66 protein-coding genes (1 of these 66 running past the window's edge) are annotated in these 53804 nt (G+C 70.1%); 6 read left to right on the top strand and 60 right to left on the bottom strand.

The window, feature by feature from the left end; genetic code table 11:
* Positions 1-179: 179 nt before the first annotated feature.
* From ACWGJO_RS09025 to tsaB, 4 genes are read right to left on the bottom strand one after another with little or no spacing between them, the layout of a single operon-like run.
* A complete protein-coding gene (locus ACWGJO_RS09025; RefSeq protein WP_452182855.1) occupies positions 180-440 on the bottom strand; it encodes a hypothetical protein in 261 nt (86 codons plus the stop codon).
* Positions 437-1528 carry a tRNA (adenosine(37)-N6)-threonylcarbamoyltransferase complex transferase subunit TsaD gene (gene tsaD / locus ACWGJO_RS09030; RefSeq protein ID WP_452182856.1) on the bottom strand — a complete coding sequence of 364 codons (1092 nt, stop codon included), beginning with the start codon at positions 1526-1528 and terminating at the stop codon, positions 437-439. The genes ACWGJO_RS09025 and tsaD overlap by 4 nt, the downstream gene beginning before the upstream one ends.
* Positions 1521-2009, bottom strand: a complete 489-nt coding sequence (gene rimI / locus ACWGJO_RS09035) for a ribosomal protein S18-alanine N-acetyltransferase (protein WP_387686383.1) — start codon at positions 2007-2009, stop codon at positions 1521-1523. Before rimI ends, tsaD begins: the two co-directional genes overlap by 8 nt.
* A 23-nt stretch (positions 2010-2032) precedes the next feature.
* On the bottom strand, positions 2033-2689 hold the full coding sequence (gene tsaB / locus ACWGJO_RS09040; RefSeq protein WP_452182857.1) for a tRNA (adenosine(37)-N6)-threonylcarbamoyltransferase complex dimerization subunit type 1 TsaB: 657 nt from the start codon (positions 2687-2689) through the stop codon (positions 2033-2035).
* A gap of 154 nt (positions 2690-2843) precedes the next feature.
* Here tsaB and ACWGJO_RS09045 point away from each other — a divergent pair, with 154 nt between their 5' ends.
* Positions 2844-3410 carry a hypothetical protein gene (locus ACWGJO_RS09045; RefSeq protein WP_452182894.1) on the top strand — a complete coding sequence of 189 codons (567 nt, stop codon included), beginning with the start codon at positions 2844-2846 and terminating at the stop codon, positions 3408-3410.
* A gap of 42 nt (positions 3411-3452) precedes the next feature.
* Here ACWGJO_RS09045 and ACWGJO_RS09050 read toward each other — a convergent pair whose 3' ends face one another.
* The 5 genes from ACWGJO_RS09050 to ACWGJO_RS09070 form a co-directional block, all read right to left on the bottom strand.
* Positions 3453-3647: a hypothetical protein gene (locus ACWGJO_RS09050; protein WP_359897494.1), complete on the bottom strand. Its 195-nt coding sequence runs from the start codon at positions 3645-3647 to the stop codon at positions 3453-3455.
* 132 nt (positions 3648-3779) lie between these two features.
* Positions 3780-4277 (bottom strand): tRNA (adenosine(37)-N6)-threonylcarbamoyltransferase complex ATPase subunit type 1 TsaE, encoded by a 498-nt coding sequence (tsaE, locus tag ACWGJO_RS09055; protein WP_359897495.1) that lies wholly within the window; start codon positions 4275-4277, stop codon positions 3780-3782.
* Positions 4278-4362: 85 nt separating this feature from the next.
* Positions 4363-5598, bottom strand: a complete 1236-nt coding sequence (locus tag ACWGJO_RS09060; RefSeq protein ID WP_452182858.1) for an alpha/beta fold hydrolase — start codon at positions 5596-5598, stop codon at positions 4363-4365.
* Positions 5595-6794 carry an alanine racemase gene (gene alr, locus ACWGJO_RS09065; RefSeq protein WP_380538516.1) on the bottom strand — a complete coding sequence of 400 codons (1200 nt, stop codon included), beginning with the start codon at positions 6792-6794 and terminating at the stop codon, positions 5595-5597. Before alr ends, ACWGJO_RS09060 begins: the two co-directional genes overlap by 4 nt.
* Before the next feature lie 140 nt (positions 6795-6934).
* Positions 6935-8410 (bottom strand): NAD(P)H-hydrate dehydratase, encoded by a 1476-nt coding sequence (locus tag ACWGJO_RS09070; RefSeq protein WP_452182859.1) that lies wholly within the window; start codon positions 8408-8410, stop codon positions 6935-6937.
* 171 nt (positions 8411-8581) lie between these two features.
* Here ACWGJO_RS09070 and ACWGJO_RS09075 point away from each other — a divergent pair, with 171 nt between their 5' ends.
* Positions 8582-9139, top strand: coding sequence for a Uma2 family endonuclease (locus ACWGJO_RS09075; protein ID WP_452182860.1), 558 nt, complete (start codon positions 8582-8584; stop codon positions 9137-9139).
* 37 nt (positions 9140-9176) lie between these two features.
* Here ACWGJO_RS09075 and glmS read toward each other — a convergent pair whose 3' ends face one another.
* Positions 9177-11033, bottom strand: a complete 1857-nt coding sequence (glmS, locus tag ACWGJO_RS09080; protein WP_452182895.1) for a glutamine--fructose-6-phosphate transaminase (isomerizing) — start codon at positions 11031-11033, stop codon at positions 9177-9179.
* Between the two features lie 98 nt (positions 11034-11131).
* Between glmS and coaA the strand changes: the two genes are divergently transcribed.
* Positions 11132-12127: a type I pantothenate kinase gene (coaA, locus tag ACWGJO_RS09085; protein WP_359897501.1), complete on the top strand. Its 996-nt coding sequence runs from the start codon at positions 11132-11134 to the stop codon at positions 12125-12127.
* Positions 12128-12211: 84 nt separating this feature from the next.
* On the opposite strand, the gene glmM is transcribed toward coaA, so the two are convergent.
* From glmM to ACWGJO_RS09270, 37 genes are all read right to left on the bottom strand, one after another.
* A complete protein-coding gene (glmM, locus tag ACWGJO_RS09090) occupies positions 12212-13576 on the bottom strand; it encodes a phosphoglucosamine mutase (protein ID WP_452182861.1) in 1365 nt (454 codons plus the stop codon).
* A gap of 165 nt (positions 13577-13741) precedes the next feature.
* On the bottom strand, positions 13742-14251 hold the full coding sequence (gene rpsI / locus ACWGJO_RS09095) for a 30S ribosomal protein S9 (protein ID WP_387735829.1): 510 nt from the start codon (positions 14249-14251) through the stop codon (positions 13742-13744).
* A 45-nt stretch (positions 14252-14296) separates the two neighbouring features.
* Positions 14297-14740, bottom strand: coding sequence for a 50S ribosomal protein L13 (gene rplM / locus ACWGJO_RS09100; protein WP_030055846.1), 444 nt, complete (start codon positions 14738-14740; stop codon positions 14297-14299).
* A 242-nt stretch (positions 14741-14982) separates the two neighbouring features.
* Entirely contained in the window at positions 14983-16641 is a 1659-nt protein-coding gene (locus ACWGJO_RS09105; protein WP_387686310.1) for an ABC-F family ATP-binding cassette domain-containing protein, read from the bottom strand.
* A 41-nt stretch (positions 16642-16682) separates the two neighbouring features.
* Positions 16683-17594 carry a tRNA pseudouridine(38-40) synthase TruA gene (gene truA, locus ACWGJO_RS09110; RefSeq protein ID WP_401046058.1) on the bottom strand — a complete coding sequence of 304 codons (912 nt, stop codon included), beginning with the start codon at positions 17592-17594 and terminating at the stop codon, positions 16683-16685.
* An 82-nt stretch (positions 17595-17676) separates the two neighbouring features.
* Positions 17677-18156 (bottom strand): 50S ribosomal protein L17, encoded by a 480-nt coding sequence (rplQ, locus tag ACWGJO_RS09115; protein ID WP_359897505.1) that lies wholly within the window; start codon positions 18154-18156, stop codon positions 17677-17679.
* 127 nt (positions 18157-18283) lie between these two features.
* Entirely contained in the window at positions 18284-19306 is a 1023-nt protein-coding gene (locus ACWGJO_RS09120) for a DNA-directed RNA polymerase subunit alpha (protein WP_360349481.1), read from the bottom strand.
* Positions 19307-19435: 129 nt separating this feature from the next.
* Complete coding sequence (gene rpsK / locus ACWGJO_RS09125) at positions 19436-19843, bottom strand: 30S ribosomal protein S11 (protein WP_030232513.1); 408 nt, start codon at positions 19841-19843, stop codon at positions 19436-19438.
* 72 nt (positions 19844-19915) lie between these two features.
* Positions 19916-20296, bottom strand: a complete 381-nt coding sequence (gene rpsM, locus ACWGJO_RS09130) for a 30S ribosomal protein S13 (RefSeq protein ID WP_350511311.1) — start codon at positions 20294-20296, stop codon at positions 19916-19918.
* Between the two features lie 176 nt (positions 20297-20472).
* The gene (gene rpmJ / locus ACWGJO_RS09135) at positions 20473-20586 is read right to left on the bottom strand and encodes a 50S ribosomal protein L36 (RefSeq protein WP_003956441.1); all 114 of its coding nucleotides are present in this window, start codon (positions 20584-20586) and stop codon (positions 20473-20475) included.
* Positions 20587-20618: 32 nt separating this feature from the next.
* On the bottom strand, positions 20619-20840 hold the full coding sequence (gene infA / locus ACWGJO_RS09140) for a translation initiation factor IF-1 (RefSeq protein WP_003956442.1): 222 nt from the start codon (positions 20838-20840) through the stop codon (positions 20619-20621).
* Between the two features lie 194 nt (positions 20841-21034).
* Positions 21035-21460: a large conductance mechanosensitive channel protein MscL gene (gene mscL / locus ACWGJO_RS09145; protein WP_452182862.1), complete on the bottom strand. Its 426-nt coding sequence runs from the start codon at positions 21458-21460 to the stop codon at positions 21035-21037.
* 131 nt (positions 21461-21591) lie between these two features.
* Positions 21592-22431 (bottom strand): type I methionyl aminopeptidase, encoded by an 840-nt coding sequence (map, locus tag ACWGJO_RS09150; RefSeq protein WP_401046064.1) that lies wholly within the window; start codon positions 22429-22431, stop codon positions 21592-21594.
* 117 nt (positions 22432-22548) lie between these two features.
* Positions 22549-23202 carry an adenylate kinase gene (locus ACWGJO_RS09155; RefSeq protein ID WP_452182864.1) on the bottom strand — a complete coding sequence of 218 codons (654 nt, stop codon included), beginning with the start codon at positions 23200-23202 and terminating at the stop codon, positions 22549-22551.
* Entirely contained in the window at positions 23202-24512 is a 1311-nt protein-coding gene (gene secY / locus ACWGJO_RS09160; protein WP_452182865.1) for a preprotein translocase subunit SecY, read from the bottom strand. The genes ACWGJO_RS09155 and secY overlap by 1 nt, the downstream gene beginning before the upstream one ends.
* Positions 24513-24821: 309 nt before the next feature.
* Entirely contained in the window at positions 24822-25274 is a 453-nt protein-coding gene (gene rplO, locus ACWGJO_RS09165) for a 50S ribosomal protein L15 (RefSeq protein ID WP_255752515.1), read from the bottom strand.
* Positions 25275-25276: 2 nt separating this feature from the next.
* Entirely contained in the window at positions 25277-25459 is a 183-nt protein-coding gene (gene rpmD / locus ACWGJO_RS09170) for a 50S ribosomal protein L30 (protein ID WP_030055835.1), read from the bottom strand.
* Positions 25459-26082, bottom strand: coding sequence for a 30S ribosomal protein S5 (rpsE, locus tag ACWGJO_RS09175; protein WP_030055834.1), 624 nt, complete (start codon positions 26080-26082; stop codon positions 25459-25461). Before rpsE ends, rpmD begins: the two co-directional genes overlap by 1 nt.
* Before the next feature lie 48 nt (positions 26083-26130).
* Positions 26131-26514 carry a 50S ribosomal protein L18 gene (gene rplR / locus ACWGJO_RS09180; protein WP_030280785.1) on the bottom strand — a complete coding sequence of 128 codons (384 nt, stop codon included), beginning with the start codon at positions 26512-26514 and terminating at the stop codon, positions 26131-26133.
* Between the two features lie 3 nt (positions 26515-26517).
* On the bottom strand, positions 26518-27057 hold the full coding sequence (gene rplF / locus ACWGJO_RS09185) for a 50S ribosomal protein L6 (RefSeq protein WP_030393304.1): 540 nt from the start codon (positions 27055-27057) through the stop codon (positions 26518-26520).
* A gap of 22 nt (positions 27058-27079) precedes the next feature.
* A complete protein-coding gene (gene rpsH / locus ACWGJO_RS09190) occupies positions 27080-27487 on the bottom strand; it encodes a 30S ribosomal protein S8 (protein ID WP_033824224.1) in 408 nt (135 codons plus the stop codon).
* A 268-nt stretch (positions 27488-27755) separates the two neighbouring features.
* The gene (locus ACWGJO_RS09195) at positions 27756-27941 is read right to left on the bottom strand and encodes a type Z 30S ribosomal protein S14 (protein WP_030393303.1); all 186 of its coding nucleotides are present in this window, start codon (positions 27939-27941) and stop codon (positions 27756-27758) included.
* A 4-nt stretch (positions 27942-27945) separates the two neighbouring features.
* Positions 27946-28515 (bottom strand): 50S ribosomal protein L5, encoded by a 570-nt coding sequence (rplE, locus tag ACWGJO_RS09200; protein ID WP_030393302.1) that lies wholly within the window; start codon positions 28513-28515, stop codon positions 27946-27948.
* Positions 28515-28826: a 50S ribosomal protein L24 gene (gene rplX / locus ACWGJO_RS09205; RefSeq protein WP_030055828.1), complete on the bottom strand. Its 312-nt coding sequence runs from the start codon at positions 28824-28826 to the stop codon at positions 28515-28517. The genes rplE and rplX overlap by 1 nt, the downstream gene beginning before the upstream one ends.
* Positions 28827-28841: 15 nt before the next feature.
* Positions 28842-29213: a 50S ribosomal protein L14 gene (rplN, locus tag ACWGJO_RS09210; protein WP_030393301.1), complete on the bottom strand. Its 372-nt coding sequence runs from the start codon at positions 29211-29213 to the stop codon at positions 28842-28844.
* A gap of 102 nt (positions 29214-29315) precedes the next feature.
* Positions 29316-29588, bottom strand: a complete 273-nt coding sequence (gene rpsQ / locus ACWGJO_RS09215) for a 30S ribosomal protein S17 (protein WP_030055826.1) — start codon at positions 29586-29588, stop codon at positions 29316-29318.
* A complete protein-coding gene (gene rpmC, locus ACWGJO_RS09220; RefSeq protein WP_063348970.1) occupies positions 29588-29812 on the bottom strand; it encodes a 50S ribosomal protein L29 in 225 nt (74 codons plus the stop codon). Before rpmC ends, rpsQ begins: the two co-directional genes overlap by 1 nt.
* A complete protein-coding gene (gene rplP, locus ACWGJO_RS09225) occupies positions 29812-30231 on the bottom strand; it encodes a 50S ribosomal protein L16 (RefSeq protein ID WP_030055824.1) in 420 nt (139 codons plus the stop codon). Before rplP ends, rpmC begins: the two co-directional genes overlap by 1 nt.
* A gap of 5 nt (positions 30232-30236) precedes the next feature.
* Positions 30237-31061 (bottom strand): 30S ribosomal protein S3, encoded by an 825-nt coding sequence (gene rpsC / locus ACWGJO_RS09230; RefSeq protein ID WP_359820416.1) that lies wholly within the window; start codon positions 31059-31061, stop codon positions 30237-30239.
* Positions 31061-31408, bottom strand: coding sequence for a 50S ribosomal protein L22 (gene rplV / locus ACWGJO_RS09235; RefSeq protein ID WP_030055822.1), 348 nt, complete (start codon positions 31406-31408; stop codon positions 31061-31063). The genes rpsC and rplV overlap by 1 nt, the downstream gene beginning before the upstream one ends.
* A 57-nt stretch (positions 31409-31465) precedes the next feature.
* Positions 31466-31747, bottom strand: coding sequence for a 30S ribosomal protein S19 (gene rpsS / locus ACWGJO_RS09240; RefSeq protein WP_030055821.1), 282 nt, complete (start codon positions 31745-31747; stop codon positions 31466-31468).
* An 11-nt stretch (positions 31748-31758) separates the two neighbouring features.
* Positions 31759-32595, bottom strand: a complete 837-nt coding sequence (gene rplB, locus ACWGJO_RS09245) for a 50S ribosomal protein L2 (RefSeq protein WP_320440637.1) — start codon at positions 32593-32595, stop codon at positions 31759-31761.
* 43 nt (positions 32596-32638) lie between these two features.
* Positions 32639-32956 (bottom strand): 50S ribosomal protein L23, encoded by a 318-nt coding sequence (rplW, locus tag ACWGJO_RS09250; RefSeq protein ID WP_030280768.1) that lies wholly within the window; start codon positions 32954-32956, stop codon positions 32639-32641.
* A complete protein-coding gene (gene rplD, locus ACWGJO_RS09255) occupies positions 32956-33633 on the bottom strand; it encodes a 50S ribosomal protein L4 (protein ID WP_359897509.1) in 678 nt (225 codons plus the stop codon). Before rplD ends, rplW begins: the two co-directional genes overlap by 1 nt.
* Positions 33634-33638: 5 nt before the next feature.
* On the bottom strand, positions 33639-34286 hold the full coding sequence (gene rplC / locus ACWGJO_RS09260; protein WP_189916064.1) for a 50S ribosomal protein L3: 648 nt from the start codon (positions 34284-34286) through the stop codon (positions 33639-33641).
* Positions 34287-34300: 14 nt separating this feature from the next.
* A complete protein-coding gene (gene rpsJ / locus ACWGJO_RS09265; RefSeq protein ID WP_012785157.1) occupies positions 34301-34609 on the bottom strand; it encodes a 30S ribosomal protein S10 in 309 nt (102 codons plus the stop codon).
* 392 nt (positions 34610-35001) lie between these two features.
* Positions 35002-36813, bottom strand: a complete 1812-nt coding sequence (locus tag ACWGJO_RS09270) for a hypothetical protein (RefSeq protein ID WP_452182866.1) — start codon at positions 36811-36813, stop codon at positions 35002-35004.
* Positions 36814-37101: 288 nt separating this feature from the next.
* Between ACWGJO_RS09270 and ACWGJO_RS09275 the strand changes: the two genes are divergently transcribed.
* Positions 37102-38862 (top strand): hypothetical protein, encoded by a 1761-nt coding sequence (locus tag ACWGJO_RS09275; protein ID WP_452182867.1) that lies wholly within the window; start codon positions 37102-37104, stop codon positions 38860-38862.
* 87 nt (positions 38863-38949) lie between these two features.
* Here ACWGJO_RS09275 and ACWGJO_RS09280 read toward each other — a convergent pair whose 3' ends face one another.
* From ACWGJO_RS09280 to rfbB, 6 genes are all read right to left on the bottom strand, one after another.
* On the bottom strand, positions 38950-39855 hold the full coding sequence (locus ACWGJO_RS09280; protein WP_452182868.1) for a glycosyltransferase family 2 protein: 906 nt from the start codon (positions 39853-39855) through the stop codon (positions 38950-38952).
* A 4-nt stretch (positions 39856-39859) separates the two neighbouring features.
* On the bottom strand, positions 39860-40258 hold the full coding sequence (locus ACWGJO_RS09285; protein WP_359897514.1) for a DUF2304 domain-containing protein: 399 nt from the start codon (positions 40256-40258) through the stop codon (positions 39860-39862).
* Positions 40255-40944: a glycosyltransferase family 2 protein gene (locus tag ACWGJO_RS09290; RefSeq protein ID WP_387686287.1), complete on the bottom strand. Its 690-nt coding sequence runs from the start codon at positions 40942-40944 to the stop codon at positions 40255-40257. The genes ACWGJO_RS09285 and ACWGJO_RS09290 overlap by 4 nt, the downstream gene beginning before the upstream one ends.
* 68 nt (positions 40945-41012) lie before the next feature.
* Positions 41013-42335, bottom strand: a complete 1323-nt coding sequence (locus ACWGJO_RS09295) for a lipopolysaccharide biosynthesis protein (RefSeq protein WP_452182869.1) — start codon at positions 42333-42335, stop codon at positions 41013-41015.
* Between the two features lie 11 nt (positions 42336-42346).
* Complete coding sequence (gene rfbD / locus ACWGJO_RS09300) at positions 42347-43282, bottom strand: dTDP-4-dehydrorhamnose reductase (protein ID WP_380351760.1); 936 nt, start codon at positions 43280-43282, stop codon at positions 42347-42349.
* Positions 43279-44256 (bottom strand): dTDP-glucose 4,6-dehydratase, encoded by a 978-nt coding sequence (rfbB, locus tag ACWGJO_RS09305; protein WP_359897517.1) that lies wholly within the window; start codon positions 44254-44256, stop codon positions 43279-43281. The genes rfbD and rfbB overlap by 4 nt, the downstream gene beginning before the upstream one ends.
* 81 nt (positions 44257-44337) lie before the next feature.
* On the opposite strand from rfbB, the gene rfbA reads away from it, so the two are divergent.
* Together rfbA and rfbC are read left to right on the top strand one after the other, a co-directional pair.
* Positions 44338-45213 carry a glucose-1-phosphate thymidylyltransferase RfbA gene (gene rfbA, locus ACWGJO_RS09310; protein WP_359897518.1) on the top strand — a complete coding sequence of 292 codons (876 nt, stop codon included), beginning with the start codon at positions 44338-44340 and terminating at the stop codon, positions 45211-45213.
* Entirely contained in the window at positions 45210-45809 is a 600-nt protein-coding gene (rfbC, locus tag ACWGJO_RS09315) for a dTDP-4-dehydrorhamnose 3,5-epimerase (protein ID WP_359897519.1), read from the top strand. Before rfbA ends, rfbC begins: the two co-directional genes overlap by 4 nt.
* Positions 45810-45883: 74 nt before the next feature.
* On the opposite strand, the gene ACWGJO_RS09320 is transcribed toward rfbC, so the two are convergent.
* From ACWGJO_RS09320 to ACWGJO_RS09350, 7 genes are all read right to left on the bottom strand, one after another.
* The gene (locus ACWGJO_RS09320) at positions 45884-46333 is read right to left on the bottom strand and encodes a GtrA family protein (protein ID WP_452182870.1); all 450 of its coding nucleotides are present in this window, start codon (positions 46331-46333) and stop codon (positions 45884-45886) included.
* Positions 46330-47262 carry a glycosyltransferase family 2 protein gene (locus ACWGJO_RS09325; protein ID WP_452182871.1) on the bottom strand — a complete coding sequence of 311 codons (933 nt, stop codon included), beginning with the start codon at positions 47260-47262 and terminating at the stop codon, positions 46330-46332. The genes ACWGJO_RS09320 and ACWGJO_RS09325 overlap by 4 nt, the downstream gene beginning before the upstream one ends.
* 220 nt (positions 47263-47482) lie before the next feature.
* Positions 47483-48676 carry an elongation factor Tu gene (gene tuf, locus ACWGJO_RS09330; RefSeq protein ID WP_359897522.1) on the bottom strand — a complete coding sequence of 398 codons (1194 nt, stop codon included), beginning with the start codon at positions 48674-48676 and terminating at the stop codon, positions 47483-47485.
* A gap of 199 nt (positions 48677-48875) precedes the next feature.
* Positions 48876-50981 carry an elongation factor G gene (fusA, locus tag ACWGJO_RS09335; RefSeq protein WP_359897523.1) on the bottom strand — a complete coding sequence of 702 codons (2106 nt, stop codon included), beginning with the start codon at positions 50979-50981 and terminating at the stop codon, positions 48876-48878.
* Positions 50982-51020: 39 nt separating this feature from the next.
* Positions 51021-51491 (bottom strand): 30S ribosomal protein S7, encoded by a 471-nt coding sequence (gene rpsG, locus ACWGJO_RS09340; protein WP_030055803.1) that lies wholly within the window; start codon positions 51489-51491, stop codon positions 51021-51023.
* A gap of 2 nt (positions 51492-51493) precedes the next feature.
* Positions 51494-51865 (bottom strand): 30S ribosomal protein S12, encoded by a 372-nt coding sequence (gene rpsL, locus ACWGJO_RS09345; protein WP_014144289.1) that lies wholly within the window; start codon positions 51863-51865, stop codon positions 51494-51496.
* 376 nt (positions 51866-52241) lie between these two features.
* Positions 52242-53804: the 3' portion of a DUF2142 domain-containing protein gene (locus ACWGJO_RS09350; RefSeq protein ID WP_452182872.1), read on the bottom strand. Its footprint extends 39 nt past the window's final position; the window shows 1563 of its 1602 coding nt (coding positions 40-1602); its start codon lies off the right edge, out of view; the stop codon is at positions 52242-52244.

Raw genomic sequence — 53804 nt, forward strand, 5'->3', positions numbered from 1 at the left:
GCCGCCGCCCCCGTTGTCGCCGCACCCGGTGGCGAGGGCCAGCAGGGCCACCGCCCCCGCCGCGTACGTCCTGGTCCTGCTCCGCCCGTTCCTGATCACCGCTGCGCGCTCCCGGTTCCCGTCCAGCATTCTCTCAGCTATGCACGGTAACGGCCGGTCGCGCGGTTCCCGGTACGGGGCTACTCCATGTGCTCGCTGGTGAAGGACCAGCGGTGCACCGGGCGGCCGAGCAGCTCGGCCGGCGGGTCGGCGACGGGCACCGGCTCGCCGTTCCACCAGGTGATCAGCAGCACCCGCCCGCCCGGGGCGGTGAGCAGTTCGAGGCGCTCCAGCCCGGCCGAGCCGCGGAGCCGGGGCAGCGCCGACTCCCGTGCCCAGACGGCGAGTTCGGGCCCGCGCCCGTCGGCCGCCCGGGCCTCCCACATCGCGGCGACGGTCATGCCGCGCCACCGCCGAGGGCGTCGTAGGCCTGGCCGTGGACGTCGGTGTGGGGCACGTGGACCTCGGTCACCGGCAGCGAGGAGTCGGCGGACAGGTCGAAGGCGGACGGCGTGCGGTCGCGCCACACCATCTCGGCGCCGAGCGCCGCGACCATCGCGCCGTTGTCGGTGCACAGGCCCGGCCGGGGCACCCGCAGCCGGATGCCGGCCCGGTCGCAGCGCTGCTGGGCCATCTCGCGCAGCCGCGAGTTGGCCGCCACGCCGCCGCCGATCATCAGGTGGTCGACGCCGCTGTCCTTGCACGCCTTGACGGCCTTGCGGGTGAGCACGTCGGTGACCGCCTCCTGGAAGGACGCCGCCACGTCGGCGATCGGCACCTCCTCGCCGGCCCGGCGCCTGGCCTCCACCCAGCGGGCGACGGCGGTCTTCAGGCCGGAGAAGGAGAAGTCGTACTCCGGGTCGTTCTTGCCGGTCAGGCCGCGCGGGAAGGCGATCGCCTTCGGGTCGCCCTCGCGGGCCGTGCGGTCGACGATCGGGCCGCCGGGGAAGCCGAGGCCGAGCACCCGGGCGACCTTGTCGAAGGCCTCGCCGGCCGCGTCGTCGATGGTCGCGCCGAGGGGGCGGACGTCGCTGGTGATGTCCTCGCTGAGCAGCAGCGAGGAGTGCCCGCCGGAGACCAGCAGGGCCATCGTCGGCGAGGGCAGCCGGCCGTGCTCCAGCTGGTCGACACAGATGTGCGAGGCGAGGTGGTTGACCCCGTACAGCGGCTTGTCCAGCGCCCAGGCGTACGCCTTCGCGGCGCTGACGCCGACCAGCAGCGCGCCGGCCAGGCCGGGGCCCGCGGTGACGGCGATGCCGTCCAGGTCGCTCGCCTTGATCCCGGCGGTGTCCAGGGCGCGCTGGATGGTCGGGATCATCGCCTCCAGGTGCGCGCGGCTGGCGATCTCCGGGACGACGCCGCCGAAGCGGGCGTGGTCGTTGACGCTGGAGGCGACCGCGTCGGCCAGCAGCGTGGTGCCGCGCACGATGCCGACGCCGGTCTCGTCGCAGGAGGTCTCGATGCCGAGGACGAGCGGTTCGTCAGCCATGGCGGGTGTCCTCAATGTCCTTCGGGTCAGTGCTGTCAGTGCTCGGGGAGTCGAGGCGCATCACCAGCGCGTCGACGTTGGCGGGCTGGTAGTAGCCGCGCCGAATGCCCACCGGTTCGAAGCCGTGGCGCTCGTACAGCCGCTGGGCGCGCGGGTTGTCCACCCGCACCTCCAGCAGCAGCTCGGCGCACTCGCGCCGGGCGGCCTCCCGGATCAGGTCGGTGAGCAGCGCCGCGCCGAGGCCGGCGCCCTGGTGGCGCGCGTCGACGGCGATGGTCTGGACGTCGCCCTCACCGGCGATCGCCATCAGGCCGGCGTAGCCGACGATCGTGCCGTCCGGGGCGGCCGCGACGGTGTAGTGGCGGGTTCCGCCGGGGTGGGACTCGGCCAGTTCGGACCAGAACATCCCGGCGGACCAGGCGTCCTCGGGGAAGAGCCGCAGCTCCAGCTCCAGCACCGGCGCGATGTCCCACCAGCGCATCGGGCGCAGGGTGGTGCCGTGGTTCACGCCGGGAGCACCGCCTTGTAGCCGGCCGGGACCTGGGCGTCCGGGCGGCGCAGGTACAGCGGGTGGTTCGGCAGCAGCTCGCGCCCGGCGGCCAGTTCGGCGGCGGCGAAACCGGCCAGGGCGCCGGCCGAGACGTGCTCGGGGCCGTGCCCGCCCGGGAAGGCGTCGGGGTAGAGCAGCGCGCCGGCGCCGACGGAGCGTTCCTGCGGGGTCAGCTCGGCCGGGCGGTCCACGCCGGGGCCCTCGGTGCGGCGGCCCCCGGCATCGTACGAGGCCCAGTAGACCTCCTTGCGGCGCGCGTCGGTGGCGACGGTGAACGGCTGCCCGGCCAGGCCCTCGGCGCGGGCCTGGAAGGCGATCGCGTCCAGGGTGCAGACGCCGTGCACCGGCAGCCCGAGCGCGTGGCCGAGCGCGGCGGCGGTCACCAGGCCGACCCGCAGGCCGGTGTACGGGCCGGGGCCGACGCCGACCGCGATGCCGGTCAGCCGGTGCTTGTCCACCCCGGCGGCCCGCAGCACCCCGTCGATCGCGGGCAGCAACAGTTCGCCGTGGCGCCTGGCGTCGACCTGGTGGGTCTCGGCGAGGACGGCCGTGCCGTCGTGGACGGCGGCGGTGACGGCGGGGGTAGCGGTGTCGAACGCGAGCAGCAGCACGGGGTCAAGGTTAGACCGCGTTGGGCCGACCGGCCGATCGGCAGGGTGTACCACCCGGGAACACACATCCGAGGCGCTGCGACCCGCGCGGATGAACCTGGCACGATGGGGCCGTACGTAAAGGGACGGCGGCGGGAGCGGCAACGTGGCGAAGATGGGTCCTGGAGTGGTGGTCACGGGGTTGACCCTGGGGGCCCTGGCGGTGGTGAGCCTGCTGGCCTTCCAGGCCAACGGCGCCCAGGACCGGGCCGGCGGCCCCAAGCCCACCGCCACCACCACGGCGACCGGCACCGCCACCGCCGCGGCGCCGACCGCCTCGGCCACCCCGACCGTCCCGGCGCTGCCGACCACCTCGGGCACCGGCATCCGGGTGGTCTACTCGGTCGGCAGCCACTACGTCTGGCTGGTCGACCCGAAGAAGACCCCGCAGGTCGCGGCCGCCTTCCCGGTCACCCCGGGCTCGGTCGAGCCGGCCCCGGGCAGCTACGCCGTGTACAGCCGCACCCAGACCACCACCGGGACGGACGGCAAGCAGATCGAGCACGTGGTGCGCTTCGCGCAGCTGAACGGCGTGGTGTTCGGCTTCAGCGCGGCGGTGGACGGCGCGACGCCGACCACCGACCCGAGCGCCAAGACCGGCGGCATCCGCAGCGGGCGCGCCGAGGGGCAGCTGCTCTGGGACTTCGCGCCCAAGGACACCAAGGTGGTCGTGATCGCCTGACCCGGACGGCCCGGAGCGGCCCGGGCCCGGGAAGGACCGGCCTCACGCGGCCCGGGGCGCCTGCGCCTCGGGCCGTTCGTCCTGTCGGGGCCGCGGTTCGGGCGGGGTGGACACCGCCTCGGCGGCCGCGCAGGCGGCCAGCAGCGCCCGCATCGGCTCTCCCGGAGCGCGACGGGCCGGTTCTCCGGCCCCGGCGGCGGGGACCGCGCGCTTCGGGGCGGGGGTGGTGCTCGACATGGCGCCTCCCTAGTTAGGCAGACCTAACCGCAGCACCCATCCCACCACGCCCGGCACCCCGCCCGCAACATCTTGCCGACAGCCTGTCGGCAAGATGTCGGTGGGACGTCGGCGCCCCTCGGCGCCCGTCGGCTATCCGAGGTCCGCCAGCGCCGCGTCCGCCCAGCGCGGGCCGATCCCGGTCAGCACCACCCGGCGCGGGTCCTGGTCGTCCCCGTCCGCCGTGCCGCCGATGGCGCGCTCGATCCGGACCTCCAGCCGGTCCTCGGACAGCCGCTCGACCTTGCCCTCGCCCCACTCCACCACGACCACCGACTCGGGCAGCGAGACGTCCAGGTCGAGGTCCTCCATCTCGTCCAGGTCCCCGCCCAGCCGGTACGCGTCCACGTGCACCAGCGCCGGGCCGCCGACCAGCGAGGGGTGCACCCGGGCGATCACGAAGGTCGGCGAGGTCACCGCCCCGCGGACCTGCAGGCCCTCCCCCAGGCCCCGGGTCAGCGTGGTCTTCCCCGCGCCCAGCTCCCCGGAGAGCAGCACCAGGTCACCCGGCCGCAGCAGCGCGGCCAGCTCCCGGCCGAGCCGGCCCATCCGCTCCGGGGTGGGGACGGTGAGAGTGGCGTGCGAGCCCATGCGCGTGTCTTGCCCTTCGGTCCGTACCGGCGCACCGACCACCGGCCGCCACCGCTACCGTGCCACATCCGCGCGCCGCCGGGGCTCACACGGGGTCGACGACGGCTTCCGCGACCCGCTCCCGGGCCAGGTCGAGGACGGCCGCGGGCAGTGGCGCCGCACCGGCGAAGCCGGCGGCCCGGCGCAGCAGCCGCGCCAGCTCGTGGTCCACCAGCTCCGGGCGTTCCAGCATCACCAGGTGCCCGGCGCCCTCGGCCAGGACCAGTTCGGCGCCGGGCAGCCGCGCGGCCATCGCCTCGCTGTGCGTCGAGGGCGTCAGCAGGTCCTTCGTCCCGGCCAGCACCAGCGCGGGCAGACCCCGCAGGGCGGCCAGCGCCTCGTACTTCTCGTGCGCGCCGAACACCGGGTAGAACTCGGCGACCACGTCGATCGGGGTGGCGTCCAGCAGCTGCTCGGCGAAGCGCACCACGCCGGGGTCGACGTCCCGGCCGCCGAAGGAGAACCTCCGGTAGAACACGGCGGCCACGTCCGAGCCCAGCCGCCTGGTCGCCTCGACCAGGTCGACCTGGCGGCCCAGCAGCGTCACCATGCCGGGCGCGACCTTCCTGAACAGCTTCGCGCCGGCCCTCGGCAGGCCGAGGCTGACCTCGTTCCAGTCCCCGGCGAGGGTGCCGATCAGCGCCACCCCGGCGACCCTCTCGCGGAACAGCTCCGGGTGCTGGTCGGCCAGCGCCATCACCGTCATGCCGCCCATCGAGTGGCCCACCAGCACCAGCGGCCCGGTCGGGGCGACGGCGTCGATCACGGCCTTGAGGTCGCCGCCCAGCTGGTCGATGCCGGCCGGCTCGCCCGCCAGGTACGAACGGGAGCGCTCGGAGCGGCCGTGGCTGCGCTGGTCCCAGAGGACCAGCCGCATGCCCTCGCGCAGCGCGGCCCGCTGGAAGTGCCAGCTGTCCTGGTTGAGGCAGTAGCCGTGGCAGAACACCACGGTCAGCGGCTCGGCGCCGGCGCCGTCCCCGTCCGGCCCGCTCCAGCCGGTGCCGTCCAGCTCGACGTACAGCTCGGTGCCGTCCGGCGCGGCCACCGTCCTCGGACGGCCGCGCAGCGAGCCGTACGGGGCGTTCGCGTCCAGCTCGGCCCGGGCCCGGCGGCGCATCGCCCGTCCGACGGTCAGCCGCTCCACCGCGACGCCCGCGGCCGCCCCGGCCGCCAGTACGCCGACCGAGATCCCGATCACACCCGCCCGGCTCACCCCGGAGGCGGCGCCGGCCGCCTTGGCGACCGCCGCGACCGGACTGCCCTCGGCCGGTGCGCCGGTCATGCCGACGGGCCCTCCGGGTGGCTGCCGCCCAGGTAGCGGCGGGGCACCCGGGCGCCGATCCGGGTGATGATCTCGTACGAGATGGTGCCGCAGGCGCGGGCCCAGTCCTCCGCGGTGGGCTCGCCGCGCTCGCCGTTGCCGAACAGCAGCACCTCGTCGCCGATCGCCGGGGTGTCGCCGCCGAGGTCCACCACGAACTGGTCCATCGCGACCCGGCCGGCCACCGTGCGCCACTTGCCGTCGATCTGCACCGGGCCGGTGCCGCTGGCGTGCCGGGGGATGCCGTCGCCGTAGCCGACCGGGACCAGGCCCAGGGTGGTCTCGCCCGGCGTCGTGTAGTGGTGGCCGTAGCTGACCCCGTGCCCGCCGGGGACGTGCTTGACCAGCGCCAGCCGCGCGGTCAGCGCCATCACCGGGCGCAGCCCGAAGTCGGCCGGCGAGCCCACCTCCGGCACCGGCGACAGCCCGTACGCGGCCAGGCCGGTGCGGACCAGGTCGAAGTGCGACTCGGGCAGCAGCAGGGTGGCCGGGGAGTTCGCCAGGTGCCGGACCGCGGGGCGCAGCCCGGCGGCCTCGGCCGTGGCCAGCGCGGCGCGGTAGGAGTCCAGCTGGGCCTGGATCGACGGGTGGCCCGGCTCGTCCGCCGCGGCGAAGTGCGACCAGACGCCGACGACCGTCAGCAGCCCCTCCGTCTCGGCCCGGCGGGCGGCGGCCACCAGCCGCGGCCAGTCGTGCGGCTGGCAGCCGTTGCGGCCGAGGCCGGTGTCGGCCTTCAGGTGCACCCGGGCCGGGATGCCGGTCTCGCGGACGGCGGGCAGCAGCTCGTCCAGCGCCCACTGGCCGCTGACCGAGATGTCCAGGTCCGCGCGCAGCGCCTCGTGCCAGGGCCCGCCCGGCGTCCACAGCCAGCACAGGATGCGGGCCTGCTCCGGGCGGATGCCCGCGGCCCGCAGCGCCAGCGCCTCGTCCGGCGTCGCGCAGCCGAGCCAGCCGATCCCGTTCGCGACCGCTTCCCGGGCGCACTCGACCGCGCCGTGGCCGTAGGCGTTCGCCTTGACGGCGAGCATCACCGCCGCGCCGCCGACGCGTTCGCGCAGGGCGGCGAGGTTGCCGCGCAGGGCGGCGAGATCGATGGTCGCCTCGGCCCGGAGGCCGTCGGTGCGGGTGGCTGTGCCGGTCGTGTTCGCAGTTGTCATCAGGGTCAGTCTCCCAGACGTCCCGGAGTCCTCGCCGAACGGCCCGGCGGCGCGGCGGCCCCCTACGACGCGCCGACGTGCGGCGGACCGCCCGTTCACCCCGTTCAGGACGCCGCAACCGGACGTCCCGGTTCCGGGGGTCACCCCGCGCGGACCGCCCGCCACACCGCCGGGAGCGCCCCGGCCACCGCGAGCGCCGTCGTCGGGGCGCCCGGCACGCCCGCCGCCTCCCGGCCGGCCAGGCCGTGCAGGTAGGCGGCCACGGACGCGGCGTCCAGCGGCGCGAGGCCGGCCGCCAGCAGGGAGCCGGCCAGCCCGGCCAGCACGTCGCCGCTGCCGGCGGTGGCCAGCCAGGAGGTGCCGGTGGGGTTCACCCGGACGGCTCCGCCCGGATCGGCGACCACCGTGGTGGAGCCCTTCAGCAGCACCGTGGCGCGGTAGCCGGCCGCCAGCCGCCGGGCGGTGGCCAGCCGGGCCGCGGCCAGGTCGTCGGCGGCCGGCGGTGTGCCGCCGTCGGCGCCGGCGAGCAGCCGGGCGGCCTCGCCGGTGTGCGGGGTGAGCAGGGTGGGCGCGGTGCGGCCTGCCAGCGCGTCCGGGCCGAGCCGGCCCAGCTCGGTCAGCCCGTCGGCGTCCACCAGCACGGGGACGTCGCTCGCCAGCGCCTCGGTCAGCGCCTGCCGCGCCCCCTCGCCGCCGCCCGGCCCGACCACCCAGGCCTGCACCCGTCCGGCGCCGGCCGGCCCGCCCTCGGTGACCAGCACCTCCGGGAAGCGCCGCACCACCTCCTCGGCCGCCGTGCCCACGTACCGGACGGCGCCCGCGCCGCCGTGCAGCGCCCCGGCCACCGCCAGCAGCGCCGCCCCCGGGTAGGTCGCCGAGCCGGCCGCCACCCCGACCACGCCGCGCCGGTACTTGTCGCTCTCCGCGCCCGGCAGCGGCAGCAGCGCCGCCACGTCCGCGTGCTGGAGGGCCGTCACCTGCGCGGCGGGCGGCTCCAGCCCGATGCCGACCAGCTGCACGGCGCCCGCGTACGAGGCGCCCGGGTCGACCAGCAGCCCGGGCTTGTACGTGCCGAAGCAGACCGTGACGTCGGCCCGCAGCGCGGCACCCGGCACCTCCCCGGTGTCGGCGTCCACCCCGCTGGGCAGGTCCACCGCCACCACGATCCCGGACGGCCGGGCGCGCGCGTACGGCCGGGCCTCCGGGCGCAGCCCGCCCCGGCCGCCGATGCCGACGATGCCGTCCAGCACCAGGTCCGCGCGCGAGAAGTCGGCCAGGCCGACTTCCTGCTCCGCCGTCACCCGCCCGCCGGCGGCCCGCAGCGCGGCCAGCCCGCCCGGGTGGGCCTTCTGCGGCGCCAGCAGCACCGCCGTCACCCGCGCCCCGCGCCGGGCCAGCGCGGCCCCGGCGTACAGGGCGTCACCCCCGTTGTCCCCGCTGCCCGCGAGCACCGTCACCCGGCTGCCGTACACCCGCCCCCGACGCCGCGTCAGCAGCCGCGCGCAGGTCGCGGCCAGCCCCGCGGCCGCCCGCTGCATCAGGGTGCCCTCCGGCAGCCGCGCCATCAGCTCGGCCTCGGCGGCCCGGACGGTTTCCACAGGGTGTGCATGACGCATGGGGAGAACTCCTTCAGCGGTCGGCTGCCTCCGACGCTAGCCCGCGCCACCGCCCCGCGGGAGCCGGGCCTGCGGCACACTTTCGAGTGACAACCACTTCGATCCCCCGCCGGTGCCGGTCCGTACGCCTACCTTGTGGCTCGGCACGGACCCACAGGAGGGAGAAGGGCCATGGTCGCCATGCCGGCAGTCGAGCACCCGCTGGGCGAGGACAGCCTCCTCCAGGCGTTTCTGGAGTTGGACACCCCACCCGGTTTCAAGGCCGAGCTCATCGAAGGGGAGATCGTCGTGACGCCACCGCCGGACGGCGACCATGAGGACGCCATCGCCCGGTTCGCCCGCGCTGTTGCGCGTGAGGCGGCCGAGGACCTGTACGTCAGCGGCGGGAAGGGACTGATCACCCCCAAGGGCCGTTTCATCCCGGACGCCACGGTCGCTCCGGTCGGCCATTTCCGCGCTCAGGATTCGTGGTCATCCGCGGTGGGAGTCGAACTGGTCCTTGAAGTCACATCGATCAACCCGCACAAGGACCGCGAGGCCAAGCGCCTGGGCTACGCCGCTGCGGGCATTCCGTGCTACCTGCTCGTCGACCGCAGCGAAGGCAGGGTGACGCTGTTCACGGATCCGAGGAACGGCGACTACACCACCCTCCACGAAACCGAATTCGGCAGGCGCATCAAGCTCCCCGCCCCGTTCTCGTTCACGCTCGACACGGCGCCCCTGCGGTAGGACGCAGCCACCGCAGGGGCGCCGTACGGCCGAGCGACTACTCGACGGTGACCGACTTCGCCAGGTTGCGCGGCTGGTCGACCTCGTGGCCCTTGGCCGTGGCCAGCTCGCAGGCGAAGACCTGCAGCGGGACGGTGGCGACCAGCGGCTGGAGCAGCACCGGGGTGACCGGGATGCGGATCAGGTGGTCCGCGTACGGGACGACGGCCTCGTCGCCCTCCTCGGCGATCACGATCGTGCGGGCACCTCGGGCCCGGATCTCCTGGATGTTGGAGACGATCTTGTCGTGCAGGATCGAGCGCCCGCGCGGCGAGGGCACGACCACGACGACCGGCAGCCCCTCCTCGATCAGCGCGATCGGACCGTGCTTGAGCTCGCCCGCCGCGAAGCCCTCGGCGTGCATGTACGCCAGCTCCTTGAGCTTGAGCGCGCCCTCCAGGGCCACCGGGAAGCCGACGTGGCGGCCGAGGAACAGCACCGAGCGGGCGTCGGCCAGCGAGCGGGCCAGCTCGCGCACCGGCTCCATGGTCTCCAGGACCTGCTCGACCTGCTTCGGCGCGTCGCCGAGCTCCTTGATGACGGCGAAGATCTCGTCGCCCCACTTGGTGCCGCGCACCTGGCCCAGGTACAGGGCGACCAGGTAGCAGGCGACCAGCTGGGTCAGGAACGCCTTGGTCGAGGCGACCGCGACCTCCGGGCCGGCGTGGGTGTACAGCACCGCGTCCGACTCGCGCGGGATGGTGGAGCCGTTGGTGTTGCAGATCGCCAGCACCTTGGCGCCCTGCTCGCGGGCGTGCCGCAGGGCCATCAGGGTGTCCATGGTCTCGCCGGACTGCGAGATGGCGATGACCAGCGTGCCCGGGCCCATGATCGGGTCGCGGTAGCGGAACTCGGAGGCGACCTCGACCTCGCAGGGGATGCGGGTCCAGTGCTCGATCGCGTACTTGGCGATCATGCCGGCGTGGAAGGCCGTGCCGCAGGCCACGATGACGACCTTGTCGACCGAGCGCAGGTCGGCGTCGGAGATCCGCAGCTCGTCCAGGGTCAGCCGGCCGTCGGTGCCGATCCGGCCGAGGAGGGTGTCGGCGACCGCCTTCGGCTGCTCGGCGATCTCCTTGAGCATGAAGTAGTCGTAGCCGCCCTTCTCGGCGGCCGAGGCGTCCCAGTCGACGTGGTACTCGCGCACGTCGGCCGCGGTGCCGTCGAAGTTGGTGACGGTCACGCCCTCCCGGCGCAGCTCGACCACCTGGTCCTGGCCCAGCTCGATCGCCTCTCGGGTGTGGGCGATGAAGGCGGCGACGTCCGAGGCGAGGAAGTTCTCGCCCTCGCCGCGGCCGACCACCAGCGGCGAGTTGCGGCGGGCACCGACGACCACGTCCGGCGCGTCCGCGTGCACGGCGACCAGGGTGAAGGCGCCCTCCAGCTGACGGCAGACCACCCGCATGGCCTCGGCGAGGTCACCCGCGTAGGCCTCGCCCAGCAGGTGGGCGACGACCTCGGTGTCGGTCTCGGACCGGAGGGTGTGGCCGCGCTCGGCGATCTCGGCGCGCAGCTGCGCGAAGTTCTCGATGATGCCGTTGTGCACCACGGCCACCCGCTGGTGGTCGTCCAGGTGGGGGTGGGCGTTGGCGTCCGTCGGGCCGCCGTGGGTGGCCCAGCGGGTGTGGCCGATGCCGGTGGTGCCGCCGGGCAGAGGGGACTCGGCGAGCGACTTCTCCAGATTGGCGAGCTTGCCCGCCCGCTTGTCGGTGGCCAGGCTCCACTGCCCCTCGGAGTCCTGGACCTGCACCGCGACACCGGCCGAGTCGTAGCCCCGGTACTCCAGTCGCTGCAAGCCTGCGATTACTACGTCGAGGGCGGACTGAGCGCCCACGTATCCAACAATTCCGCACATGCGTGCCAGCATAAGGGCGGTTCTGTGGCCGTTTCCCCCCGCGCGCGAACGCTGCGTGACCGACACCACAGCCACCGTGAACGCCGCTACGGCTCACAATGGAGCATGTGCTGACCGAACTCTGTACGCGGGGCGCCGCCACGCCCGGCCCGTCGCCGTCCCCCTACGTCGACCTCAGCCGGGCCGAGTGGAGCGCGCTGCGCGAGCGTACGCCACTGCCGCTGACCGCCGAGGAGGTGGAACGGCTGCGCGGCCTCGGCACCGCCCTCGACCTGGACGAGGTCCGCGACGTCTACCTGCCGCTGTCGCGCCTGCTGAACCTGTACATCCACGCCACGCACGAGCTGCGCGGCACGCTGGGCACCTTCCTGGACACCCCGGACACCGAACGCACCCGCACCCCGTTCATCATCGGCGTGGCCGGCTCCGTGGCGGTCGGCAAGTCCACCACCGCCCGCCTGCTCCAGGCACTGCTCGCCCGCTGGCCCGAGCACCCCCGGGTCGAGCTGGTCACCACCGACGGCTTCCTGCTCCCCAACGCCGAGCTGCGCCGGCGCGGCCTGATGGCCCGCAAGGGCTTTCCGGAGTCGTACGACCGCCGGGCGCTGATGCGCTTCGTCGCGGACGTGAAGGCGGGCAAGGAGCGGGTCAGCGCGCCGGTCTACTCGCACCTGGTGTACGACATCGTGCAGGGCGAGCGGCTGACCGTGGAGCGCCCGGACATCCTGATCGTCGAGGGCCTGAACGTGCTCCAGCCGGCCCTGCCCGGCTCCGACGGCCGCACCCGCCTCGCGGTGGCCGACTACTTCGACTTCTCGATCTATGTCGACGCCCGGACCGACGACATCGAGCACTGGTACCTGGACCGCTTCCGCAAGCTGCGGCAGACCGCCTTCCAGGACCCGAACTCCTACTTCCGCCGCTTCACCGAGGTGCCGGAGGAGGAGGCGATGGAGTACGGCCGGCAGGTCTGGCGCACCATCAACAAGCCCAACCTGCTGGAGAACGTGCTGCCGACCCGCGGCCGCGCCACCCTGATCCTCCAGAAGGGCTCGGACCACAAGGTCCGCCGGGCGCTGCTGCGCAAGCTCTGAGCGCCCACCGGGCACGACGGCGCCCGCCGGGTACGACACGAAGGGCCCCCGCGTCGCGCGGGGGCCCTTCGCCGTCTCCGGGGCTCAGCCCAGGTGGGTGCGCACCGCGTCGGCCAGCCGCTGCCCGACCGCCTCGGCCTGCGCCGGGTCGGCGGCCTCGACCATCACCCGGACCAGCGGCTCGGTGCCCGACGGGCGCAGCAGCACCCGGCCGGTGGAGCCCAGCTCGGCCTCGGCCGCGGCGACCGCCGCGGTCAGCTCGGTGCTGGTCCGCACCCGGGACTTGTCGACGCCCTTGACGTTGATCAGCACCTGCGGCAGCCGGGTCATCACGGTGGCCAGGTCGGCCAGCGGCTGCTTGGTGGCGGCCAGCCGGGCGCCCAGCATCAGGCCGGTCAGGGTGCCGTCGCCGGTGGTGGCGTGGTCCAGCAGGATCACGTGGCCGGACTGCTCGCCGCCCAGCGCGAAGCCGTGCTCCTTCATCGCCTCCAGCACGTAGCGGTCGCCGACGGCGGTCTCCACCAGCTCGATGCCCTCGCGCTCCATCGCCAGCTTGAAGCCGAGGTTGGACATCACGGTGGCCACCGCGGTGTTGCGGCGCAGGGTGCCGGCCTCCTTCATGGCGACCGCGAGGATCGCGATGATCTGGTCGCCGTCCACCTCGGCGCCCTCGGCGTCGGCGGCCAGGCAGCGGTCGGCGTCGCCGTCCAGGGCGATGCCCAGGTCGGCCTTGTGCTCCTTCATCGCGACCCGCAGCCGGTCCAGGTGGGTGGAGCCGACGCCGTCGTTGATGTTGAGGCCGGTGGGCTCGGCCCCCAGGGTGTGGACCACCTCGGCGCCGGCCCGGGCGAAGGCCTCGGGGGCGACGTAGGCGGCCGCGCCGTGGGCGCCGTCGATGACGACCTTGATGCCGTCCAGGCGGTTGGGCAGCACGCCGATCAGGTGGGCGACGTACCTGTCGAAGCCCTCGGTGTACTCGCGCACCCGGCCGACGGCCGCGCCGGTCGGACGGTTCCAGTCCTCGTCGCCGAGCGTGTGCTTGCGGTAGTGGGACTCGATCGCGTCCTCGATCCGGTCGTCCAGCTTGTGGCCGCCGCGGGCGAGGAACTTGATGCCGTTGTCCGGCATGGCGTTGTGGCTGGCGGACAGCATCACGCCGAAGTCGGCGCCGAGCGCGCCGGTGAGGTACGCCACGGCCGGGGTGGGCAGGACGCCGACCCGCAGGACGTCGACGCCGGCGCTCGCCAGACCGGCGATGACGGCGGCCTCCAGGAACTCGCCCGAGGCGCGCGGGTCACGGCCGACCACCGCGACCGGCCGGTGGCCGTCGAAGGCGCCGGCCTCGCCGAGCACATGGGCCGCCGCGACCGACAGGCCGAGCGCCAGCTCCGCCGTCAGGCCCTCGTTGGCCACTCCGCGCACGCCGTCCGTACCGAAGAGTCGTCCCACTGTCCCGTCCTCCATCACCACTGCTCGGAACCCAACCGAAGATCCCGGCCGCCGCACAGTAGCCGGGGAACACGTCGCCCCGGAGTACGCGAGGTACTCCGGGGCGACGGTTTCGCACAACCAGGGGGTGCGCCGCCAGGGCGGAGCGCACCCCCGGGGAGGCGATTAGCGCTTGCTGTACTGCGGCGCCTTGCGGGCCTTCTTCAGACCGGCCTTCTTGCGCTCGACGGCACGGGCGTCACGCATCAGGAAGCCGGCCTTCTTCAGCGCGGCGCGGTTGTTGTCCACGTCGGCCTCGTTCAGGGCACGGGCGACGCCGAGGCGCAGCGCGTAGGCCTGGCCGGAGGTGCCACCACCGCTGATGCGGGCGATGACGTCGTAACGGCCGTCCAGCTCAAGGAGCTTGAAGGGCTCGTTCACGGTCTGCTGGTGCACCTTGTTCGGGAAGTAACCCTCGAGGGTGCGACCGTTGATCTTCCACTGGCCGGTGCCGGGGACGATGCGCACGCGGGCGATCGCCTCCTTGCGACGGCCGAGGCCGGCGCCCGGGGTGGCCTCGCCGAAGCGGCCGGCCAGGGACTCGGAGGTGTAGCTCTCCTCGGAGGTGTACTCGCCCTCGACGGCCTCAACGGCCTCGTCGAAGTCGACCTCAAGGGTTTCAGTGGTCTCGGCCACGATGTTCCTCAGCTCTTTTCAGTGTTGGGGGGCTTGGTGGCCGAATTACTGCGCGACCTGGGTGATCTCGAACGGCACCGGCTGCTGGGCAGCGTGCGGGTGCTGGTCGCCCGAGTAGACCTTCAGCTTGGAGAGCATCTGGCGGCCCAGGCTGTTCTTGGGGATCATGCCCTTGATGGCCTTCTCGACGGCCTTCTCCGGGTTGTTCGCCAGCAGGTCGTCGTAGCGCACCGAGCGCAGACCGCCCGGGAAGCCCGAGTGGCGGTAGGCCAGCTTCTGGGTCTTCTTGTTACCGGACAGGTGCACCTTGTCGGCGTTGATGATGATGACGAAGTCACCAGTGTCAACGTGCGGCGCGTAGATCGCCTTGTGCTTGCCCCGGAGGAGGTTGGCGGCCTGGGAGGCCAGGCGGCCGAGCACGACGTCGGTCGCGTCGATGACGTGCCACTGACGCTGGACGTCGCCGGGCTTGGGGCTGTACGTACGCACGGTCGTAGCCTTCGCTTTTCAGTGAGTGAGTCCTGACAGGAGCACCCGGACGGCAGAGCAGCCTGGCCAACCTTGGACGCAATTCAAGGGGGACCGCTGGTCGACGACCTGATGTCTCCGGCGTACCGACCTCTCACGTGAGAAAGAGCGAGCCAATACGCACATCAAGCGTCCAGGTTACCGGCCCGACCCTGAGGGGTCAAAAATCGGCTGGCCCCCTCCCGGCCGGGGCCGGTCGCGACTCAGCGTTCGCGCTCCACCCGGGTCACGTCCCAGACCGGCTCCGACGACTCGTACACCCGGCCGTCCGCCCCGAACACCAGGAAGCGGTCGAAGGTCCTGGCGAACCAGCGGTCGTGGGTGACGCACAGCACGGTGCCCTCGAAGGCCTCCAGGCCGGTCTGCAGCGCCTCGGCGCTCTCCAGGTCCAGGTTGTCGGTCGGCTCGTCGAGCAACAGGGCCGTCACACCGGAGAGTTCGAGCTTGAGGATCATCAGCCGGGCCTGCTGCCCGCCGGACAGCGACTCGAACTTCTGCTCCTCCTGGCGGTCCAGCTCGTAGCGGCGCAGCGCCCCCATCGCGGCGCCGCGGCTGAGCGCGTGCTCCTCCTCGACGATCGACCGCACGGTGCGGCCGAACAGCTCCGGGTGGGCGTGGGTCTGCCGGAAGTGGCCGGGGACGACCCGGGCGCCGAGCTTCCAGTTCCCGGTGTGCCCGACCGTCGTGTCGCCGGCCAGCAGCCGCAGCAGGTGCGACTTGCCGGCGCCGTTGGCGCCCAGCACCGCGACCCGCTCGCCGTAGAAGACCTCCAGGTCGAAGGGCTGCATCAGGCCGGTGAGCTCCAGCTGCTCCAGGGTGAAGGCGCGCATGCCGGTGCGCCCGCCCTTGAGCCGCATGGTGATGCTCTGCTCGCGCGGGGGCTCCTCCGGGCGGCCGGCCTCCTCGAACTTCTTCAGCCGGGTCTGGGCGGCGGCGTAGCGGGTGGCGAGCGCGTGGCTGACGGAGGCCGCCTGACGCAGGGTGACGACCAGCTTCTTGAGCTTGGCGTGCTCCTCGTCCCAGCGCCGACCCAGCTCCTCGAAGCGCGCGAAGCGGTCCTTGCGGGCCTCGTGGAAGCTGTCGAAGCCGCCGCCGTGCACCCAGACGCTGCTGCCGGCGGCGCCGGACTCGACGGCGATGATCTTGTCCGCGGTCTTCGAGAGCAGCTCGCGGTCGTGCGAGATGTACAGCACGGTCTTCGAGGTGGTCTTGATGGCCTCCTCCAGCCAGCGCTTGCCCGGGACGTCCAGGTAGTTGTCCGGCTCGTCGAGCAGCAGCACCTCCTCCGGGCCGCGCAGCAGCGCCTCCAGGACGAGCCGCTTCTGCTCGCCGCCGGAGAGGGTGTTCAGGCCCCGCCACTGGGCCTTGTCGAACGGCACCCCGAGGGCCGCCGTGGTGCAGACGTCCCAGTCCGTCTCGTAGTCGTAGCCGCCGACGTCGGCCCAGTCGGAGAGCGCCTGGGCGTAGGCCATCTGTGTCTTCTCGTCGTCCTGCGCGATCATCGCCAGCTCGGCGGCGTCCACCGCGCGGGCGGCCTTGGCGATCCGCTCGGGGGCGACCGACACCAGCAGGTCGCGCACCGAGGCGTCGGCCGGCAGCGCGCCCGGGGTGGACGACTGGTCCTCGCGGCCGGTGGTGCCGACGAACTGGCGCATCACGCCGAGCCCGCCGCTGATCGTCACCGAGCCGCCGTGCGGCTGGATGTCCCCCGCGATCATGCGCAGCAGGGTGGTCTTGCCGGCGCCGTTGGCACCGACCAGGGCGACCGCGGCGCCCTCTCCGACCCGGAAGGACGCGTCGTCGAACAACACGCGCCCGTCCGGCAGGTAGTACTCCAGGTGCGAAATCTCGACGTGTCCCATGGGAGCGATTCTCCCAAGCGGACGCGCCGGGCCAAAACGGATTACCCGACAGCCGGCTGCCCGGGCAGGGTCCGCATCCGCCGGGCCGCCCGGTTGCGCTCGGCCAGCTGGTCGTCCGGCGGGTAGCCGACCTCCTCCAGCGTGAGCCCGTACGGCCGGATCACGTTGACGGCGGAGTTGCGCACCCCACCCGCCAGCACCTCGCCGGGGAACTCCACCGGCCGGTGCCCGTCGCCGACCAGCAACATCGCACCGACCAGCGCCCGGACCATGTTGTGGCAGAAGGCGTCGGCCCGGACGGTGGCGACCGCGAGCGAGCCCTCCTGGGCGGCGTAGGAGTCCACCGGGACGCGGTCCCAGTGCAGCTCCAGCAGGGTGCGGATGGTGGTGGCGCCCTCGCGCTTCTTGCAGTACGCGGCGAAGTCGTGCTCGCCGAGCAGCAGCTTCGCGGCGGCGTTCATCCGGTCCACGTCCAGCGGGCGGTCGTGCCAGAGCACGTGGCCGCGCAGCAGCGGGTCCACCCCGCCGGGGTGGTCGGCGACGCGGTACGCGTACCGGCGCCAGACCGCCGAGAAGCGGGCGTCGAACCCGGCCGGCGCCTCGCCGACCCGGTAGATCCGGACGTCCCCGGGCAGCCGGCCCGCCAGCCGGCGCAGCAGCTTCTCCCGGTGCGCCGCCCACAGCTCGGCCGGCAGGTCGACGTGGGCGACCTGGCCGCGGGCGTGCACCCCGGCATCGGTGCGGCCGGCCACCGTCAGCGGAAACAGTTCGGGGCTGCGGGTGACGATCTGCAGCGCGGTCTCGATCTCCTCCTGGACCGTCCGGCGGCCGCCCTTCTGGCGGGCCCAGCCGGAGAACTCGGCGCCCTGGTAGGCGAGGTCGAGCCGGACCCGGACGTACCCGTCGGCCGGGCCGTCCTTCACCGGCGGCTGCTCGGCGCAATCGTTGACCACTGCTTCTCACATCTCCCGGGGATGAGGAACGGGCCCGCTCCCCCACTGCTGGGGAAACGGGCCCGCGGAACACCTAGAGGCGTCAGGCCTGCTCGGCGGCCTCGGCCTCGTCGGCCTTGGTCTCGACGGCAGCGGCCTCGTCGGCCTCCTTGACGGCGCGCTTGGTGGCGGCCTCGGCCTCGCCGACGGCGGTCTGCGCGACGGTCAGCGCCTCGACCAGCTCGATCACGGCCATCGGGGCGTTGTCGCCACGACGGGGACCGATCTTGGTGATACGGGTGTAGCCACCCGGGCGGTTCTCGTAGCGCGGCGCGATCTCGGTGAAGAGGGTGTGCAGCACCGAGATGTCGGTGATGGTCTTGCGCACCAGGCGACGGTTGTGGATGTCGCCCTTCTTCGCCTTGGTGATCAGCTTCTCCGCCAGCGGGCGCATCCGACGGGCCTTGGCCTCGGTCGTGGTGATGCGGCCGTACTGGAACAGCTCCCGGCACAGACCGGCGAGCAGCAGCGGCTCGTGGTGCGGGCCGCCGCCGAGGCGGGCACCCTTGGTGGGACGCGGCATGGATTTCTCCTTGGATCTCCGACTACGGCCGTATCAGGTACCGCAGCGGGCGTACGGGCACTGTTGCCCGTACGACTTTCACGACGACGGGGGCGGCTCCGTGGAACCGCCCCCGCGGCCAATTCTCTTAGTACTGCTCGGTCTCGGCGAAGTGCGAGTCGTCGAGGTCGTCGGCGCCGAAGGCGTCGGCGGCAGCGGTCGGGTCGAACCCGGGCGGGCTGTCCTTGAGGGCCAGGCCCATGCCGGCCAGCTTCGCCTTGACCTCGTCGATCGACTTCGCACCGAAGTTGCGGATGTCGAGCAGGTCGGCCTCGGAGCGGGCGACGAGCTCACCCACGGTGTGGATGCCCTCGCGCTTGAGGCAGTTGTAGGAGCGGACGGTGAGCTCCAGCTCCTCGATCGGCAGCGCCAGGTCGGCGGCCAGGGCGGCGTCCGTCGGGGACGGGCCCATGTCGATGCCCTCGGCGTCGATGTTCAGCTCGCGGGCGAGACCGAACAGCTCGACCAGGGTCTTGCCGGCCGAGGCCATGGCGTCGCGCGGACGCATGGCGGGCTTGGTCTCGACGTCGACGATCAGCTTGTCGAAGTCGGTCCGCTGCTCGACACGGGTGGCCTCGACCTTGTAGGTGACCTTCAGCACGGGGCTGTAGATCGAGTCGACCGGGATGCGGCCGATCTCCTGGCCGGAGGCCTTGTTCTGGACGGCGGAGACGTAGCCGCGACCGCGCTCGACGGTCAGCTCCATCTCCAGCTTGCCCTTGCCGTTCAGCGTGGCGAGGACCAGCTCGGGGTTGTGCACCTCGACACCCGCCGGCGGGGCGATGTCGGCGGCGGTGACGACACCCGGGCCCTGCTTGCGCAGGTACATCACGACCGGCTCGTCGTGCTCCGAGGAGACGACCAGCTGCTTGATGTTGAGGATGAGGTCGGTCACGTCCTCCTTGACGCCCGGCACGGTGGTGAACTCGTGCAGGACGCCGTCGACGCGGATGCTGGTGACAGCGGCACCCGGGATCGACGACAGGAGCGTGCGGCGCAGGGAGTTGCCGAGGGTGTAGCCGAAGCCCGGCTCCAGCGGCTCGATCACGAACCGGGAGCGGAACTCGTCGACGACCTCTTCGGTCAGCGAGGGACGCTGAGCGATAAGCATGGGGGAAATCCTCCGGTTGTCTTCGGCACCCACTATTTGATGCCGACAGGACCAAGCGTACGGGCTCCCGTGGAAAACGGGAGCCCGTACGAGGTTTAAAACATCACCCGCGTGCCCGAAGGCGCTGCGTCAGACGCGGCGGCGCTTCGGCGGACGGCAGCCGTTGTGCGGGGTGGGGGTGACGTCCTGGATCGAGCCGACCTCCAGGCCGGTGGCCTGGAGCGAACGGATCGCGGTCTCGCGGCCGGAGCCCGGACCCTTCACGAAGACGTCAACCTTGCGCATGCCGTGCTCCTGCGCGCGACGGGCAGCGGCCTCGGCGGCCATCTGCGCGGCGAACGGGGTGGACTTGCGCGAGCCCTTGAAGCCGACGTGGCCGGCGGAGGCCCAGGAGATCACGTTGCCCGCGGGGTCGGTGATCGAAACGATGGTGTTGTTGAACGTGCTCTTGATGTGCGCGTGGCCGTGAGCGACGTTCTTCTTTTCCTTGCGGCGGATCTTCTTCGCGCCGGCAGCCTGACGACCCTTGGGGGGCATAAGTCTGTTCTCCTACTGAGGTGGTCGGTCCGCTGACCCGCGGGCCGGAGGGATGTCCGGTTACGGGACGGACTACTTCTTGCCCGGCTTCTTCTTACCGGCGATCGCGCGACGCGGGCCCTTGCGGGTACGCGCGTTGGTGTGGGTGCGCTGGCCGCGGACCGGCAGGCCACGGCGGTGACGCAGACCCTCGTAGCAGCCGATCTCGACCTTGCGGCGGATGTCGGCGGCCACCTCACGGCGGAGGTCACCCTCGACCGTGTAGTTGGCGTCGATGTACTGACCCAGCTTGACCAGGTCGTCCTCGGTGATGTCGCGGACGCGGACGTCCGGGTTCACACCGGTCTCGGCCAGGGTCTGCTGGGCGCGGGTACGGCCGATGCCGTACACGTAGGTGAGGGCGATCTCGATCCGCTTCTCACGGGGGAGATCAACGCCGGCGAGGCGTGCCATTCAAGGCTCCTGTGCTTTTTCAGAGGTCTTGCGTGCTGCCTACTCCGACACCTCACGGTGAGGGAGCCCCGGCCTCTGACCGGGGGTGGCAGTCCGTTCCGGGCGGAACGGATCGGGCAGCCCGCTTATGACGTTTTCGCGTCGCGCGAAGTACTACGAGAAATGCTGGGGAGAGATCAGCCCTGGCGCTGCTTGTGGCGCAGGTTGTCGCAGATCACCATGACCCGGCCGTGACGGCGGATCACCTTGCACTTGTCGCAGATCTTCTTGACGCTCGGCTTGACCTTCATGTTCAGGTTCTCCGGGTCTAGATCTGACGTTCTTACTTGTAGCGGTAGACGATCCGCCCGCGCGTGAGGTCGTAGGGGCTGAGCTCCACGACGACCCGGTCGTCCGGCAGGATGCGGATGTAGTGCATGCGCATCTTGCCACTGATGTGCGCGAGGACCTTGTGACCGTTCTGCAGCTCGACCTTGAACATCGCGTTCGGCAGAGACTCGATCACGGTGCCCTCGATCTCAATGGCGCCTTGCTTCTTAGCCATGAACTGCGAGATCCACCTTCCGGGACCGGCTACCGTATGCGGAACGCTCGTGCGAACCTGGGTTCACCCCTCCCCCGGGGGGAAGAGGGCGCGCTGAAGCACGCTACGAGTGAGCCGACGGTCCATCCTACGCCAGCGCGTCCGACGGACCAAAACGGGGGTCCCGGAAAGCGGTCACCGTCACACCCGTCGCGTCAGGCCTTGGTGAAGACCACCAGCGGCTCGACGTGGGCGGTGCAGGCCGAGCAGCGGCGGGCGGCCTCGGGGATCTCGGTCAGGCACTCGGGGCAGGGACGCTTCGGCGTCTTCGGCTTCTTCGGCATGTAGCGCGCGGTCGCCTTGGTGATCGGCAGCACCACGCAGAAGTACAGCACCGCGGCGGTCATGAAGAACGCGATCAGCACGTTGAGGAACTGCCCGTACGGGAAGGTCACCCCCGCGATGTGCGCCTTGTACGAGCTGAAGTCGCCGGCCGCACCGACCACCACGCCCACCAGCGGGGTGAGGAAGGCGGACACGAAGCCGGTCACCACCGCGGTGAACGCGGCACCGATGACCACACCGACCGCCATGTCGACGACGTTGCCGCGCATCATGAAGTCGCGGAATCCCTTGAGCACGTACTCTCTCCTGCTCGCTCGTAAGCCACTACAGACCCTGCCAGCCGATAAAAATAGGACAAAAGCCCTGGAGGTCCAAACCTCCAGGGCTCTGATCCCTTGTCAGCAGCGGCAGTTGAGCGCCGCGGCGACTACGCGAGGGGGTCCGGAGCTGCGGTGATGCCCAGCTTGGCCAGCTCGGCCCGGCCGCCGTCGAAGGCGGTCAGCACCAGCGGGCCCTGCTCGGTGACGGCCACCGAGTGCTCCCAGTGCGAAGCCCAGGTGCCGTCGTTGGTGACGACCGTCCACTCGTCGTCCAGCACGGTGGTGTGCGGGGTGCCGAGCGACACCATCGGCTCGATCGCGAGCACGGTGCCGGGGACCAGCTTCGGGCCCTTGCCGCGGCCGCGCTCGACGTAGTTCAGCACGTGCGGCTCCATGTGCATCGCGGTGCCGATGCCGTGACCGCCGTAGCCCTCGGTGATGCCCCACTTGCCCTTCGGCGGCAGCGGCTGGCGACGGATGAAGCCCTCGATCGCCTTGGAGACGTCCACCAGGCGGTTGTTCTTCTTCATCTGGGCGATGCCGGCCCACATCGAGCCCTCGGTGACCCGGCTCAGCATCTCGACCTCCGGGCGGACCTCGCCGACCGCCACCGTGATGGCCGAGTCGCCGTGCCAGCCGTCCAGGATGGCGCCGCAGTCGATCGAGATGACGTCACCCTCCTGGAGCACCCGCTCGCCGGGGATGCCGTGCACGACCTCGTTGTTCACCGAGGCGCAGATCACGCCCGGGAACCAGAGCCCGCCGTGGTGGGCCCGGAAGTTCGAGGTGGCACCGTGGCCGGTGATGACCTTGTCCGCGACGTCGTTGAGCTCCTGGGTGGTCACCCCGGGGACGACCGCCTCGCGACAGGCCTTCAGGGCCTCGGCGACGACCAGCCCGGCCGCTCGCATCTTCGCGATCTGCTCGGGGGTCTTGATCTCCACCATCTGGTCACGCCTTCCAAGTCCGGATTACCACTGCTACCACCGTACGACGCCGAAACGGCCGGGCCACCCGCGAGGGGCGGGCGACCCGGCCGTACCGTCGTACGTTCGCCGAGAGACTCAGCTGTCCTGCTTCAGCGCCTCGATGGCGCGGGAGGTGACCTCGTCCACCTTGCCGAGGGCCGGGATGGTCACCAGCAGCCCCTGCTCCTTGTAGTAGCCGATGATCGGCTCGGTCTCCGTGTGGTAGACCTCCAGGCGGGTGCGCACCGCTGCCTCGGTGTCGTCCGAGCGCTGGTAGAGCTCGCCACCGCACTCGTCGCAGACACCCTCCTCCTTCGGCGGGTTGTACGCGACGTGGAACACGTGGCTGCCGTTCCTGCGGCACAGGCGACGGCCCGCGATCCGCTTGACGACCTCGTCCTCGGGGACCTCCAGGTCCAGGACGCCGTCCAGCTTGATGCCCTTCTCGGCGAGAAACTCGTCGAGCGCCTCGGCCTGGCCCAGGTTGCGGGGGAAGCCGTCGAGCAGGAAGCCGTTCTCGGCGTCCGCCTGGAGCATGCGGTCCTTGGCCATCCCGATGGTGACCTCGTCCGGTACCAGGCGGCCTGCGTCCATGTAGCCCTTGGCCTCGAGCCCCAGCGGGGTGCCCTGGCCGATGTTGGCACGGAACAGGTCGCCGGTGGAGATGTGCGGGATGGACAGGGTCTTGGCGAGCAGGTGCGCCTGAGTACCCTTCCCGGCCCCGGGAGGACCAACGAGGACGATACGCATCAGCGGAGGAACCCTTCGTAATTGCGCTGCTGGAGCTGGCTCTCGATCTGCTTCACAGTTTCGAGTCCGACGCCGACGACGATGAGCACGCTGGTGCCGCCGAACGGGAAGTTGGTCTGCTGTCCGAAGGCGACCAGGGCGATCATCGGGATCAACGCGATCAGGCCCAGGTAGAGCGAACCCGGCCACGTGATACGGGTCAGCACGTAGTTCAGGTACTCGGCCGTCGGTCGGCCGGCCCGGATACCCGGGATGAACCCACCATACTTCTTCATGTTGTCGGCAACTTCTTCGGGGTTGAAGGAGATGGCGACGTAGAAGAACGCGAAGAAGACGATCAGCAGGAAGTAGGTGGCCATGTAGATCGGGTGGTCACCCTTGACGAAGTTCGTCCGGATCCACGTGGCCCAGCCTGCCTGGCTGTTGGTCAGCTGGACCACCAGGGCGGGGATGTACAGCAGCGACGAGGCGAAGATGACCGGGATGACACCGGCCTGGTTCACCTTGAGCGGGATGTAGGTCGAGGTCCCGCCGAACGCCCGGCGCCCGATCATCCGCTTCGCGTACTGGACCGGGATCCGGCGCTGAGCCTGCTCGACGAAGATGACCAGCATCACGACGATGACGCCGACCGCGACCACCGAGAGGAACTCGACCCAGCCGCCGCCGATGGTGCCGGACTGCTTGATCGCCCACATCGAGGACGGGAACTGGGCCGCGATCGAGGTGAAGATCAGCAGCGACATGCCGTTGCCGATGCCGCGGTCGGTGATCAGCTCGCCGAGCCACATGATGACCGTCGTGCCGGCGGTCATGGTGAGCACCATGACCGCGATCCGGAACACGCTGGTGTCCGGGACGATCTCGTTGGCCACCGGGCAGCCGGAGAACAGCGCACCGCTGGACGCCGTCGCCACGATGCCGGTGCCCTGGAGCACGGCGAGCGCGATGGTCAGGTAGCGGGTGTACTGGGTGATCTTGGCCTGGCCGGCCTGTCCCTCCTTCTTCAGCATCTCCAGTCGCGGGATCACGACGGTGAGGAGCTGGAGGATGATGCTCGCCGTGATGTACGGCATGATGCCGAGGGCGAAGATCGTCAGCTGGAGGAGCGCGCCACCGCTGAACAGGTTGACGAGTCCGAAGAGGCCGCTGTTCTTGGTCTCCTTCACGCACTCGTTCACGGCCGTGAAGCTCACGCCCGGGATCGGGATGTGCGAGCCCAGGCGGAACAGCACCATGATGCCCAGCGTGAACAGCAGCTTCTTGCGCAGGTCGGGCGTCTGGAACGCCCGCGCGAACGCACTGAGCACGGTGCCTCCTGCGCCTCCCGCGCGTCGTCGGCGGGAGGGTCGGTCCTGAATGGGGAGTTTGCGGTTCGGGCCCCCGTACAGACGGCACAGGCGAGCCTACGCGCAGCCTACAAGGGAACTCCACGGACTCTAACAGTGCGCAGCCACTCGGAAGAAGCGCGTACCGCCCCTCCCCCACTCATGGGGTACGGGATGCCCGGGTTTGCCACACAAAAGAACGAGCGCCGTCCGGCCGGATATCCCCGGGAACGGCGCGAGCCCCGCACCTCCCGGAGGAGGTGCGGGGCTCGAAGCCGGTTGTCAGCGGGCTCAGACGAGCTCGGTGACCGTACCGCCGGCGGCGGTGATCTTCTCGGCGGCCGAGCCGGAGACGGCGTCGACCGTCACCTGCAGGGCAACCGAGATCTCGCCGGTGCCGAGCACCTTGACGAGGGAGTTCTTGCGAACCGCGCCCTTGGCGACCAGGTCCTCGACCGTGACCTCTCCACCCTGCGGGTAGAGCTCGGCCAGCTTGTCGAGGTTGACGACCTGGAAGGTGATCTTGAACGGGTTCTTGAAACCCTTCAGCTTCGGCAGGCGCATGTGGAGCGGCATCTGGCCACCCTCGAAGCGCTGCGGAACCTGGTAGCGGGCCTTCGTGCCCTTGGTACCACGACCAGCGGTCTTACCCTTGGAGCCCTCACCACGACCCACACGGATCTTGTCGGTCTTGGCACCCGGGGCGGGACGCAGGTTGTGGATCTTGATCGGGTTGTCGCCCATGATCAGTCCACCTCCTCAACCGTCACCAGGTGACGGACCGTGTGGGCCATCCCGCGGATCTCGGGACGGTCCTCCTTGACCACCACGTCGTGCATGCGCTTGAGACCAAGCGAACGCAGGGTGTCACGGTGGTTCTGCTTGCTGCCGATGTACGACTTGGTCTGCGTGATCTTCAGGCGAGCCATCAGGCGCTCACCCCAGCAGCACGCGCCCGCAGCAGAGCGGCGGGGGCCACGTCCTCCAGCGGCAGACCACGACGGGCGGCGATCTCCTCGGGGCGCACGAGGCCCTTCAGAGCGGCCACCGTGGCGTGCACGATGTTGATCGCGTTGTCCGAGCCGAGCGACTTCGACAGGATGTCGTGGATGCCGGCGCACTCCAGGACGGCGCGCACCGGACCACCGGCGATAACACCGGTACCGGGGGCGGCGGGCTTCAGCAGCACGACGCCGGCGGCCTTCTCACCCTGGATCGGGTGCGGGATGGTGCCCTGGATACGGGGGACCTTGAAGAAGTTCTTCTTGGCCTCCTCAACACCCTTGGCGATGGCGGCCGGAACCTCCTTCGCCTTGCCGTAACCGACACCCACGGTGCCGTCACCGTCGCCCACCACGACCAGCGCGGTGAAGCTGAAGCGACGACCACCCTTGACAACCTTGGCGACACGGTTGATCGCGACGACGCGCTCGACGTAAGCGGTCTTCTCGACGGCGGGGGCGTTGCCCCGGTCGTCACGCTTACGGTCGCGCCGCTCGCCACCGCCGGTGCCACCGCCGGCGCCGCTACCGCGGCGCTGGGGTCCAGCCATTGGAATTACCTCTCTCGTTTACGTCCGTCGACAGGGTCGACGAGCGGCTTAGAAGTCGAGCCCGGCCTCGCGAGCCGCGTCCGCCAGGGCGGCGATGCGGCCGGCGTACCGGTTGCCCGCGCGGTCGAAGACGACCGACTCGATGCCGGCGGCCTTGGCGCGCTCGGCGACCAGGCTCCCGACCTTCTTGGCCAGCTCGGTCTTGTCGCCCTCGGCGCCCTTGATGGACACGTCGAGGGTGGACGCCGACGCCAGGGTGTGACCCTTGGCGTCGTCGATGACCTGGGCGACCATGTGACGGTTCGAGCGCGTCACGACGAGGCGCGGACGCACCTCGGTGCCGACGACGCGCTTGCGAACGCGGATCGCGCGGCGCTTGCGAGCGGCGCTCTTGTAGGCGTTGCCCTTGCCGATCTTGACAGAGACACTCATCGCTTACTTACCACTCTTTCCGACCTTGCGGCGGATGACCTCGCCCGCGTACTTGACACCCTTGGCCTTGTACGGGTCCGGCTTGCGCAGCTTGCGGATCTTCGCGGCGACCTCGCCGACCTTCTGCTTGTCGATGCCGTCCACGTGGAACTTGGTGGCCGACTCGACGACGAAGGAGATGCCCTCGGGCGCCTCGACGAGGATCGGGTGGCTGTAGCCCAGCTGGAACTCCATGTCGGAGCCCTTCGCCAGAACTCGGTAGCCGACACCGCTGATCTCCAGCGACTTGCGGTAGCCCGCGGTCACGCCGGTGATCATGTTCGCCACCAGCGTGCGGGTCAGGCCGTGCAGGGCCTTCGACTGACGCTCGTCGTTGGGGCGGGTGACAGCCAGAATGCCGTCCTCGCCCTTGCCGATCTCGATCGGCGCGGCGACGACGTGGGTGAGGGAGCCCTTCGGGCCCTTCACCGAGACCGTCTGGCCATCGATGGTGACGTCCACGCCAGCGGGGACCTGGATGGGCAGCCGTCCAATGCGCGACATTGCTGTACCTCCGTTTCCCGAATTACCAGACGTAGGCGAGAACTTCTCCGCCTACGCCCTTCTTGGCGGCCTGCTTGTCGGTCAGGAGGCCGGAGGACGTGGAGATGATCGCCACGCCCAGGCCGCCGAGAACCTTCGGCAGGTTGGTGGACTTTGCGTAAACACGCAGACCCGGCTTGCTGATGCGCTTGATGCCGGCAATGGAGCGCTCACGGTTGGGGCCGAACTTGAGCTCGATGGTCAGCTTCTTGCCGACCTCGCCCTCGACGGGCTCCTCAACCTTGTAGGAGGAGATGTACCCCTCCTGCTGCAGGATCTCGGCGACGTGCGCCTTGATCTTGCTGGCCGGCATCGCCACGGTGTCGTGGTACGCCGAGTTCGCGTTACGCAGACGCGTGAGCATGTCTGCGATGGGGTCGGTCATGGTCATGATGGCCTCAGGCCTCTCTCGCCGCGGTTTCTCCGCGCCAGGTCCCCCTTGCGCACTCTTCCGAGTTCGCCAGGGGCACAAGCGCAGGGGACCTGCGACGTCGTAAGACTGGGTGCGAGCCCTCCCTTGAGAGGGCCACGGACATCCATGGGGAAGCCGTGGCAGGGGGCCCGACCCCACTACCTTACGGGAATCCGTACGGCAGGCCCAAAACGGGCCGGTGTGGGATCGGGCACCTCTGCTTCGCTGTGTGCCTAAAGCGCCTTGATTACCAGGAGCTCTTGGTCACGCCCGGCAGCTCGCCGCGGTGCGCCATCTCACGGAGGCAGACACGGCACAGGCCGAACTTGCGGTACACCGAGTGCGGACGGCCGCAGCGCTGGCACCGGGTGTAGGCCCGGACGCCGAACTTCGGCTTCCGCTCGGCCTTCGCGATGAGGGACTTCTTCGCCATTGGCTCACGCCTCCTTGAACGGGAAGCCCAGAGCGCGCAGGAGCGCCCGGCCCTCGTCGTCGGTCTGAGCGGTGGTCACGACGGTGATGTCCATACCGCGCTGACGGTCGACCTTGTCCTGGTCGATCTCGTGGAACATAACCTGCTCGGTCAGACCGAAGGTGTAGTTGCCACGGCCGTCGAACTGCTTCGGGGAGAGGCCGCGGAAGTCACGGATTCGCGGCAGGGCCAGCGAAACCAGACGGTCCAGGAACTCCCACATGCGGTCACCGCGGAGGGTGACGTGCGTGCCGATCGGCTGGCCCTCGCGCAGCTTGAACTGCGCGATGGACTTGCGAGCCTTGGTCACGGCCGGCTTCTGACCGGTGATCGCGGTCAGGTCGCGGATCGCGCCCTCGATCAGCTTGCTGTCACGGGCGGCCTCGCCGACACCCATGTTGACGACGACCTTGACCAGGCCGGGCGTCAGCATGACGTTCTCGTACGAGAACTGCTCCTGCAGCTGACCCTTGATCTCGGAGTTGTAACGCTCCTTGAGACGGGGGGTCACCTTCTCAACAGTCGTCTCAGACATCAGATGTCCTCACCGGTTCGCTTGGCAACGCGGATCTTGTTGCCCTCGTCATCGAAGCGGTAGCCAACGCGGGTGACGACCTTCTTGCCGTCCTTCTCCACGACCAGCTGGACGTTGGAGACGTGCACCGGGGCCTCGACGGTGACAATGCCACCCTGAGTGCCCGGGCCCGGCTTGGTGTGCTTCTTGACCCGGTTCACACCCTCGACCAGGACCTTGTTCTCGGCGGGCATGGCCTGGATGACCTTGCCCTGCTTGCCGCGGTCCTTGCCGGTGATGACCTGAACCAGGTCACCCTTCTTGATCTTCATGCTGTTCGCCATGAGTTAGAGCACCTCCGGCGCAAGCGAGATGATCTTCATGAACTTCTTGTCACGCAGCTCGCGGCCCACCGGGCCGAAGATGCGGGTGCCACGGGGGTCACCATCGGTGTTCTTCAGAACGACCGCGGCGTTCTCGTCGAAGCGGATGTACGAGCCATCCGGACGACGACGCGACTTCACGGTACGGACGACGACGCACTTGACGACGTCACCCTTCTTCACCGAACCGCCGGGGATCGCGTCCTTGACGGTCGCGACGATGACGTCCCCGATACCGGCGTAGCGACGACCGGAGCCACCGAGAACGCGGATGCAAAGGATTTCCTTCGCGCCCGTGTTGTCGGCGACACGCAGTCGCGACTCCTGCTGGATCACAGCTTTCTCCTGATCGTCAACGAGAGCTGACGGGCCGGCCGCTGCTCACACCGGCGTCCCGCAGGGACCCGCTGCACATACGGCCGTACCACATCGGCTTCGTTACTTGGCCTTCTCGAGGATCTCGACGACGCGCCAGCGCTTCGTCGCGGACAGCGGGCGGGTCTCCGCGAGGAGGACCCGGTCGCCGATGCCGCAGGCGTTCGCCTCGTCGTGCGCCTTCAGCTTGTTCGTACGGCGGATGACCTTGCCGTACAGAGCGTGCTTGACGCGGTCCTCGACGGCGACGACGACGGTCTTGTCCATCTTGTCGCTGACGACGAGACCCTCACGGGTCTTGCGGAAACCGCGCGTCTCGTTGGTGTTCTCAGTCATCAGGCGTTCTCCACCGTCTCGATGCCCAGCTCGCGCTCGCGCATCAGGGTGTAGATCCGCGCGATGTCCTTGCGGACGAGCTTCAGCCGTCCGTGGTTGTCGAGCTGCCCGGTCGCCGCCTGGAAGCGGAGGTTGAACAGCTCCTCCTTGGCCTCACGGAGCTTGGCAACGAGACCCTCGTTGTCCAGCTCGCGGAGGTCAGCAGCCTTGGTGCCGGCCGACATCAGCTCTCACCTGCCTCGCGCCGGATGATCCGGCACTTCATCGGGAGCTTGTGAGCTGCGCGGGTCAGCGCCTCACGAGCCACCTTCTCGTTGGGGTACGACAGCTCGAACATGACCCGACCCGGGTGCACGTTCGCGATCCACCACTCGGGCGAACCCTTACCGGAACCCATGCGGGTCTCGGCCGGCTTCTTGGTGAGCGGACGGTCCGGGTAGATGTTGATCCAGACCTTGCCGCCACGCTTGATGTGACGGGTGACGGCGATACGAGCGGACTCGATCTGCCGGTTCGTCACGTAGGCCGGGGTGACGGCCTGGATGCCGTACTCGCCGAACGCGAGCTCGGTGCCACCCTTGGCAGCGCCACGGCGCTTGGGGTGGTGCTGCTTGCGGTGCTTGACCCGACGGGGGATCAGCATTGGGGTCAGGCCTCCGTTCCGGTGTTCTCGGCAGCCGGAGCCTCGGCGGCCGCGGCCGCGGGGGCCTCGGCAGCGGCGGGGCGACGGCCGCGGCCACCGCGCTCGCCACCACGGCGGTCGCCACCGCGGGCGGGACGACCACCCTCGGGACGGGCCGGGCGGTTGCCCGAGCGGGCAGCGGCGTTCTCAGCGCGGACCTCGGCGATGTTCTTGACGTCGCCCTTGTAGATCCAGACCTTCACGCCGATGCGGCCGAAGGTGGTCTTGGCCTCGAAGAAGCCGTAGTCGACGTTCGCACGCAGGGTGTGCAGCGGCACGCGACCCTCGCGGTAGAACTCCGAACGGCTCATCTCGGCGCCGCCGAGACGACCGGAGCACTGGACCTTGATGCCCTTGGCGCCGGACTTCATGGTGCCCTGCATCGACTTGCGCATGGCACGGCGGAAGGAGACGCGCGAGGACAGCTGCTCCGCGACGCCCTGAGCCACGAGCTGGGCGTCCAGCTCGGGGTTCTTGACCTCGAGGATGTTCAGCTGGACCTGCTTGCCGGTCAGCTTCTCGAGGTCGCCGCGGATGCGGTCGGCCTCGGTGCCACGGCGACCGATGACGATGCCGGGGCGAGCGGTGTGGATGTCGACGCGGACGCGGTCGCGGGTGCGCTCGATCTCAACCTTCGAGATGCCGGCGCGCTCCATGCCCTTCGTCATCATGCGACGAATGGCAACGTCTTCCTTGACGTAGTCCTTGTACAGCTTGTCGGCGTACCAGCGGGACTTGAAGTCCGTGCTGATGCCGAGGCGGAACCCGTGCGGGTTAACCTTCTGGCCCATTACCGGGTCCCTTCCTTGCTGCTGACGACCACGGTGATGTGGCTGGTCCGCTTGCGGATCCGGTAGGCGCGGCCCTGGGCACGCGGGCGGAACCGCTTCAGGGTCGGACCCTCGTCAACGTACGCCTCGCTGATGACGAGGTCGTCCACGTTGGAGTGGTTGTAGTTGTGCGCGGCGTTGGCAATGGCGCTGTCGAGCACCTTGCCGACCGGCACGGTGGCGGCCTGCGGAGCGAAACGCAGGACGGCCTGGGCCTCCGTGGCCGGCAGGCCACGGATGAGGTCCACCACGCGGCGGGCCTTCATGGGCGTGACGCGGATGTACCGCGCCTGGGCCCTGGCTTCCATGGTTGTCCCCTTAATGGAGTAAGTCATTGAGTCGTTCTGGCGGTGAAGCTCAGGCGACTAGCGACGCTTCGACTTGCGGTCGTCCTTGACGTGGCCGCGGAAGGTGCGGGTCGGAGCGAACTCGCCCAGCTTGTGGCCGACCATCGACTCGGTGACGAACACCGGGACGTGCTTGCGACCATCGTGAACCGCGATCGTGTGGCCGAGCATGGCCGGGAAGATCACGGAGCGACGGGACCAGGTCTTGATGACGTTCTGGGTACCCGCCTCGTTCTGCGCGTCCACCTTCTTGAGAAGGTGGCCGTCGATGAAGGGGCCCTTCTTGAGACTGCGCGGCATCTGACCTGCTCCTAGCGCTTCTTGTTGGTCTTGCGGCGGCGCACGATGAGAGCGTCCGACGCCTTCTTCGGGCGACGGGTACGACCCTCCTTCTGGCCCCACGGCGAGACCGGGTGGCGACCACCGGAGGTCTTACCCTCACCACCACCGTGCGGGTGGTCGATCGGGTTCATGGCCACACCACGCACGGTCGGGCGAACGCCCTTCCAGCGCATACGGCCGGCCTTGCCCCAGTTGATGTTCGACTGCTCGGCGTTGCCGACCTCGCCGACGGTCGCGCGGCAGCGCGCGTCCACCAGGCGGATCTCGCCGGAGGGCATGCGCAGGTGCGCCATCTTGCCCTCACGCGCCAGCAGCTGGATGCCGGAGCCGGCGGAGCGGGCCAGCTTGGCACCGCCACCGGGACGCAGCTCCACCGCGTGGATGGTGGTACCGACCGGGATGTTGCGCAGCGGCAGGTTGTTGCCCGGCTTGATGTCGGCGCCAGCGCCGTTCTCGATCCGGTCACCCTGCGCGATGCCGCGCGGCGCGATGATGTAGCGCTTCTCGCCGTCCGCGTAGTGCAGGAGCGCGATGCGCGCGGTGCGGTTCGGGTCGTACTCGATGTGCGCGACCTTGGCCGGCACGCCGTCCTTGTCGTGACGACGGAAGTCGATCACGCGGTAGGCGCGCTTGTGACCGCCACCCTGGTGGCGAACGGTGATCCGACCGGCGTTGTTACGGCCGCCCTTGCTGTGCAGGGGGCGAACCAGCGACTTCTCCGGCGTGGACCGCGTGATCTCTACGAAGTCGGCCACGCTGGAGCCACGACGGCCCGGCGTAGTCGGCTTGTACTTGCGGATGCCCATTTGGCTCTCTCGTCCTCGTCCTTATCGACGATCACGATCTCCGTTAGGAGACCGGACCACCGAAGATGTCGATGCGGTTGCCCTCGGCCAGCGTCACGATGGCGCGCTTGGTGTCCTTGCGCTTGCCAAAGCCCGTCTTGGAGCGCTTGCGCTTGCCCTGACGGTTGATCGTGTTGACAGCCTCGACCTTGACCGAGAAGACCGCCTCGACGGCCTGCTTGATCTGGGTCTTGTTGGCGCCCGGCGACACGATGAACGTGTACTTGTTCTCGTCGAGAAGGCTGTAGCTCTTCTCGGAGATGACCGGCTTCACCAGGACGTCACGGGGGTCCGTGAACGTCTTGCTCGTAACGTCGCTCATCAGGCGGCGCTCCCTTCGAGCTCGCCCTCAGCGGCAACGGCCTTGGCGGACGCGGCCGGACCGGCCACGAAACGCTCGAAGGCGGCCTGGGTGAAGACCACATCGTCGGAGACGAGCACGTCGTAGGTGTTCAGCTGACCGGCGTCCAGGATGTGCACGTGCGGCAGGTTACGAGCGGACTTCAGGCCCAGCTCGTCCTCGCGCTCGACGACCAGGAGGACGTTCTTGCGCTCGGTGATCTTGCCGAACAGGCCCTTGGCGGCCTTGGTCGACGGCACCTCGGCCGCGACCACGTCGGTGACGACGTGGATGCGGTTGTGGCGGGCCCGGTCGGTGAGCGCACCGCGCAGAGCGGCGGCGATCATCTTCTTCGGGGTCCGCTGCGAGTAGTCGCGCGGCACGGGACCGTGCACGACGCCACCGCCGGCGAACTGCGGCGCACGGGTCGAGCCCTGACGGGCGCGGCCGGTGCCCTTCTGGCGGTACGGCTTCTTGCCGCCGCCACGGACCTCGCCACGAGTCTTGGTCTTGTGGGTGCCCTGACGGGCCGCAGCGAGCTGCGCCACGACGACCTGGTGCATCAGCGGAACGCTGACCTTCGCGTCGAAGATCTCGGCCGGCAGCTCGAGGCTGCCGGTCTTGTCACCCGAGGGCGACAGGATGTCAATGGTGCTCATATCCTTCACAGCCCCTTCGCCGCGGTGCGGACGAGGACGAGGCCGCCGTTCGGGCCCGGGATCGCACCCTTGATCAGGAGCAGACCCTTCTCCGCGTCAACCGCGTGCACGGTCAGGTTCTGGGTGGTCACACGCTCGTGACCCATCCGGCCGGCCATCTTCAGGCCCTTGAACACGCGGCCCGGGGTGGCGCAGCCACCGATGGAACCGGGCGAACGGTGCTTGCGCTGCACGCCGTGACCGGCGCCGAGGCCCCGGAAGTTGTGGCGCTTCATGACACCGGCGAAGCCCTTGCCCTTGGAGGTGCCGGTCACGTCGACCTTGACACCCGCCTCGAACAGCTCGGCGGTGATCTCCTGGCCCAGGGTGTACTCGGACGCGTCCGAGGTACGCAGCTCGACCAGGTGGCGGCGCGGGGTGACACCGGCCTTGGCGAAGTGACCCGCGAGGGGCTTGTTCACCTTGCGGGGGTCGATCTCGCCGAAGCCGATCTGGACGGCGTCGTAGCCGGCCGGGCTGTCGGCGGTGTGGACCTGGGTCACGACATTGGGCCCAGCCTTGACGACGGTCACCGGGACAACCCGGTTGTTCTCGTCCCAGACCTGGGTCATGCCGAGCTTCTCGCCCAGGATGCCCTTAATCTGCTTAGCCATCTTCGGTGCGCCTCTCAGAGCTTGATCTCGATGTCGACGCCCGCCGGCAGGTCGAGACGCATGAGCGAGTCAACCGTCTTCGGCGTGGGGTCGAGGATGTCGATCAGACGCTTGTGAGTACGCATCTCGAAGTGCTCGCGCGAGTCCTTGTACTTGTGCGGCGAGCGGATGACGCAGTACACGTTCTTCTCAGTGGGCAGCGGCACCGGGCCCGCGACCTGCGCACCAGTACGGATCACCGTCTCGACGATCTTCTTCGCCGAAGAGTCGATGACCTCGTGGTCGTAGGCCTTGAGCCGGATGCGGATCTTCTGTCCCGCCATGGCTACTCAGTAGTCCTTTGTCCTTAGTCACTGCACGACAACCCTCCGACCCCCGCGCTCGGGCGTGTCGCACTCGCGCTTGCAAAAAACCAACGAATTACTTCGTCGGTTTCGAACTTTCGGGGTTGGGGGCGCCGGATCGAGGCCCCGCTCACGCTTCCCGGAAGATTCCCGTACTTTCGCCCCGCAGCTGCCGTGGCGTAGAACTCACGCTTGACGGCCATCACGGGAACGACGAGTACATGGGACTCGCTTCCAGTCCTCCCGGCGGGAGGCGCGCAGCATCGGCACTCAACCGAGCAACTTGGACATACTGCCACATGGAGCAGCCCGGATGCCAATCGGGGCCGGTGAGACGCTCCTCACCGGCCCCGATGGGGTGAACGCCCTGGTCAGTCCTTGCGCCAGAGCACCCAGCCGCGGTCCTTGTTGTACTTCGCGACGTGCCAGCCGGGCTTCGGATTCGGCCAGCTGGCCTCCGGCGGGGCGTCCTTGCCGGTGGCCGCCAGGAACGCGGTGGCCTTCTCCGGCGGGGCGTTGCCGCCCTTGACGTCGTCCGTCCAGACCCGTCCCCAGTAGACCTCGTAGGCCATCGCCATCCGGGTGTCCCAGTCGAGGTCCCCGTCAAGGACCACGTTGTCGCCCTTGCGCAGGCCCGCCTCCTTGGCCACGCCGACCGCCTGGTACTTGCGGAACTTGGCGTGCGGCTCGGAGACGTTGTCGGTGATGGCAATCGTCGCGTAGGCCGCGAACAGCGTCAGACAGGCCACCACCGCGGCGACCACCCGGCGCCCGCCGGCCACCCGCAGCAGCAGGCAGGCGGCCAGCACCGCCAGCGCGCCGAAGCTCGTCCGGATCATGTGCAGGCCGTCCCAGGTCGAGGCCAGGAACATCGCGTCCGGCACCGTCCACGGACTGATCCAGAGCTTGAGCGCGGCACCCGCGTACGCGCCGACCGACACCTGGATGACACCGATCATCACCGTGCCGACCAGCGCCATCCACAGCAGCGCACGGGCCCCGGCCCGGAACAGCGCGGTCAGGCCGACCACCAGGAACAGCGGCACCAGCACCGCGCAGTACCGGGCGTACACCCAGTTGTCGATCCGGTCGTTGTCCGCCAGGCCGGCCGCCGAGGCCAGCGCGGTGCCGAACAGCATCGCCACCATGGTGAAGGCCACCACCCGCTCGGCCACCGAGTACCGGCGCCGGAACACCACCACCACGCACAGCACGAGGGCGATCGCCCCGAAGCCGTACGTGGAGGTCATGAAGTACCACAGCTGCCCGAACGTGCGGGCGACGATCGTGCCGATGTACTTGCTGTCCTCGAGGTTCTCGAAGACCTTGTTGCCGACGTCGCTCGGCGGCACGTCCTTGAACTGGCTCTCGACGAAGCCGGCCAGCAGCTTGGCGCCCAGGTACGACACCCCGAGCGCGCCGACGCCGGCCAGCGAGGCGAGCCGCGGCGCCCAGCCGAGGACCAGCACCACGACCAGCACCAGTGCCGTCAGCGCCACGACCACGCCGCCCCGGTCGTGGGTGGCCATCGTGTAGCCGGCCGCCAGGCCCGTCCCCGCCGCGTACAGCGCGCGGCGGCGCGCCGTGCCGGGCGAGAGCCAGCCGTGCATCGCGAGCACCCAGGCCAGCAGGAGCACCGGCAGCACGGTGTCCGACATGACGAACTGGGAGTAGAAGACCACCGGCGGCACCAGCGCCACGGCCGTGCCCACCAGGTACGCCTGCGGCCGGGACAGGCCCAGCCGGCGCGCCGCCACCACGGCCAGCGGGAACACCAGCGCGTTGAGCACCGCGTTGATGCCCATCACCAGGTGGTACGCGGTGGCCGGGTTGTCGGCGATCCGCAGCGCCGGCGAGATCAGCAGCGGGTAACCGCCCGGGATCACCACGCCGACCGGCATCTCGGTGGTCGGCCGGCCGGCCAGCACCCGCGCTATCACCAGGTACGAGTCCTCGTCGGCGTGCACCGACGGGAAGTAGTTGTGGATCGACAGCGCCAGGCGGAACGCCACCTGCGCGCCGTACCCGAGCAGCAGGGCCGCCGGCCAGAACCAGCGGTGGGCGGCGAGCGCCCGCAGCCGGACCGGCACGACCGGGGCCGGGGTGCCGGACGCGCTCCCGTCGCCGCCCTCACCCCGGCGCGGCCCGTCGGACGTGTGGGCAGAGTCGATCAGCGGCTGCACCGAGACACTTCCCTACTTGTATGAGTTGACGACCTCGTCACGGCCGGTTCCGGACGGCGCGCCACGGGTCCTGCCACCACGCGTCGAAGCGCATCGGCAGTGTGCCACGCGGTGATCGGCCGGAGCCAACGCACTCCTCGCCCCTGGACGACAACGACCCGCCCGGGAACGGTGGTTCAGCCCGCGACGATCCCCCGATCGAGGTGCTGGCAGAATCGCGGTGTCCGGCCACCGAAACCACACACCGCCCCCGCGTCCACGTGCTGCGGGAAGCAGAAGGACCGAACAGTGACGACGAGCGTCCAGCCCGCCCCCGCCTCGGGCAGGCATCAGGGCATACCGCCCAGCCAGAGGAGACGGGCAGCCGCTCTTCGCCTCCCCGCTGTCCTCTGGGCCGCCGAGATCCTGACCGCGGCCACGGCGGCGCTGTTCATGACCGGTCTGGCATGGACCGTCCACCTGAACCCCATGTCGAGGATCGGCCAGGTCAGTGGCCTCGCCGCGCTCCAGCTCCGGCTCCTGCTGCTCGTCGGTATCGTCGTCCTGGTCCTGGTGCCGGCGATGCGCCGCTGGGCGGACCTCCCGGTGCGGTTCGCCGCCGCCGCGGTCGCGGGCCTGTCCTCCGGCGTCCTGGCCGCCGGCATCTCGCTCGCGCTGCGCGACACCAACTGGCCGCTGTACGCCCAGCACGGCGACTCCGGCAGCCTCCAGGCCTGGGTCGGCGCCCTGATGGACGGCAAGTCCCTCGACGGCGCCTACCCGCCGCTGTTCCCGCACATCGTCGCCTTCATCGCCGAGCACCTCACCCACGGCCAGGTGGGCTACGCGCTCAAGCTCGCCGACCTGGCGTTCACCGCGCTGCTGGGCCCGCTCGCCTACCTGTCCTGGCGCCTGCTGCTGCCCCCGCTCTGGGCGCTCGGGATCGGCGTCACCGCCGCCCTGCCGATGGCGCAGCCGTACAAGCCGTACACCACCTTCGTACTCGTCGCCTTCCTCCCCGTGGTGGCGAAGCTGATGCAGCTCCTCCAGCGCGCCCCGGACCTCCCGCGCCGCACCGCCGCCGTCCGCGGCGCCGTACTCGGCCTCGGGATCGGGCTGCTGTTCCTCCTCTACTCCGGCTGGTTCGTGTGGTCCGCGGCCGGAGTGGTGGTGCTCACCCTGGTGCTGCTGCTGCGCGCCCGCCGCACCGGCGGTACCCCCGGCCTGCTCAACGCCCTGTGCGCGATCGGCGCCGCCGCCGGGGTCTTCCTGGTCGTCGCCGGCCTCTACCTGGTCCGGCTGCTCGGGTCCGCCGGCAGCACCGTCGACCGCTACTGCTACTTCGACACCTACACCGAGCCCACCTACTTCGCGATGTGGCGCGACGACCTCCCCGGCACCGACGGCCAGAGCACCTGGCCGGTCCCCGGCGAGATCGGCGGGGTCGGCCTCTTCACGATCCTCCTGCTGGTCGGCCTGGGTGTGGCGCTGGCCCTCGGGATCGGCCGGGCCACCGTGCTGACCGCCGCCGCGTGCACGGCGAGCGCCCTGCTGATGCGCTACTGGTACGCCTCCCACATGGAGCGCGACCAGGCCGTCATGCTCTACCCGCGCACCAGCGCGCAGCTGCTCTACTGCCTGCTGGTCCTCGTCGGGCTGGCGTGCTACCTGATCGTCCGCCGCCGCCAGGGCGCCCCGGCGGCCCCCACCTCCGAGACGGCCGCGGAGACCGGACGCCGGCTCCCGCTGCGCCTCAACCCGCGCGGTGTGGCCATCGGCGCCATCTGCTCGCTGGGCCTGCTCTTCGGCATGGCCGGCTCCGCCACCGCCAGCAAGTACATGCCCGACCCGCACTGGGGCCCGGGGGCGCTGGCGTGGATCGCGCAGAGCACCGCCGACACCAAGGGGCACTGCTCGCGCTACGCGCCCAACGGCCAGTGCGACCAGCCGACGGACATCAGCAACCTGCTGGAGCCGGTGCCCGACACCGGCAAGCTCGCGTGCCCGAAGGTCAACCCGTATCCGCCGCGGCAGCCCGACCCGCTCGGCCCCGCGGGCGCGCCCTGGTAAACCGTGGCGAGGCGCCCGCGAACGGCACTGGGCCGGTAGTCCGAGTTCGGACTACCGGCCCAGTGCCGTATCAGGACCTACGAACGGTCAGTGCCGCTCTCCGCCGGTCAGCGCGTGGCGGACCAGGACCTTGGCGCCGGCCCGCTGGCCGCGCTTCAGCGCGCCCGGCAGCATGGTCAGCGCGTGCAGCCGGGAGGCGCTGCGGAACCGGGCCGCCCGGGCGGCCTTCGGCCAGCCACGGGCGTCCATCCGCTCGGCCACCGCGTTGAAGTACCGCTCCGCCTCGGTGAACCGGGTGCCGGAGAAGGCCTGCACCGAGGACTCGCTGACGGCGTGCCGGCGGTACTGGAAGACGACGGTGGTGTTGTCCACCATCATCTGCTCGCCGCGCTCCAGCAGGTCGACGACCAGGGCCAGGTCCTGGATCACCGAGTACTCGTCACGGAAGTTGACCGCGCGCAGCGCCTCGCCCCGCCAGCAGATCGACGGGAAGTAGAGCCAGTTGCCGCGCAGCACGCTCGCGGCCAGCTCCTCGCCGCCCATCAGCCGCCGGCCCTTGACGGTCGGCGCGTAGATCTTCTCCTTGACGTTGTCCGCCAGGCCGGAACGGCTGACCTCGCCGTTGCCGTCGATGACCTCGACGCCCGGCTGCACCATGCCCAGGTCCGGGTTGGCCTTGAGGATTGACCGGACGGTCTCCAGGTAGTGCGGGTGCAGCAGGTCGTCGCAGCCCATGATGACCACGTGGTCGGCCTTGGACAGCTCCACGCACTTCTGGAAGTTCTTGGTGATGCCGAGGTTCTGCTCGTTGCGCAGGTAGCCCACCCGGTCGTCGCCGAGCGTGGCGAACCAGCCCGGGACGTCCGGCTCCTTGCCGTCGTCTATGACCGTCAGCCGGAAGTCCGGGTCGGTCTGCGCGAGGATGCTCCGCACGGCGGCCTGCATCAGCGCCACGTCGCCGTAGTACGGCAGCATGAACTCGAAGGTCGCCACGGGATCAGGCCTTGCTGCGGTCGACCGGCGCCGAGACCGGCAGGTCCAGGTCGAAACGCTCCTCGTTCAGGCGGGCGCCCTCGTTGATCGCCACGGTGCGCGCCAGATCGGTGAGCTTCTTCTCCAGAGAGCGGAAGCGCAGGAAGGTGTTCAGGGTCAGGAAGCCCATCGCCAGCACCATCCCGTACAGCACCAGGTCGGTGCCGCGGCCGACGCCGAGCTGGTGGGCCAGCCAGGTCACGTCGGTGGGACGCAGCACCGCGTAGATGTTCACGACCACGAAGACCGAGAACGCGATGCGCTTCCAGGCGCGGGTGTTGGCACGGTCCCAACGCCGGATGAACATGTAGGCGAGAGTGACCGAGCCGAGAATGAGAACCAGCTGGATCCAGAAGAATTTCATCGGCGGCTACGCTCCCGCAGCGAGATGTCGAAGATGATGTTGACGCCGTTGATCAGGGACTGACCCTTGGCGCGTGAGTAGTCGGTGTACAGGATGTCCACCGGGAGTTCGGCGACCCGGAGGTCCGAGCCGGCGAGGAAGCTGACGATCTCCGACGCGTGTGCCATGCCGTTCATGGTGATCCGCAGCCGGCCGGCGGCCTCGCGGTTCAGCACCCGCAGGCCGTTGTGGGAGTCGGTCAGCTTGAGCTTGCGGGCGGTCGGGCTGACGGTCGCCGCGGTGCGCAGGACGACCCGCTTGATCCACGGCACCTGCCCGTTCTGCTCGATGAAGCGCGAGCCGAGGACCACGTCCGTGTCGCCCTCCCGCAGCAGGGCGACCATCTTCTCGACGTCGGCGGTCTGGTGCTGACCGTCCGCGTCGAAGGTGGCGAAGTACTTGGCGCCCGGCTGGGCCAGGGCGTAGGCCAGGCCGGTCTGGAGGGCGGCGCCCTGACCGAGGTTGACCGGGTGGCGCACCAGGTGCGCGCCCGTCGCCATGATGTGCTTGGCCGAGTCGTCGCCGCTGCCGTCATCGACCACCACGATGTTCGGGAACGTCTTTCGCGCCCCCTCCACAACGTCGGCGATCACCTGGCCCTCGTTGTAGGCCGGGATCACCAGCCAAACATCGTCGTACTGGGACACGGAGGCTCCATGAATGGGGTCTGGCCCGCGCTGCTGCGCGGCGATCTGAAGATGAGGGGCGGACACGGTCATTCACCGGCCGTCCGGCTGCTCAGCACCGCGGCGTTCGGGTCCCCCGGCTGCTGGACGAGGCCGGCGGAATTCGTCGCCGAACGGGCGAAACTCTGCCTCAGCACCGCCAGCATACCGAGGACGGTGGCCACGGAACCCGCCGTGTACGCAAGGATCACGCGGGTGGACACCTCGCCCGGCAGGAAGGTCACCCCGGCGAGGACCGCGGTGCCGAGCGCCCAGCAGAGCAGCTGAAGGTTGTGCCGCTTGAATACCATCAGCGCCTGGCCGAGCACCATCGCGAACATGTACGCCACGGTTCCGGCGGACAACCAGAAGAAGTCGAGGCAGCCGAGCACCGGCTTGGCGCCGAACAGCACCTGGATCAGCCACGGGCCGAGGGCGACCGCCGGGATCCCGCCGAGCACGCCGAGCGCGCCCACCACGACGCCGATCTTCTTGAGCATCCCGGTGAAGGCCGCCCGGTCCCCGACCGCGATCGCGGCGGAGAGGCCGTTCAGCAGCGAGGCCTGGAGCGAACCGAAGACGAACAGCGGCACCCGGGCCAGCACCAACGCGTTGAGCAGGGCGGCGATCAGCGCGGAGTCCGAGGGCGCGAGCAGCTTGGTGCTCACCACGGCCGCGTTCACCACGACCTGCGAGAGCAGCGTCGAGCAGATCAGCAGGCCCAGCCCGGAGCAGAGTTCGGACCAGCCGACCTGCTCGCCGGGCTTCACCGCGCGCAGCAGCGGCGGCAGCGTGGCGATCGTGGCGAGGATCGGCGCGACGGCCAGGATCAGGCTGAACGCGAGCGCCGAGTGCACTCCGGCCACGCCGCAGGCGAAGGCCAGGCCGATCCGCAGGCCGCCGTCCAGGCCGAGCTGGGTGCCGTACGCGCCGAAGCGGCCGAGGCCGGCCAGCACGCCACGGGTGAGGTAGCAGACGGCCATGCCGGTGAAGGCCCCGCCGAGCGCCAGCACCAGCGAGCGGTCGCCGTGGAACATCGACCGGGCGATCGGGCCGGAGGCGGCGCCGAGGACGATCAGGGTCGCCCCGAGGATCCCGCCGGTGAGCAGGGCCGCCCGGCGCAGGACCGGCGCGGCACCGTGGCCGAGCGCCGCGCGCGCCGCGACGATCCGGGTGAGCTCCTGCTCGATCGGGAAGAAGACGCCGATGCCGACGGACATCACGATCGTCCACAGCAGCGAGACGTTCGCCATGTCGTCGACGGACAGGCTGTGGCCCGCCACCCCGAGGTGGATGTAGGAGGCGGCACCCAGGACGACGGTGCCGCCGGCCACCGCCAGGGTTCCCGGCGGTAGCGCGGCAGCCACCTTCATCAGTGCGTTCTTCACTGAGGTCTGTCGCTCTCGGTGGTCCGGGCCGTTGCGGCCAGTTCGGCGAAGACGGGCCGGGACAGCGCCTCGGCCAGCATGGCCCGCCACTCGGGCAGCGGCGCCAGCCCGGCGGCGGCCCAGCGGTCGTGGGCCAGCACGCTGAAGGCGGGGCGGGCGGCCGGGCGGACGAAGGCCTCCGACGTGGTCGGGCGGATCCGCTCCCGGTCCAGCCCGCTCAGCGCGTAGGTCTCGCCGGCCAGTCCGCACCAGGTGGTGCGGCCGCTCGCGGTGCCGTGGTAGACCCCGGCCGGGGCCTGCCCGGCGAGCGCGGCCCGGCCGAGCTCGACCAGGCGGCCGGCCAGCGCGTACGACCAGGTCGGCTGGCCGTGCTGGTCGTCCACCACGTCCAGGGTGTCCCGCTGGGCGGCGAGCTTGAGCATGGTGGCCACGAAGTTCGGGCCGTGCTCGCCGTACAGCCAGGCGGTGCGCACGATGTAGCCGTGCTCGGGGAGCAGTTCGGCGACCGCCTGCTCCCCCACCAGCTTGCTGCGGCCGTACGCGTTCACCGGAGCGGTCGGGGCGTCCTCCGGGCAGGGCTCGGTGGCGTCGCCCGGCAGGACGTAGTCGGTGGAGACGTGCAGCAGCCGCGCGCCGGTACTGGCGCAGGCCGCGGCGAGGTGGCGCACGCCGGTGCCGTTGACGGCGGTGGCGGCTGCCTCCTCGGTCTCCGCACCGTCGACGTTCGTCCACGCGGCGCAGTTGACCACGATGTCGTGGCCCTCGACGGCGGCCAGGACGGCCGCCGCGTCGGTGATGTCGAGGTCCGCCCGGCGCAGCGCGGTGATCTCGGCGGTCCCGTCGGCGCCCAGCACCGACAGCAGGTCCTGCCCGAGCATCCCGGCCGCGCCGGTGACCAGCCAGCGCACGGGCGCGGCGGCGTTCGCGGTCACTTGGCCAGGGCCGCCTTCTGCTTCAGCGGCTCCCACCAGGCGCGGTTCTCGCGGTACCAGGCGATGGTCGCGGCGAGGCCGTCCTCGAAGCGGACCTGCGGCTCGTAGCCGAGCTCCTCGCGGATCTTGCTGATGTCGATGGAGTAGCGGAGGTCGTGGCCCTTGCGGTCCGCGACGTGCTCGACCATGTCCCAGCCGGCGCCGGCGGCCTCCAGCAGCAGGCCGGTCAGCTCCTTGTTGGTCGCCTCGGTGCCGCCGCCGATGTTGTAGACCTCGCCCGCGCGGCCGCCGCGCATGACCAGCTCGATGCCCCGGCAGTGGTCCGAGACGTGCAGCCAGTCGCGGACGTTGCCACCGTCGCCGTACAGCGGCACCTTCTTGCCGTCGATCAGGTTGGTGGTGAACAGCGGGATGACCTTCTCCGGGAACTGGTAGTGCCCGTAGTTGTTGGAGCAGCGGGTCACCACGACGTCCATGCCGTGGGTGCGGTGGTAGGCCAGCGCCAGCAGGTCGGAGGAGGCCTTGGAGGCCGAGTACGGGGAGTTCGGCTCGAGCGGCCAGGTCTCAGTCCAGGAGCCCTCGTTGATCGAGCCGTACACCTCGTCGGTGGAGATGTGGACGAAGCGGCCGACGCCGTGCTTGCGGGCCGCGTCGAGCAGCACCTGGGTGCCGACGACGTTGGTCAGCACGAACGGGCCCGCGCCGGCGATCGAACGGTCCACGTGGGACTCGGCGGCGAAGTGCACCACCACGTCGTGTCCAGGCATGACCTGGTCGACGGCGTCCGCATCGCAGATGTCGCCCTGGACGAAGGTGTAGCCCTTGTGGTCGGCCACCGGAGCGAGGTTCTCCAGGACGCCCGAGTAGGTGAGCTTGTCAAAGACCGTGATCCGGGCATTCTCGTCAGCCCCGAGGAGCTGACGGACGAACTCCGAACCGATGAATCCGGCGCCGCCGGTCACGAGGATGCGCATAATGCGCGTAGTCTACCGCCGCCCGAACGCCCTCCCGACCCGGCCCCTCCCGCGTTCACCGATCTCGAATAGGGTGCACCCATGCGTGGAATCCTCCTGGCCGGCGGCACCGGCTCGCGGCTGTGGCCCCTGACCCGTGCGGTGTCGAAGCAGCTCCTCCCGGTCTTCGACAAGCCGATGATCTACTACCCCCTCTCGACCCTGGTGATGGCCGGGATAAGCGAAATCCTGATCATCACCACCCCGAACGACCGGGACCAGTTCGAACGACTGCTGGGCGACGGTTCCCAGTTCGGCCTGAAGCTCCAGTACGCCGTCCAGGAGAAGCCCGAGGGCATCGCCCAGGCCTTCGTGCTCGGCGCGGACTTCATCGGCGACGAGCCGGTGGCCCTGATCCTCGGCGACAACATCTTCCACGGCACCGGCCTGGGCACCGCGCTCACCGAGCACTCCGACATCAAGGGCGGCCGGGTCTTCGCGTACCCCGTGGCCGACCCGACCGCGTACGGCGTGGTCGAGTTCGACGGGACCGGCCAGGTCATCTCCATCGAGGAGAAGCCGACCGAGCCCAAGTCCCGTTACGCCGTCCCCGGCCTGTACTTCTACGACAACCGGGTCGTCGAGATCGCCCGCACGCTGGAGCCGAGCGCCCGCGGCGAGCTGGAGATCACCGCCGTCAACGACGCCTACCTGCGCACCGGCGACCTGCACGTGACGATCCTCGACCGCGGCACCGCCTGGCTGGACACCGGCACGTTCGTGTCGATGGTCCAGGCCTCGGAGTTCGTCCGGGTCATCGAGGAGCGCCAGGGCTTCAAGATCGGCTGCATCGAGGAGGCCGTCTGGCGGGCCGGGCTGATCGACGACGCCCAGCTGCGCGAGCTCGCCGAGCCGCTGCTGAAGAGCGGCTACGGCCAGTACCTGGTGGGCCTGCTCGAAGAGGCGGCCGCCAAGTGAAGTTCCGTGAGCTCTCCATCGAGGGCGCCTTCGAGATCACCCCTCAGGTGCACGGCGACGCCCGCGGCCACTTCACCGAGTGGTACCGCTTCGACCGCCTCGCCGAGGTCGTCGGCCACCCGCTGAACCTGGCCCAGGCCAACCTGTCGCTCTCCGCCAAGGACGTCGTCCGCGGCATCCACTTCGCCGACGTCCCGCCCGGCCAGGCCAAGTACGTGGCCTGCACCCGCGGCGCGGTGCTGGACGTCATCGTCGACCTGCGGGTCGGCTCGCCGAACTTCGGCAAGTGGGAGTTCGTCCGGCTGGACGACACCGAGCGCAAGGCCGTCTACATCCCGGAGGGCCTCGGCCACGGCTTCTGCGCCCTCACCGACGACGCCACGCTGACCTACCTCTGCTCGGCGACGTACAACCCGACCGGCGAGCACGGCGTGCACCCGCTGGACCCGGATCTCGGCATCGAGTGGCCGACCGACGCCCCGCAGCTCTCGGCCCGCGACGCGGTGGCGCCCTCCCTCGCGGAGGCGCTCGCCGACGGCCTGCTGCCGGACTACCAGGCCTGCAAGGCCTACACGGACTCGCTGAAGCAGCAGTAGCGCAGCCCGGCCCACACGGAGGGGGCGCGTGCCACGGCATGCGCCCCCTCCGTCGTCGTCTCCCCCGCGCCGGCTCAGGGCGTCCGGAAGACCCACACCTTGGCCAGCACGAACCGGACCACCGTGGCGAGGCCGTTGGCCACCACCAGCCCGGCCACCTCGACCGTCCGGGAGGCGTGCGGCACCGCCACGTCCAGCAGCGCCAGGGCACCGCTGGACAGTCCCAGCCCGATCAGGAACGCGACCGCGCCCTGCAGTTGGTGGCGCACCGCGCCGTCCGAGCCGGTGATGCCGAAGGTGAAGCGGCGGTTGGCCGCGGTGTTGGCCATCGCACTGACCGCCAGCGCGATCAGGTTGGCCACCTGCGGCGAGGTCACCAGCCGCAGCAGCACGAACAGCGCCAGGCAGAAGACGGTGCTCAGCACCCCGATCACCAGGAAGGACGGCAGCAGCCGGCGGACCGGCCGGGGTGCCTCGGCGGGCTCCTCGCGCTCGTCCCGGGCCGTGGGGAGGCTCTCGTTCACGCGCCCGCACCGTACCGGTCCGGCTCCTCGGCCGAGTCGTAGCCGACGAAGTACGCGGGCCGCGCCTGGACCGCCGAGTAGATCCGGCCGACGTACTCGCCCAGCAGGCCGACGCAGACCAGCTGCACGGCGCCGATGAAGAGCATCCCTATGAACAGCGAGGACCAGCCGGGCACGGTGGAGCCGACGGCGTACGCGATCGTGGTGTAGAGCGCCAGCAGGATGCAGACCAGGAAGCTGAACAGCCCGAGCCAGGTGGCCAGTCGCAGCGGGGCGGCGGAGAAGTTGGTGACGCTGTCGAACGCGAGCCGGACCATCTTGGACAGCGGGTAGTGGCTGCTCCCCGCGATCCGCTCCTCGCGCACGTAGACCACCTCGCCGCTGGGGAAGCCCAGCCAGGGCACCAGCAGCCGGTAGACCGGCTGGTGCTCGGGCATCGCCTTGAGCGCGTCCACGGCCGCCCGGCTCAGCAGCCGGAAGTCGCCGGCCTGGTTGGGCATCCGCTTGCCGACCAGTCGGCGCATCAGCCGGTAGTACCCGCCTGCGGTGTGCCGCTTGAAGAAGGTGTCGGTGCCGCGGTCGCCGCGCACCCCGTAGACGATGTCCAGGTTCTGCTCGCGGGCGAGCGCCAGCATCTCGGGGATCTTCTCCGGCGGGTCCTGGAGGTCGGCGTCGATGGAGACCACGTAGTCGCCGAAGGCGCGGTGGAGGCCGGCGGTGAGGGCGGCCTGGTGCCCGGAGTTGCGGGCGAAGCGGACGATGCGGAACTCCGGCCAGTCCTGGCGGATCTTCTGCATCAGCACCGGGGTGACATCGGTGCTGCCGTCGTCGACGCCGACCACCTCGTAGCTCACGTCGAGCCCGTCGAGGATCGGCCGCAGCCGTTCGACGGTCAGCGGGAGCGCCTCCTGCTCGTTGTAGATAGGCATCACGACCGACAACAGCGGTGCCGTTGACATGCGTTGGTCCCACTTTCCACGACGGCCGGGCTGGATGTCGCCCGACCATAACAGTCTGCGATGAGCGGCCGCTGAAAGGAGGCCCGCTCCGGTGAACCGCTGATGAGACGCCGAAGGGCCCCGCGCACCGTGCGGTGCGCGGGGCCCTTCGGACTGAGCCTGTACGAGGCAGGCAGGTCAGACCATCAGACTACTTGATGATCTTGGTGACCTGGCCGGCGCCGACGGTGCGGCCACCCTCACGGATGGCGAACTTGAGGCCCTCCTCCATGGCGATCGGCTGGATCAGCGCGACGGTCATGGCGGTGTTGTCGCCCGGCATGACCATCTCGGTGCCCTCGGGGAGGGTCACGACGCCGGTCACGTCCGTGGTACGGAAGTAGAACTGCGGGCGGTAGTTGTTGAAGAACGGGGTGTGGCGGCCACCCTCGTCCTTCGACAGGATGTAGGACTGGGCCTCGAAGTCGGTGTGCGGGGTAACCGAACCCGGCTTGATGATGACCTGGCCGCGCTCGACGTCCTCGCGCTTGATGCCGCGGAGCAGCAGACCGACGTTCTCACCGGCCTGGCCCTCGTCGAGCAGCTTGCGGAACATCTCGATGCCGGTGACCGTGGTGGTGGTCTTGGTCTCCTTGATGCCGATGATGTCGACAGTCTCGTTGACCTTGAGGATGCCACGCTCGATACGACCGGTGACGACGGTGCCACGACCGGTGATCGTGAAGACGTCCTCGATCGGCATCAGGAACGGCTGGTCCACGGCGCGGGCCGGGGTCGGGATGGCCTCGTCGACCGCGTGCATCAGGCCGAGGAGCTTCTCGCCCCACTCCTTGTCGCCCTCCAGCGCCTTCAGCGCGGAGACGCGGACGACCGGCAGGTCGTCGCCCGGGAACTCGTACTCGGAGAGCAGCTCGCGGACCTCGAGCTCGACGAGCTCCAGGATCTCCTCGTCGTCCACCATGTCGGCCTTGTTCAGGGCGACGACGATGTACGGAACGCCGACCTGGCGGGCCAGGAGGACGTGCTCCTTGGTCTGCGGCATCGGGCCGTCGGTGGCGGCGACCACGAGGATGGCGCCGTCCATCTGGGCAGCACCGGTGATCATGTTCTTGATGTAGTCGGCGTGACCCGGGCAGTCGACGTGGGCGTAGTGGCGCGCCTCGGTCTGGTACTCGACGTGCGCGATGGAGATGGTGATACCGCGCTGCCGCTCCTCCGGCGCCTTGTCGATCTGGTCGAACGGCGTGAAGGGGTTGATCTCCGGGTACGCGTCGTGCAGCACCTTGGTGATGGCCGCGGTCAGCGTGGTCTTACCGTGGTCGATGTGACCGATGGTGCCGATGTTGACGTGGGGCTTCGTCCGCTCGAACTTCGCCTTCGCCACTGAGTCCTCCTGAGGACAGTTCCTGTACGCCGTGCTGACGCCAGTTGGTCTTTGATCGGTTTTGGTGCGGGTTGTCCGGAGGACATCCCGTGCCGTCCCGCTGGTGGGGGGCCGGAGGCTCCCGGGAGGATCCGACCGGATCCTCCCGGGTTGCCTCCGAATAGCCTAAGGCTTCGCTATCGTCCCGATTATCGGGACGTCACTCGCCCTTGGCCTTGGCGATGATGTCGTCCGCCACGTTCTTCGGAACCTCGGCGTACGAGTCGAACTGCATCGAGTAGCTCGCGCGACCAGAGGTCTTGCTGCGCAGGTCACCGACGTAGCCGAACATCTCGGAGAGGGGCACCAGCGCCGTGACGACGCGGGCACCGTGACGCTCGTCCATGGACCGGATCTGGCCACGGCGAGAGTTGATGTCGCCGATCACGTCGCCCATGTAGTCCTCGGGCGTGGTGACCTCGACGGCCATCATCGGCTCGAGGAGGACCGGCTTGGCCTTCCGCGCGCCTTCCTTGAACGCCATCGAACCGGCGATCTTGAACGCGAGCTCGGAGGAGTCGACGTCGTGCGCCTGACCGTCGAGCAGGCTCACCCGGACACCCTGCAGCGGGTAGCCGGCGAGGATGCCGAACTCCATGGCCTCCTGGCAGCCGGCGTCGACCGACGGGATGTACTCGCGCGGAACGCGGCCACCGGTGACCTTGTTGACGAACTCGTAGCCCTCGGCCTGCTCGAGCGGCTCGATCGCGATCTGCACCTTGGCGAACTGACCGGAACCACCGGTCTGCTTCTTGTGGGTGTAGTCGATGCGCTCGACCGCCTGGCGGATGGTCTCGCGGTACGCGACCTGCGGCTTGCCGACGTTGGCCTCGACCTTGAACTCACGGCGCATACGGTCGACCAGCACCTCGAGGTGCAGCTCGCCCATACCCGCGATGATGGTCTGGCCGGTCTCCTCGTCCGTGTTGACCTGGAAGGACGGGTCCTCCTCGGCGAGACGCTGGATGGCAACACCCAGCTTCTCCTGGTCACCCTTGGACTTGGGCTCGATCGCGACGCGGATGACCGGGGCCGGGAAGTCCATGGACTCCAGGATGACCGGGTTCTTCTCGTCGGACAGCGTCTCACCGGTGGTGGTCTGCTTCAGGCCCATGACGGCGATGATGTCGCCGGCGCCCACCGAGTCGATCTCCTCACGCTTGTTCGCGTGCATGCGGTAGATCTTGCCGATGCGCTCCTTCTTGCCCTTGACGGCGTTCAGCACCGAGGTGCCGGACTCCAGGCGGCCCGAGTAGACCCGGACGAAGGTGAGCTTGCCGAGGTGCGGGTCCGACATGATCTTGAACGCGAGCGCGGCGAGCGGCTCGTCGTCCGAGGCCTTGCGGGAGATCTTGACCGTGTCGTCGCCGGGCTTGGTGCCCTCGATGGACTCGATGTCCAGCGGCGACGGCAGGTACTTGACGACCGCGTCGAGCAGGGGCTGAACGCCCTTGTTCTTGAAGGCGGTACCGCAGAAGATCGGGGTGAAGTCCGAGTTCAGGGTGCCCTTGCGGATCGCGTCCTGCAGCAGCTCGACCGGGATCTCCTCGCCCTCCAGGGCGAGCTCCATGATCTCGTCGCTGACGTTCGAGACCGTGTCGATGAGCGCCTCGCGGTACTCCTCGGCCTGCTCCTGCAGGTCGGCCGGGATGTCGACGACGTCGTACATCTCGCCCTTGGCGGCCTCGGCGGACCAGACCAGCGCCTTCATGCGGACCAGGTCGACAACGCCCTGGAAGTCCGACTCGGCACCGATCGGCAGCTGCATGACCAGCGGGGTGGCGCCGAGGCGGTCCACGATGGTCTTGACGCAGAAGAAGAAGTTCGCGCCCGTGCGGTCCAGCTTGTTGATGAAGCAGATGCGCGGGACGCCGTAGCGGTCAGCCTGCCGCCACACGGTCTCGGACTGGGGCTCGACACCGGCGACACCGTCGAACACCGTCACGGCACCGTCGAGGACGCGCAGCGAACGCTCCACCTCGACGGTGAAGTCGACGTGGCCCGGGGTGTCGATGATGTTGATGGTGTTGTCGACGTCGTCAACGGTCCAGTGACAGGTCGTCGCGGCCGACGTGATCGTGATGCCGCGCTCCTGCTCCTGCTCCATCCAGTCCATGGTGGCAGCGCCATCGTGGACCTCACCGATCTTGTACGAGACACCGGTGTAGAACAGGATCCGCTCGGTGGTGGTGGTCTTGCCCGCGTCGATGTGCGCCATGATCCCGATGTTGCGGACCCTGGCGAGGTCAAGGGAGGTTGCAGCCATGGTGGCTCGTTCTCTCTCTGTCTAGTGACGGGGTACGGACTACCAGCGGTAGTGCGCGAAGGCCTTGTTGGACTCGGCCATCTTGTGGGTGTCCTCACGACGCTTCACGGAAGCGCCCAGGCCGTTGCTGGCGTCGAGGATCTCGTTCATGAGGCGCTCGGTCATGGTCTTCTCGCGACGGGCGCGGGAGTAACCGACCATCCAGCGCAGCGCCAGGGTGCTGGCGCGGCCCGGACGGACCTCGACCGGAACCTGGTAGGTCGCGCCACCGACACGGCGGGACTTGACCTCGAGGGCCGGCTTGACGTTCTCCAGCGCACGCTTCAGCGTGACGACCGGGTCCGAGCCGGTCTTCTCACGAACGCCCTCGAGGGCGCCGTAGACGATCCGCTCGGCGGTGGAGCGCTTGCCGTGCAGCAGGATCTTGTTGACCAGCTGAGTGACGACCGGGGAGCCGTAAACCGGGTCGATGATGACCGGGCGCTTCGGGGCGGGGCCCTTACGAGGCATTCTTACTTCTCCTTCTTGGCGCCGTAGCGGCTGCGGGCCTGCTTGCGGTTCTTGACACCCTGGGTGTCGAGCGAACCGCGGATGATCTTGTAGCGGACACCAGGAAGGTCCTTCACACGACCACCGCGCACCAGCACGATGGAGTGCTCCTGCAGGTTGTGGCCCTCGCCCGGGATGTAAGCGGTGACCTCGATCCCGCTGGTGAGGCGCACACGGGCGACCTTGCGGAGAGCCGAGTTCGGCTTCTTCGGGGTGGTCGTGTACACACGCGTGCAGACCCCACGGCGCTGCGGGGAACCCTTCAGCGCGGGAGTCTTGTTCTTCTCGACCTTGTCCTGCCGGCCCTTTCGGACCAGCTGCTGGATCGTAGGCACCGTTTCTCCGTTTTCTGTGTGCCAAGGCTTGGTGGAACTAACCTGCGATGTCTCCCTCGCACACGGCCCCGTGGTCGACCCACGCGGTCGGGTGTGTTGGGCTTGTTACGACACGGAATCCCATGGCTGCTGTACAGCGACGGCGCTCTACGCGCGGCGCGCTGGGAAGCGCTCCGGCTCGGCGCGGCGACCGGTGTGCATGCACGCACAAGGACCCGGGGACACCCCAGGCACAAGGTCAGAGCGTACCTAGCGCATCGGGCTCGGTCAAAACAAATGCAACGCCGCAGGTCGCGGGGCTTGCGCCGAAAGCGGGCCGGGAACCGGGCCGGGGCGGGGCTCCCTACCACAACCGGGCAGCCCCCGCACCGCGACCCTACGCCTCCGCGTGGGCCCCGGCGAGCCGGGGCGGGTCCTGGCTGGCGCTGCCGCCGGCCGCCCCGGCCGACTGCGGCAGTGGGCGCTCCCGGTTGTCCGACACCGCCGTGAGCAGCCCCAGCGCGAGCGCGGCCAGCGTGTACACGGCCAGCCAGAGCATCCAGGTGCCGGGCGGGGACCAGTGGGCCGGGTTGATCAGCAGCGGGCCGGTGCTGCCGACGGTGTTGCGGCGCAGCGCCCAGAGGAAGGCCGCGGCGTTGACCAGGGACAGCGAGAAGCCGGCGATCACCAGCAGCCGGCGCCAGGCGAAGCCGCCCCAGGGAAGCCGCTCGTGGCAGATCGCGGCGCACAGGATCGGCAGTCCGACGGCGAACGGCAGCAGGTAGCGGCCCTGCCAGATCATGCCCAGCTGGCGCGCCTGCATGGCCTGTGCCGCTATCGGTATCACCACGACGCCGGCCATCACGCCGACGATCGCCAGCGCGTCGCGGAACCGGGCGTAGCAGAGCGCGAACATCGCCAGGGCGAGCGCCACGCCGCACCAGACCAGCAGCGTCGCGGCCGGCGCCTCGGCGTCCAGCCAGCCGAAGTAGCCGATCATCTGCTTCATGTAGAGCAGGCCGAAGTCGAAGGTCTTCCGGGCCGCGGCGAGCGGGGTGAGGTCGCTCGGGGTGTTGATGATCGAGTTGTCCGGGTGGCTCGACGACCAGGCCAGGGCCGCGACGGCCCCCGCTGCCGCCAGGCCGCCCCAGAGCCAGGTCACCTTGCGGCGGAGCACTTCGCGCACCGCCCCCTTCTGGCCCAGCAGCAGCGCGAAGAACAGGGCCCCGGCGAACCAGATCAGGCCCAGCGGGCGGATGCTGATCAGCACCAGCGCGCCGATGCCCAACCGCGCCAGCCGGCGGTTCAGCAGGAGCGGGTCCGGGCTCATCAGCATCGGCAGCCCGGCGCTCCAGACCAGGATGCCCGCCGCGATCTCCGGACCGCTCGGGTTGACCACGCCGAACAGGAACAGCGCCATCGGCGTGGCCGCGGTGATCACGCCGAGCAGGGTGAAGGAGCGCCGCCGCCACTCCGCCGCCGAGACCACCGCGCTCGCCACCAGGGCGGAGCAGATCAGCGCCGACATCAGGCGCATCAGGTAGAAGGCCTTGGCCCCGTGGACCAGGAGGCTGGGCCAGCCCACCGCGAAGTAGTACGCCGGGTGGTAGCGGCCCGCCGCGGTGGTCACCAGGGTCTCCCCCGGACGGTCCACGAGCCGGGGCGCGCAGGAGGCCGGCTGCTCGGGCTTGAAGACGTAGCAGCTGTTGACGTCCTTGAGGTCCTGGTAGATGCGCGGGAGCTCGACCCCTGTCTCGGCGAACTGGCCCTCGATGCCGCCCACCAGGTGCGGGACCATGACCTCCCGTCCCTCGACCTGGCCTCGGGCGACGGCCGCCGCCCGGATCAGGTGTGCGTGCTCGTCCGGCGAGGCGCCGGTCGGCGAAGCGAACGCCCAGGCCCCACTCAGTGCGAACAGGATCGCGAACGCCACGACCCACAGACGCCTCGGTGAGGAGAC

It is taken from the genome of Kitasatospora sp. NPDC054795, assembly GCF_053611565.1.

Coding starts and splice junctions, on each gene's coding strand:
- ACWGJO_RS09025 (WP_452182855.1), bottom strand. CDS start 440: ATGACCGTCGCCGCGATGTGGGAGGCCCGGGCGGCCGACGGGCGCGGG.
- tsaD (WP_452182856.1), bottom strand. CDS start 1,528: ATGGCTGACGAACCGCTCGTCCTCGGCATCGAGACCTCCTGCGACGAG.
- rimI (WP_387686383.1), bottom strand. CDS start 2,009: ATGCGCTGGTGGGACATCGCGCCGGTGCTGGAGCTGGAGCTGCGGCTC.
- ACWGJO_RS09045 (WP_452182894.1), top strand. CDS start 2,844: ATGGGTCCTGGAGTGGTGGTCACGGGGTTGACCCTGGGGGCCCTGGCG.
- ACWGJO_RS09050 (WP_359897494.1), bottom strand. CDS start 3,647: ATGTCGAGCACCACCCCCGCCCCGAAGCGCGCGGTCCCCGCCGCCGGG.
- tsaE (WP_359897495.1), bottom strand. CDS start 4,277: ATGGGCTCGCACGCCACTCTCACCGTCCCCACCCCGGAGCGGATGGGC.
- ACWGJO_RS09060 (WP_452182858.1), bottom strand. CDS start 5,598: ATGACCGGCGCACCGGCCGAGGGCAGTCCGGTCGCGGCGGTCGCCAAG.
- alr (WP_380538516.1), bottom strand. CDS start 6,794: ATGACAACTGCGAACACGACCGGCACAGCCACCCGCACCGACGGCCTC.
- ACWGJO_RS09070 (WP_452182859.1), bottom strand. CDS start 8,410: ATGCGTCATGCACACCCTGTGGAAACCGTCCGGGCCGCCGAGGCCGAG.
- ACWGJO_RS09075 (WP_452182860.1), top strand. CDS start 8,582: ATGGTCGCCATGCCGGCAGTCGAGCACCCGCTGGGCGAGGACAGCCTC.
- glmS (WP_452182895.1), bottom strand. CDS start 11,033: ATGTGCGGAATTGTTGGATACGTGGGCGCTCAGTCCGCCCTCGACGTA.
- coaA (WP_359897501.1), top strand. CDS start 11,132: ATGGAGCATGTGCTGACCGAACTCTGTACGCGGGGCGCCGCCACGCCC.
- ACWGJO_RS09105 (WP_387686310.1), bottom strand. CDS start 16,641: ATGGGACACGTCGAGATTTCGCACCTGGAGTACTACCTGCCGGACGGG.
- rplQ (WP_359897505.1), bottom strand. CDS start 18,156: ATGCCGCGTCCCACCAAGGGTGCCCGCCTCGGCGGCGGCCCGCACCAC.
- ACWGJO_RS09120 (WP_360349481.1), bottom strand. CDS start 19,306: ATGCTTATCGCTCAGCGTCCCTCGCTGACCGAAGAGGTCGTCGACGAG.
- rpsK (WP_030232513.1), bottom strand. CDS start 19,843: ATGCCCCCCAAGGGTCGTCAGGCTGCCGGCGCGAAGAAGATCCGCCGC.
- rpsM (WP_350511311.1), bottom strand. CDS start 20,296: ATGGCACGCCTCGCCGGCGTTGATCTCCCCCGTGAGAAGCGGATCGAG.
- rpmJ (WP_003956441.1), bottom strand. CDS start 20,586: ATGAAGGTCAAGCCGAGCGTCAAGAAGATCTGCGACAAGTGCAAGGTG.
- infA (WP_003956442.1), bottom strand. CDS start 20,840: ATGGCTAAGAAGCAAGGCGCCATTGAGATCGAGGGCACCGTGATCGAG.
- map (WP_401046064.1), bottom strand. CDS start 22,431: ATGGTGGAGATCAAGACCCCCGAGCAGATCGCGAAGATGCGAGCGGCC.
- ACWGJO_RS09155 (WP_452182864.1), bottom strand. CDS start 23,202: ATGCGTATCGTCCTCGTTGGTCCTCCCGGGGCCGGGAAGGGTACTCAG.
- rplO (WP_255752515.1), bottom strand. CDS start 25,274: ATGGGCGACAACCCGATCAAGATCCACAACCTGCGTCCCGCCCCGGGT.
- rpmD (WP_030055835.1), bottom strand. CDS start 25,459: ATGGCTCGCCTGAAGATCACGCAGACCAAGTCGTACATCGGCAGCAAG.
- rpsE (WP_030055834.1), bottom strand. CDS start 26,082: ATGGCTGGACCCCAGCGCCGCGGTAGCGGCGCCGGCGGTGGCACCGGC.
- rplR (WP_030280785.1), bottom strand. CDS start 26,514: ATGAGTGTCTCTGTCAAGATCGGCAAGGGCAACGCCTACAAGAGCGCC.
- rplF (WP_030393304.1), bottom strand. CDS start 27,057: ATGTCGCGCATTGGACGGCTGCCCATCCAGGTCCCCGCTGGCGTGGAC.
- rpsH (WP_033824224.1), bottom strand. CDS start 27,487: ATGACCATGACCGACCCCATCGCAGACATGCTCACGCGTCTGCGTAAC.
- ACWGJO_RS09195 (WP_030393303.1), bottom strand. CDS start 27,941: ATGGCGAAGAAGTCCCTCATCGCGAAGGCCGAGCGGAAGCCGAAGTTC.
- rplE (WP_030393302.1), bottom strand. CDS start 28,515: ATGTCTGAGACGACTGTTGAGAAGGTGACCCCCCGTCTCAAGGAGCGT.
- rplX (WP_030055828.1), bottom strand. CDS start 28,826: ATGAAGATCAAGAAGGGTGACCTGGTTCAGGTCATCACCGGCAAGGAC.
- rpsQ (WP_030055826.1), bottom strand. CDS start 29,588: ATGACTGAGAACACCAACGAGACGCGCGGTTTCCGCAAGACCCGTGAG.
- rpmC (WP_063348970.1), bottom strand. CDS start 29,812: ATGTCGGCCGGCACCAAGGCTGCTGACCTCCGCGAGCTGGACAACGAG.
- rplP (WP_030055824.1), bottom strand. CDS start 30,231: ATGCTGATCCCCCGTCGGGTCAAGCACCGCAAGCAGCACCACCCCAAG.
- rpsC (WP_359820416.1), bottom strand. CDS start 31,061: ATGGGCCAGAAGGTTAACCCGCACGGGTTCCGCCTCGGCATCAGCACG.
- rplV (WP_030055822.1), bottom strand. CDS start 31,408: ATGGAAGCCAGGGCCCAGGCGCGGTACATCCGCGTCACGCCCATGAAG.
- rpsS (WP_030055821.1), bottom strand. CDS start 31,747: ATGCCGCGCAGTCTCAAGAAGGGCCCCTTCATCGACGGCCACCTTCTC.
- rplB (WP_320440637.1), bottom strand. CDS start 32,595: ATGGGCATCCGCAAGTACAAGCCGACTACGCCGGGCCGTCGTGGCTCC.
- rplW (WP_030280768.1), bottom strand. CDS start 32,956: ATGAGCGACGTTACGAGCAAGACGTTCACGGACCCCCGTGACGTCCTG.
- rplD (WP_359897509.1), bottom strand. CDS start 33,633: ATGAGCACCATTGACATCCTGTCGCCCTCGGGTGACAAGACCGGCAGC.
- rplC (WP_189916064.1), bottom strand. CDS start 34,286: ATGGCTAAGCAGATTAAGGGCATCCTGGGCGAGAAGCTCGGCATGACC.
- rpsJ (WP_012785157.1), bottom strand. CDS start 34,609: ATGGCGGGACAGAAGATCCGCATCCGGCTCAAGGCCTACGACCACGAG.
- ACWGJO_RS09285 (WP_359897514.1), bottom strand. CDS start 40,258: ATGAAATTCTTCTGGATCCAGCTGGTTCTCATTCTCGGCTCGGTCACT.
- ACWGJO_RS09295 (WP_452182869.1), bottom strand. CDS start 42,335: ATGAAGGTGGCTGCCGCGCTACCGCCGGGAACCCTGGCGGTGGCCGGC.
- rfbB (WP_359897517.1), bottom strand. CDS start 44,256: ATGCGCATCCTCGTGACCGGCGGCGCCGGATTCATCGGTTCGGAGTTC.
- rfbA (WP_359897518.1), top strand. CDS start 44,338: ATGCGTGGAATCCTCCTGGCCGGCGGCACCGGCTCGCGGCTGTGGCCC.
- ACWGJO_RS09325 (WP_452182871.1), bottom strand. CDS start 47,262: ATGCCTATCTACAACGAGCAGGAGGCGCTCCCGCTGACCGTCGAACGG.
- fusA (WP_359897523.1), bottom strand. CDS start 50,981: ATGGCTGCAACCTCCCTTGACCTCGCCAGGGTCCGCAACATCGGGATC.
- rpsG (WP_030055803.1), bottom strand. CDS start 51,491: ATGCCTCGTAAGGGCCCCGCCCCGAAGCGCCCGGTCATCATCGACCCG.